This window comes from Acinetobacter sp. UBA5984 (assembly GCF_002429925.1).
Lineage (GTDB): Bacteria > Pseudomonadota > Gammaproteobacteria > Pseudomonadales > Moraxellaceae > Acinetobacter > Acinetobacter variabilis.
On record NZ_DJBE01000014.1, the window covers coordinates 57,672 to 113,706 of the forward strand.

Consider the following 56,035-nt stretch of genomic DNA (forward strand, 5'->3'; position numbering starts at 1 on the left):
TCAGGCGACCCATGCACAGCCAAACAATCCGCAACCTGCAACTACTCGCTCTGCTCCTGCAGCCAATGACGATCAGGAATAATTCATGAAAAATCAACTTAGAATTATTGGCGGTGACTGGAAACGCCGTCAATTGGCTTTTGCCAGTATCGAAGGATTACGTCCCACACCTGACCGTGTGCGTGAAACTTTATTTAACTGGCTGATGTGGGATGTCCAGAATGCCTGTGTCTTGGATCTGTGTACCGGTTCGGGCGCTTTATCTTTTGAAGCATTATCACGTGGTGCGGCTTCGGTAGTGATGATTGAACCGGATCGTACTCAGGCACAGTTCCTCACCCAAAATCTGGAATTACTCAAAGTCACCAAAGCACGTGCACAACTTAAAATTGCGACAGCACAACAAGCATTAACCAGCCTGAAACAGCAGTTTGATCTGGTCTTTCTAGACCCTCCTTATAGTCTGGATCTATGGGAAACTCTGGCTGCTCAAGCTGATCCACTGATCAAAGAAGATGGTTTTATCTATGTAGAAGCCGATCGTGAACTGAGTACATTGAAGTTACCAAGTTCATGGCGTTTAGTTAAAAATACCAAAGCCGGTACAGTACGCGCAGGGCTGTATCAGAAAAAAGCGGCTTAAGACCTACTTATATTCAATGCCCAAATAAAAAAGGACTCCTTAAAGGGATCCTTTTTTATAAATGGAAGGTAACGATTAACGATTACGACGCCAGTCCCGATCGCCTCTATCACGTTTCCAGTCACGATGATCTTTATGTTTTTTCCAGTCCTTATCACCACGATCCCGATCATCATGTCCATTACGATCATGATGACCGCGATAACCTTCATCCCAAGGATCAACCACACAGCCTGTTAGCGCTACTGCCAATACAGATGACAGTAATATCATTTTTTTCATGTTCATCACCTCTATACCGCCCTCAATTAGTATCAAGTGATTTCATGAAGAGTACGCGAAGCCATTGTTGCACTCTTGTATGATTTTGTTCATTTTCCATACTTAATCAAAGGATTTGTCTCGGATTTAATAAAAATCATTTATGCATATTTACACTTAGATTTGCATAAATACAGCTAAGGATCTGCTTGGTTTTTCTGACCATATTTTGAATACTACAAACTTTTCCAATACCCTGATTTTTATGACGACCTGGCTACTCTTTATTCTTGGTGCAATTATCGCAGGATTTGTACAGGGACTTACCGGTTTTGCTTTTGCATTAATTGCCATGTCATTCTGTGTATGGGGATTGAGTCCTCAACTTGCTGCGCCTTTAGTGGTTTTTACCTCGGTGTGGAGTCACCTCATTTCATTATCTAATGAGCCTAAACTTCCTCACCTGCACCGAACCTTATATCTACCTTATTTAATTGCTGGTCTGATCGGTGTCCCACTCGGCACCTGGTTACTGAATATCGTTGAAGCGGGCACTTTTCGTATTTTGCTTGGTATATTTCTCGTGATCTGGTGTCCACTGATGTTACTTAATCCACAGGTTAAATTGATTCAGCATTCAGGTAACACTGCGGATGCAGGGATTGGTTTGGTTGGTGGCATTTTAGGAGGTTTAGGAGAATTCTGTGGTTCTGTACCATCTGCGTGGTTAATGCTAAAGCAGCTACCGAAAGAACAGCAGCGCTATATATTGCGTCATTTTAATTTTGCCATACAGGTGTTTACCTTAGCCGCCTATTTACTGCAAGGCACCTTAAATCAGACTCACCTCCCCTATATAGCGGTACTCATTCTGGCTGTAAGTATTCCCGCTATTTTAGGCGCACGTCTGTTTCATCGAATTTCAGAATTACGTTTTAAACAGATTGTCTTAGGCTTGCTCTTCAGCTCGGGCTGCTTTCTCCTGATCAAGGAAGGCATTGATTCATTTTCGCGATAGAGCAGCTCTAGAGCCTTACATCACTTTGCTTTCAGCCCTATTGCTGTTATGTTAGCCTGGATGATTCTCTAAGCGGATATAAGCGATGCAAATTCGTGATCAAATTGTACTTGTGACTGGTGGTGCTCGTGGACTGGGACTAGCTATTACACAGCTCCTGATACAGGAAGGTGCACGTGTGGTAGTAAATTACCATAGCAGCAAAACCCAAGCTGAAGCTTTACAAAATCAGTATCCTGATCAGGTCTTTGCCTATCAGGCAGATGTAACACAAGCTGACCAAGTAAAAGCTTTATTTGCTGCCAGCAAGGCCCATTTCGGAGAAGCCGTCCATTCCGTTATTAATAATGCGCTGGTGCAGTTTGAGTTTAATGGTGATGAGCGACCTAAAGTTGAAGATCTGACCTGGGAAAGTATGTCCCGTCAGTTTAGTGGAGCAGTTCAGGCCTGTTTAAATACAACACAAGCTGCATTAGAAGATATGAAACAGGCACATTTTGGTCGTATCGTGAATATTGGGACTAACCTGGTTCAAAACCCTGTCGTTCCTTATCATGATTATACGACTGCGAAAGCGGCGCTATTGGCCTTTACCCGAACTACTGCGCAAGATCTTGGTCAGTATGGGATTAACGTGAACATGCTTTCAGGCGGATTACTGCAAACCACGGATGCAAGTAAAGCAACACCTGACTTTGTCTTTGACCTGATTGCTCAGTCCACTCCTCTGCGCCGCGTGATTACACCTGAGGAATTTGCGTCTGCTATTCTGATGTTCCTGTCACCTTATTCACGTGCAGTGACAGGTCAAAACCTGATTGTCGATGGCGGACTGGTTAAAGGTTAAAGATCGCCAAGGAAGAATGAGATTCTAAATTTTATTCTTCTATTTTTTGACCAGTTGTTGAATAAAACTACTTTTGCATAGCGCATTTACTTCTACAATAGTGCGCTCCCCATCAAAGTTCATCTTTTTCTATGAAACTCCTAACGGCATTGCTCAGTAGCATATTACTGGCAGGTTGTATGTCCAATGATCTTAAAAAGTCAGAACAGCTTCTGCAAAACTTCAATTGTGCCAAGATTGATACAGCGCAAATGCCACACAGTAGTATGACGGATTATTATCAACACATGCTGTACAGCAGCAAAACCAAGGTCGAGTCTTATATTGAGCAATATCATCAAGGTGAAGAGCTTTTTGACCTGCCTTTATATGAAGTGGTAGAACAGCAATACAATCTTTATAAAGATGCCTGCCAGAATCTGGGGGGAATTTTATCTGAAGAGAATCAAAATTAAATTCGGTATTTATATATCGTACAGAAAAGCAGAGTTCATCCCTCTGCTTTTCTTTTTCCTAAAATCAAAAATAGCGCTGATCAATACTGAATTTTTCAGGAAATTTAGGTTCAATATTGGCATAGAACGCCATAATCTCAGCCATATCCTGTTCATAATTTCCTGTTGGATAAATGATTTTACCTACACCCGCTTCTTTTTTTGCATAATCCATATAAGCCAGCGCAATCGGCACACCCGCATTGATCGCCACGTGATAAAAACCGGTTTTCCATTGTTCCTGACGGGCGCGTGTGCCTTCCGGTGTAACCAGCATCACTAGTTTAGGATGCTGTTTAAATAGATCTGTCATAACTTGAACCATGCTTGGACGTGGCTCACCCGGTTGTTTGGGACGACGGTCAATACCAATTCCACCCATTGCACGTACAAAAGGCCCAAATGGAAATTTCATATAGCTGTCTTTAATGGTCAGACGCACATTCACTTTTAAAGCCTTCAAGGCCAAACGTGCATATAGTGCATCCCAGTTACTGGTATGTGGCGCTGCAATCATCACAGATTGATCAAGGTCTTCGGGCCATTGGTCATCGGTTTTCCAGCCCATTAAATTTAAAGTTTTCTCAGCTAAATTTTCAAACACAGCTACATCACAATCATTCTCAAAATTTCGCCACAGTCTAACAATGCAGCAGAATATAGATAGTACATACTGATCAATAAAGCACCAATTAATATATATGTATTTTTAAAACTGTAGGAAGAATTTTCAATTTATTGTTATTTGAATATTTCTTCTTTCACTTCCTATTGAAAGCTCACTCTTTTAAGCAAATAGTGAGTTCAATTTATTTTACTGATTTATATATTTTTCCATCCTAATTTTAGAATATGTCGATTTTAGCTTTCTTTCTATACTTCACTGACATAATAAATTTCAGGAAGACTTTCATGAAAAAGACTTTAATTTGTCTTGCCTTAGCGGGGTTACTTACAGCATGTGGCAGTTCAGATAATGATCGTATAGAGGGTTCATCACCTGTTCCACCTACAGCTCCGGTCGGGACCGAAACTGGTGTACTGACAGATGGAATTATCTCAGGGGTAACATATATCACCAGTAGTGGTGCTGAAGGGGTTACTAATGAAAAAGGTGAATTTAAATTTAATGACGGAGAAAAGGTTAAATTCCTGATTGGTGACGTACAACTAGGTCAAGAAATTGAAGCTAAAGAACGTGTTACGCCTTTAGATTTACCACAAACTGAAATTGCACGTACTAACCTGATGGTGCTTTTACAGTCTTTAGATACAGATAGTAATCATGACAATGGGATTAGTATCAGTACTGAAGCTGCTAATGCCCTTCTTAATAAAAGTTTAGATTTTTCTAAGGCCCCTACAGCATTTGCTACAGACGTGGTATCAACAGGCGTAGTTACCACAGAAAAATTGATTACACCTGAAAAAGCTGCAGAAAACTTCCAGTCAACTTTCTATAAAGATATTGCCGGTACTTGGGAAATTGGCCGTAATGCAAACAGCGCTGTTCTAATCCATATTTTAGAAGATGGTCGTTATGCCTTAGGTCAAGCAGAAGCTACTGACGGTGATGGAACGCCTGGCATTGAAACTGGAGAGTTAAACTGGAACGCAACTACAAGCGTGATTTCATCGCGCATTATTCAAGACAGTAATGGTGAATGGGGACTCTCACATCCTGCAGGAGGCAAACCTTATACGTTAAACTATGATGGAACGACCTTAATTCTGACAGAACCGGGGATCAATACCGAATACCGTTTAAGCCGCGTCAAACAGTCTGCTAATGGTCTGGTAGGTGCATGGAGATTTAGTGACACCCATTTATTTGCCTTCTTTGACACAAACTATTATTTCTTCCTGGACACTGAAGGTGGAGATGATTGTGGCTGGTCTGGGATTGAATATGGCAAATTTACTCTTTCAGGTAATACACTCACAACCACTGAAGTTTTATTCGATACTAATGAATGTGGCAGATTACAAGACAGTTCCGATGGCAGCAAGACCATTGCAAACGTTAATGTATCGGCTGAAACTCTGATCTTGCATCCACAAGGTGAAGGTCCTGTAACATTACAGCGCGTTAGATAATGAGCACTGCCTACCTAAAGAATTATCTTTAGGTAGGTTTAATTAATATGTTCAAAATGAATCGTACATCCCATCAATAAGTGCATTAGCTCAATTTGTGAAGTGCAGTCAGTTTTTTCATAAATATTCTTAAAATAAGTTCGTACTGAACTTAAAGTGATCCCACATTTCGCTACAATTTCTTCTAATTTATAGCCATTGATTAAAAGCTCACACAAATCAAATTCACGTTTCGACAGTTGATATGCTTGCTGCAAATAAGCTCTGGATAATGAATAATGCCTGTTTTTGTCTGTCATAAATACAGCAATCTGATGCTGAGCTTCAGAAAATTGCTGCATCTTTTTTAATCTTTTAAAAGGCACAACAGTGAGCATCAATTGCTGTCCTTTAGAATCCTGCACAGCCAAGACCCCACCTATTTCACTCGACATATTGGTATCTTCCAGCAAAGCACTGGATAGCAATCCGTCCAGACGTTCCTGATCACCTACCGGTGTTTTCAGCCGGTTATGCATATCCATTTCCAAACACGTTGAAGCTTCAATCATGCTTTGTGCCAGTGGATTTGAATAAGATAACTTGAGATCCTGATCCAGCAAAATAATACCGATTTTTAAACAGTCCAATACGGTATATAAGCTGATATTGTCTTGTTGTACCAAACTGATTTGCCGATGAATCTGTAAAGAGCGACGCAAATGTATGCCGATCCGTTTGAGAAAATTCAGTTCAGCTGCTTCAAAACCTTGAGTGTGTGGAGCACGATGTAGTCCCATGACTGCCCAGCGATGGTTTCCTCTGTCCAGCAATACTCCCGCCATATACCCTATCCCTGTAGGCTTAAGGCATTTTTCATAAAAAATATACTGTTCTGTTCCAGGTTGATCCGCATAATGACGGGAGTCCTGATTAAGTTCCTCCCCCATATCAATTTCATTCCATAGAGGCATGTGCAGCTTCATGTCAATGACCCGAATCCGTTCCTCCTGATAAGTAGCCAGACTTTCTTCCGGGATATTGTAAGTATAAACAAAGTCATAGGCTGGATTGAATTGATCAAGGCCGGTAAAAATTGCACTATGACTCTGGGTATATTGCACAATATCCTGAATGACCTCCAGCCATAAAGCAGGCAATAAAGCAGCATCATAAATTTTCGCGATGATATTATTTTCCTGTTCTGCTTTCATGACCGATCTTTTTAATAATTATTTCTATCAAATCATAACCTTAAGGTTTATAAAATAAAACTAAAGAAAACCAATCGCTTATTTTGTATTTTAATTATCTTAGTTTCTCATCTACATATATTTAATCCGTTTCACTTAACGAATCAATTTTTAACAAGATCTCTCTGTATATTGATAGCTCATACTTCTAATGTAAATCCTAGAACAGAAGAACAAGAGGATGATCTTCAATGAAAAAAATACTATGGCCTGCTTTACTGGTAGTAACGGTTACTAGTTTAAGTGCATGTTCTAAACAGAATGACCGCGATATAGCAGGCGCAGATTCTCAATCTAATACCACAAATGCTCCTGTTACTACAGAGACTATAAATAGTCAAAGCAATATGAGTACCGAGATGACCAGTAAAGCTACTGTTAACTCAAACTGGGTAGGTGAATATGAAGGTGTTTTCCCATGTGCTGACTGCGAAGGGATTAAAGTTGAACTAGATCTTAATCCTGATAAAACTTATGAATTGAGTGAGGAATATTTAGGTAAAACTGGAAACAATGAAGCTGAAACCAAAGGTAGCTTCACTTTCGATCCTCAACAACCTTCTATTATCGTCCTAGATGGAAAAGCTGAAAACCGGAAGTTTTATGTAGGTGATAATTTCGTTGAAGCTCGTGATATAGAAACAGGTAAGGAAATACAGAGTAATCTGAATTATAAATTAATTAAAAAATCACCTTAATCATTTTATAACTTAATAAAAAATCCCCGCAAAAGCGGGGATTTTTTACATCATATGATCGAACGATGAATTACATCATACCGCCCATACCACCCATGCCGCCCATATCAGGCATAGCTGGTTTTTCTTCTGGAATTTCAGTAATCATACATTCTGTTGTTAACATCAAGCCAGCAACAGAAGCTGCATGCTCAAGTGCAGAACGAGTTACTTTCGCAGGGTCAAGAATACCCATTTCCAGCATATCGCCATATTCACCTGTCGCTGCGTTATAACCATAGTTACCTTCACCGTTCTTCACTGCATTAATCACAACTGAAGGCTCATCACCAGCATTAGATACGATTTGACGAAGTGGCGCTTCAATTGCACGACGAAGAATGCTGATACCTACGTTCTGGTCATCATTTGCACCCTTCACACCATCAAGTGCAGCTGCAGCACGTACCAGTGCAACACCACCACCCGCAACAACACCTTCTTCAACCGCTGCGCGAGTTGCGTGAAGTGCATCGTCTACACGGTCTTTCTTCTCTTTCATTTCAACTTCAGTTGCAGCACCGATTTTGATAACAGCAACACCGCCAGCCAATTTAGCTACGCGTTCTTGAAGTTTTTCTTTGTCGTATTCAGAAGTAGATTCTTCGATTTGTGCACGGATCTGTTGAACACGGTCAGAGATCTGAGCTGCATTACCAGCGCCATCCACAATCACTGTGTTTTCTTTAGAAACTGTTACTTTGTGCGCAGTACCCAGGTGTTCAAGAGTCGTTTGGTCTAACTGCATACCGATTTCTTCAGAAATCACAGTACCGCCAGTCAGGATCGCGATGTCTTGCAGCATTGCTTTACGACGGTCACCGAAGCCAGGCGCTTTAACAGCACATACTTTAATGATACCGCGCATGTTGTTAACAACCAGAGTTGCAAGCGCTTCGCCTTCAACATCTTCAGCAATGATCAGAAGTGGTTTGCCAGTTTTCGCAACAGCTTCCAATACAGTGATCAATTCACGGATGTTACTGATTTTCTTGTCAACCAATAGGATGTATGGGTTTTCAAGTTCAGCAGTTAGCGTGTCTTGTTTGTTTGCGAAGTATGGAGAGATATAACCACGGTCAAACTGCATACCCTCTACAACGTCAAGTGCATCTTCGAAGCCTGAACCCTCTTCAACAGTGATCACACCCTCTTTACCTACTTTTTCCATTGCTTGCGCAATCAGTTTACCAACAGTAGTGTCAGAGTTAGCAGAGATCGAACCTACTTGCTCAATTGCTTTAGAATCAGAAGCAGGCTGAGCAGTCGCCTTGATTTCAGCAACTAAAGTTTTCACTGCGATATCGATACCACGTTTCAGATCCATTGGGTTCATACCCGCAGTTACTGACTTGATACCTTCATTTAAGATTGCTTGAGCAAGAACAGTCGCAGTTGTTGTACCGTCACCAGCAATGTCATTGGTTTTTGAAGATACTTCGCGAACCAGTTGCGCACCCATGTTTTCGAATTTGTCTTTCAGGGTGATTTCTTTCGCAACAGATACACCATCTTTAGTGATGTGCGGTGCACCGAAAGAACGGTCGATTACAACATTACGGCCTTTAGGACCTAAAGTCACTTTCACCGCATCTGCAAGGATGTTTACACCAGCGATCATTTTTGAACGAGCTGAATCACCAAATTTTACGTCTTTAGCTGACATATTTGACTCCGAATATTGTTGTATCTTTACAAAATCTGAATTGGAATGAGTAAAACGATCTGGCGCAGATTAAGCTTCTAATACTGCCAGAATGTCAGACTCTTTCATGATTAAAAGTTCTTCGCCGTTTACTTTGACAGTTGTACCTGCATAAGTACCGAACAATACTTTGTCGCCAACTTTTACGTCTAACGCGCGTACGCCATTGTCAGTGATTTGACCATTACCAACTGCAATGATTTCACCTTGTGCAGGTTTTTCAGCAGCAGAACCTGGAAGTAAGATGCCCCCAGCTGTTTTTGTTTCTTCTTCAACACGACGAATAACAACGCGGTCATGTAATGGACGAATGTTGCTCATAAATAACTCCATCAGACTAAGTCTTTTTTAGATCACCGATGACGACTTATTTATTCCATTGGTCATCATCAAAATTTTTTGATGTCCTTTTTATGGAGATGGAATAAAACGCTTCAAGGGCAAAAATGAAAAAAAATTGGTTTTTTTTTGATTTTTTGATGGATTGCGTATTTTTTGTCTATTTATTTATGGGATCAGGCTGTGGAACAAAGGTTTTTAACTGTTCATCAAAACAATATTGCGTAATTTTTCCTGTTGCATCAATTGCATTAAAGCTATTCGGCTGATTCTTATGTAGTCGATGCGAGGCAGAAGTCCCGGCATGTACATCATAAACCGGATGATCTCCTCCCAATTCGAATATACGGTTCAAATCATAGACTGCGGTACGATGCAAATGCCCATGCAATACAGCAAACAGACCATGCTGCGACCAGGACTCCAGTGCAATTTTGGCCATTAGGGGAATATCCTTAAAACCCCGCCTATTCTGAAATGGCACATAAAAAGGTTGATGACTGACAATAATCCTGATTTTGGAAGCAGGCGCCTGCTGTAGTTTCAGGTCAATCCTTTGAATCTGCTCAAGTGATAAATGGCCTTTAGTATGATATCGACGTCTAATCGAATTTACCCCGATCAGATAAAAATGTTCGGTTTCTAAAACAGGCTCAAGTTCACCAAAAAATAATTGATAACGGGTAAATGGAGTAAATAACCGATTCCATAAATGATAAAGCGGAATGTCATGATTCCCCGGGATCACCAGATAAGGCGTATTTAACTGATCCAGAAACCGTTTACAGGCAAAAAATTGTCCCAAACGTGCTCGCTGGGTGAGATCGCCGCTGACTACCACCGCTTCCAATGGATGATCCCGACAAAATTGCTGGATGGCCTCCAAACATTCAGGTTTTTCTGTACCAAAATGTAGATCAGAGAGATGCAGAATCATGCGGCACCATTACACTTAAACTATTTTTTAAAACTGAAATATTTAACGGTGGTGTCATTTCTACCGTTTCCCCATCTATGGCAACCATTAATTTTTTGCGTTTAGACTCAATTCGCACCTGATCTGCGGAAAAGCTATAGACATCGGAGGCTTCATCAATTTTGCCCCGAATTAACTGATATACCAGCTTAAATAACGTCAGCTTGTCACTTTTTGAAACCACAACCCCAGCCACCTTCCCTTGCTCAGCAGCTTGGGCAATCCGCATTTTCATATCAGCCAATTGAAGTGGATTATTGCCAAAGAAAATCAGTGGAGTTTTGACCGGATATTTCTTCTGATCTACCCAGATTTCCAGTTTTAATTCTTTACGGTCACGAATCAAAACATCGAGTGCTGAGGTATAGGCATGTAAAGGGAAACGGCCAAATATGCGATTATAGTGTTCACGTTTTTTAATAAATAAGGGATATAAGCCCAGACTAGCATTGTTCAGGTAGATTTCCTGATTGATGAGTGCCACATGGATACGTTTGGTTTGACCCGTTGCAATGACTTGTGCGGCTTCAACCAAATCTAAGGGAATATCCAGCAATCTTGCCGCATAGTTAAAAGTACCTAGAGGCAATATTCCGACTGGAATATCAGTTTCAAGCAGGTGTTTGGCGACTGAATTGAGCGTTCCATCTCCTCCTGCTGCTACGACCACACCATGATCCGGCGATTGTTGATGCCGTTGCAGCACTTCAGCAATGACTTTTTTGAACTGTTCTGGATCGTTGATTTCAAAGGCTTTAGTCTCAAAATCATGCGCTGCAAAAATATCTAGTAATTGCTCATATTTTTCTTGTTGGTCGAATAGACGGAAACCAGAATTATGATTATAAATAATGGATAAGGGTTTAGATTGATTAGACATTTTTTACACAGATTGATGCACACCTATTGGCATTTTGTCCAATTCATAAACAATTAACAGTTGCTTTATGTAAAATTCGAATGGCGACCATTTATTTAATCAATAACAAATATAACTGATCAATTTTAATTAAATATTTGATTCAAATATAAATAATTAAAATAAATACCATACATAAAGATAATAAATACATATTTAAGATTTTGATTCTATTTATATCTTATTGTTTTATATAAATTTAAACAGAAAATAGCATAATATTCCAAATAAAATCCAGCACTTCTTTAGTCTTATTTTTTTGATGATTTTATGCTTTAATACAGCCACTTTTTTTCATATTTCATCTGGCCAGTATTTTATTGACCAGATTGTACTTTGTACAAAATTTTGTACACATTTGAGATAGGCCTCACCATGACCCAAGTGAACGCACCAGAATTCGTTCGTCACCCTAAGCTTATTGCATGGGTGGAAGAAATTGCTAAATTAACAAAACCAGCAAAAATTGAATGGTGTGACGGTAGCGCAGAAGAATATCAACGTTATATCGACTTGATGATCGCTAACGGCACAATGCAAGCGCTTAACCAAGAGAAACATCCTGGTTCTTATCTTGCAAATTCTGATCCTTCTGACGTTGCTCGTGTTGAAGACCGTACTTTTATCTGTTCTGCAAATAAAGAAGATGCTGGCGCCACCAACAACTGGGAAGATCCAGCAGTTATGCGCGAAAAATTGAATGGTCTGTTTGACGGTTCAATGAAAGGTCGCACCCTGTATGTGGTTCCATTCTCTATGGGTCCTTTGGGTTCACACATTGCGCACATCGGTATCGAATTAACTGACTCTCCTTATGTGGCAGTCAGCATGTCTAAAATGGCTCGTATGGGTAAAGCTGTTTATGACGTTCTAGGCAGAGATGGCGAATTTGTTCCTTGCGTACACACTGTGGGTGCACCACTTGAAGAAGGTCAAAAAGATGTTGCTTGGCCTTGCAACAAAGAAAAATACATCGTGCACTACCCAGAAACTCGTGAAATCTGGTCATTTGGTTCTGGTTACGGCGGTAACGCATTGTTAGGTAAAAAATGCCTGGCTTTACGTATTGCATCTTATATGGGTCGTCAACAAGGCTGGTTAGCTGAACACATGTTAATCCTTGGCGTGACTAGTCCTAAAGGCGAAAAACACTACATCGCAGCTGCATTCCCATCTGCTTGTGGTAAAACAAACTTCGCGATGCTGATTCCACCAGCAGGTTATGAAGGTTGGAAAATTGAAACTGTAGGTGACGATATTGCCTGGATCAAACCAGGTGAAGATGGTCGCTTATATGCAATTAACCCTGAAGCTGGTTTCTTCGGTGTAGCTCCTGGTACAAATACCAAGACGAATCCGAACTGTATGGCAACGCTTCATAAAGACGTGATCTATACAAACGTTGCTGTAACTGACAATGGTGAAGTTTGGTGGGAAGGTCTGACTAAAGAAGCACCTGCGAATCTGACTAACTGGAAAGGTCAACCACACACTGGCGAAGAAAAAGCGGCTCATCCGAACGCTCGTTTCACAGTTTCTGCTGGTCAATGCCCTTCTATCGATGCTGACTGGGAAAATCCAGCAGGTGTTCCAATTTCTGCGTTCATCTTCGGTGGTCGCCGTGCAGACACAGTGCCTCTAATTTCAGAAGCATTTGACTGGGTGGATGGTGTTTATAAAGCTGCAACCATGGGTTCTGAAACAACTGCTGCTGCTGTTGGTCAACAAGGTATCGTTCGTCGCGACCCATTTGCGATGCTTCCATTTGCTGGCTACAACATGGCTGACTACTTCACTCACTGGTTAGAAATGGGCGAGAAAGTTGGCGAAAAAGCTGCTGCTGCTGGTAACAAGCTTCCTGGTATCTACAACGTGAACTGGTTCCGTCGTGATGCTGAAGGCAACTTCGTATGGCCTGGTTTCGGTCAAAACATGCGTGTTCTTGAGTGGATCATCGATCGTTGTGAAGGTCGTGCTGATGCTGTTGAAACTCCAATCGGCCGTGTACCTACTTACGAACAGCTCAACTGGACTGGTTCTGATTTCACTAAAGAACAATTTGACCTTGTAACTTCTCAAGACAAAGATCAATGGATCAAAGAACTTGAAAGCCACACTGAATTGTTCAACAAATTGGGTGATCGTCTGCCAGAAGCGTTGAAAAAACGCCAAGCTGAACTTCTTGAAGCGGTCAAATCTGCTTAATTGCTGATTTAATTTTAAAAAGGTCGCGTAAGCGGCCTTTTTTTATTATTTTAAGGCAAGGTTAAAGCCAATCTTTTAATCTGTTTTACATCTAAATAAAAACCACATTCACTGTTCATTAATCTCCTTAAAGAACAGTATTTGACCAATTAATCCAATATAAAAATCAAGCAATTACTCTAAAAAAATGGTAAATTTATGTTTTATAAAAATATTTGAAAATTCCATTATTTATTAAGACTAAAGTCCTATAAAAAGAGAAAACTTGGAGGCGTATAAGTATATGAAATCTCCTCACTTTCTCTCTCACTAAAACATAACTTTTTAGATTTTATAGCAATGAAAATTTAAAAAAGATGTGTTTTACAGCATTCCTTTGGAGCAATGTTGTGAATCAGCCACTTCCTGAAGCTGCTACACCGCAGCTTGACCGTAAAACACGGGTTAAATCTATTCTCGGTGGTTCTGCAGGTAACCTGGTCGAATGGTACGACTGGTATGTTTATGCAGCCTTTACCTTATATTTCGCTTCACAGTTCTTCCCTGATGGTGACAATACCGTCAAGCTCCTTCAGGCTGCTGCTGTATTCGCACTTGGTTTCTTGATGCGTCCGATTGGCGCATGGATTATGGGGATTTACGCTGACCGCAAGGGTCGTAAAGCCGGTTTAACACTTTCTGTATCTTTGATGTGTGTCGGTTCCCTGATTATCGCCTGTGCACCTACCTATGATTCAGTGGGTATGCTGGCCCCTGCGCTGTTGTTATTTGCTCGTTTATTGCAAGGTCTGAGTGTGGGGGGTGAATACGGTTCAAGTGCCACCTACTTGACCGAAATGGCAGGTAAAAATCACCGTGGTTTCTACTCAAGCTTCCAATATGTGACTCTGATCTCAGGTCAGCTATTAGCACTCTGTGTACTGATTTTTCTACAACGTACTTTGACTGAAGCACAACTCACTGAATGGGGCTGGCGTATTCCCTTCCTGATTGGTGCATTCTTAGCGATTGTGGTGTTCTGGATCCGTCGCGGTCTGGTAGAAACACAATCTTCAAAACAGGCTGTTGAACAGGCGAAAAAAGGTGGTCCTAAATCCGGTGCCTTAGCTTTATTCACTAAATACCCTAAACAGGCATTTACCGTAATCATGCTGACTGCAGGTGGTACTTTAGCTTTCAATACTTTCACTACTTATCTGCAAAAGTACCTAGTCAATACTTCTGGTTTTGAAAAGACTACAGCGACTGAAATCACAACCCTCGCCATCTTTGTATTCATGTTGTTGCAACCAGTTGTGGGTGCACTCTCTGACAAAGTTGGCCGCAAGCCAATCATGATTGCCTTTGGTGTGCTTGGTGTACTATTTACCATTCCTATCTTTAATGGCTTAGGCTCAACTACCAACCCAACTACAGCATTCATGTTATGTATGAGTGGTATGGTGATTGTGACTGGTTATACAGCGATTAACGCAGTGGTAAAAGCTGAACTATTCCCTGCGCACATTCGTGCCTTAGGTGTAGCTTTGCCTTATGCAATTGCTAATACCCTGTTTGGTGGTACAGCAGAACTGGTGGCTTTAAGCTTTAAAAATGCCGGCCATGAAAACTACTTCTTCTATTACATTACTTTTATGATTGGCCTGTCGCTGCTCACTTATGTCTTTATGAAAGACACTAAAAAGCACAGCATGATTACTGATGACTAAGTAACTGTATTGCTTTAGGAGCTTTCCGGATGGAAACATTCGGAAAGCTTTTTTATTGGAATTTTATGTTTACTGCCATTCCGCTATTTCGTTGCTATGGCATACTTGTCTGATAAAAATACGGGAAATCATCATGATGAAAAAAACAGTTTTTTTACTCGGCTTAACTATCGGCACTTTAGGCCTGACAGCATGTCAGACGGCACCTCAACAATTTAACGGTCTGACCGGATATGAAATTCTGGAACGTTCAGAAAATTCTGCAACCTTAAGCTATACATTAGCAGGACGACCAAGTCAGGATGAAAACAGATTACAGGCTGCTTGCAGACAAGTCCTTGGAACCACTAAAAGCTACAATATCCAGATTATCAACAGTCGGGAAATAGTTAACCCAACTCCTGAACAGGTTCAGTATGGCCGTCAACTCGGGGATAGCCGCACCCAGATCAGCCTGAGTAATACACCTGATTTATATAACAGTGAAAATCCGGGTGCCCGAGAGGCATTAGAAGCTCGTCCTACCACTGTACGTGTGATTCGTTATACCTGCTCATAAAAACAGAGCATAAAAAAAGGGCATAATGCCCTTTTTCTTTTTCAATTCTTGGATGTTATTTAGTTCGATAGAAGCTGACATTGCGGAATTCTGGTGATTCATCCAGATCTGGCCAGGTGGTCGCACTGCGTTCATCCAGTTTAAGATATTGTGGATGACTAAAGTTTTTCACCCGGCTGTCTGCAACCCAGACCTCGGGTGCAAATTTCAGAAATTTATCCAGGAAGAAGCGGTTACACTGATCATAAAGCACATCTGCCGCTAGCAGTATATCCACCTGTTCTGTTTTATAGAGATCATCCAGATATTCCAGCTCAACATCATTTAGCTCAGCATTGGCACGACAGGCATCCAGACTGACCTGATCGATATCACAACAAATCACACGTTTGGCTCCTGCCATTTTCGCTGCAATCGCAACAACACCGGAACCAGCACCAAAATCCAGTACGACTTTGTCTTTGACATGATGCGGTTCAGCTAGCAACCACTGCGCCATTGCCAGTCCTGATGCCCAGCAGAAGATCCAGTACGGCGTATCATTCCAGATCCGGCGAATCACTTCATCGTCAAGTTTGTCTGTCGGAAAAACTGGTGGTATCAGCCAGAGTGAAATCGGTGTTTCCGGCAGTTGTTGTGCCGTCAGTTCACAATTGGGAATGACTTGATGTAAGGCTTGAAGTAAATGCTCAGGGGCTTTAGGAAATTGGAAAGTACAGCTCATTTAGATTTCTTTTAATTGATATTTATATCTATGAAGAATCTCCCCTAACCCCTCTTTACGAAAGAGGGAGACTTCCATCTAAAAATTAGTGGTTGGAGTTCCCTCCTGAGCTAAATTTAAAGCACTGCTTTTAAATCTAGCGCAAGTGGAGGGTTAGGGAGGATTTAATTAACCCAAAGCTTTCTCAGCAGCTTCTACAGTTTGACGAATCAGCGTAGTGATTGTCATAGGACCTACACCACCTGGAACTGGGGTATAAGCAGAAGCGATTTCTTCAATACCGACTAATTGAATATCGCCTACACCGCCGCCATCACGAGGGTGGAAGCCAGCATCAACAACAACGGCACCCGGTTTGATCCAGTCTTTCTGGATCAGTTCTGCTTTACCTACTGCACCTACAATGATGTCAGCCTGTTTTACAAATTCAGGCAGGTTTTGAGTACGTGAATGACAAATGGTCACAGTAGCATTCGCTTCAAGTAACATTGCTGCCATCGGTTTACCTAAAATCGCAGAACGACCAACCACTACCGCATGTTTACCTGCGATTTCAATATTGTTTTCTTTCAGGATGGTCATGATACCTGCAGGCGTTGCAGAACCGTAAGCTGCTTCACCCATCGCCATACGACCATAACCCAGGCAAGTCACACCATCTACATCTTTTTCAAGCGAAATTGCATCGAAACAAGCACGTTCATCAATTTGTGCAGGTACTGGATGTTGTAAAAGAATGCCGTGAACATCCGGATTTGCATTCAATTTTTCAATTTCAGCAAGCAATTCTTCAGTAGTTGTTTCTTTTGGAAGCTCAACTTTTAATGAGTCCATACCAACACGGCGGCAAGCATTACCTTTCATACGCACATAAGTTGCAGATGCGCCATCGTCACCCACCAAAATAGTCGCAAGAATTGGAGTACGACCTGATTTTGCTTTTAGCGCTTTTACGCGAGTTAACAAGTCAGCTTCAATTTGCTTCGCCAATGCACGACCGTCCAGAACTAATGCCACGGCACTTCTCCCAAGTGTTGATATGAATCAATTTTGCACATTCTACATGATAATTCTGAATATTTTCCGCCATATGCTGTTTTTATGCGCATACAAATGAATATCCTATTGTTTTTTTTTCAGAGCTTGATAATATACGCATCAACAAGACGCGGCGGGGTGGCAGAGTGGTCATGCAGCGGACTGCAACTCCGTGGACGCCGGTTCGATTCCGACCTCCGCCTCCAATCTTGTTAAAGCCCGAGTGGTGAAATCGGTAGACACAGGGGATTTAAAATCCCCCGCCCACAAAGCGTGCCAGTTCGAGTCTGGCCTCGGGCACCATTCTTCTACTACTGAAGATGGTGTAAATAAAGAACCCAGCGAAAGCTGGTTTTTTTATGCCTGAAATTTGCTAAATCTAATTCTTAATAGAGTCTTATTAGCATTCACCAACCTGCTCTGCTTTCAAAATATTATCCAGCAGAGCGTAAATAACCTTCCAGATCCTGTTCCAGTTTTTCCTGAAAATGAATCGGTTCAATGATCTTTACATGTGGTAGCCAGTAACGTACCAGTGGCAGCAACTGCATTTCATGACGAATCTGACAACTAATCAACAATTCTCCAGACTCTGATTCTTGTTCGATCTGCTGTTCCGGAAATAAACGGCGCTCTTTAAAAAATACCGTGACTTCAGGTTGCACCTTCATCAAAACCTGCTGTTTTTGCTGGCCAAACCAGATGCTGTCTTCATCTGCCAGCATTTTCAGAACTTCAGGATCATGCTCAAAGCTTTCATTTTCAAAAACCAGTTTGACTTCCTGCAATTGACTTAAACGATAGGTTTTGAGTTCAGCTTCAGTGACACCGGCCAGATACCAGATGCCATGATGATGAATCAACCGGTATGGCTGGATAATTCGTGCCTGATCGGAATATTGCAGCTCAATCTGCTGCCGTTTATAGATCGCCCCTGCAAGCAGCTTGAAATGCTCGGCAAACTGTTTGGCATCTTCAAAATAATAGCCTTTTGCCGAAAATACCTGATTTGCCCGCTCATCCAGCAATTCACGAATAAAAGACATATCCAGCGCCGGATACAAGTCACTGATTCCAGACAACTGTGCAAAATTCTGGATATCCTGTAACTTGAAACGTCCTAAATATGAAGGCTCAAGATAATAGCGTTTGGTATTTTCATCCTGTATGAGCGGTAAATACGCATTCAGACGAACAAAATCACGCTCAATGGTACGGGTGCTGACCTGAAATTCTCGTGCCAGCTCCTGTACACTCAACTGATGCCCTATATTAAGTTTGGTTAAAATATTTGCCAAACGGTCTGCGAGGCGCTCATGCGTTGACGCATTGCCCTTCATAAATACCCTCTTCGTGCCGCTTGTGCAGCACAATGAATCATCTGCTTAGAATTTTTAAATTATGGGAAAATTATACAGCCAAATAAAAACGAGATTAGAGTTACTCACTTCAACTTAAGGCTAATAGGCAAGGGGTTTTTTAAGATTTTTTACGACGTTTGTAGTGAGGTTTCGGTGCTGAGTGGCTCAGCCGTTCCATATAGCGTTCCAGATGCAACATGGCTTGATACAGCTTGTGTAAATCAGAACGAAGTAACTGATTACGGATAATTGCTTTATGCAAATGCTTCAAAGCACGAAAGCCATGTTCATGCGTATAAGGGGTCGACACTATCTTCATAATATACTTCCTTTTAATACGTGACATTTCACCTAATACCAAACAATTTAGTCAGATTATATTTAAGCGCTAATTTACTCCTCAGTTTTGACAGGTTGTGTCGAATAATCGACACTTTTTACCGTTTTTTAAAATTTATATCCCTATTTCAAGCAATTAATTTAAATTAGTTATCTTTTTTTATGCAAAATAAAAGCCAACAAAAGTTGGCTTTTAGTATTTCTATCACAAGAATAATTAGATGATTTCAACCACAATCTTACCGATATGTTCACCCGTATCCATCGTTGCATGCGCATCCTGAATCTGGTCAAACTTGAAAGTTTTATAGATCATCGGTAAACATTCGCCTTTTGCCCAGAGTGGTGCCACATGCTCTTTCAGACCTTGGGCAATTTCAGCTTTCTCAGCCGTATTGCGTGCCCGCATGGTAGAACCAGTAATGGTCAAACGTTTCATCATAATTTGACCCAATTTTACCTCCTTAGCCTTAGCACCGCCCAGGAATGCGATATACACCAGACGACCATCACGACGCAGCAGATTCAGGTTTTTCTCCAGGTACGGTGCACCTACCATATCCAAGATCACATCTACACCAGCATTATCCGTGGCTTCATTGATGACCTGCTCAAAGTCTTGGGTCTTGTAATTGATTCCTGTGGTCAGATGTGAAATCGCCTGGATTTTTTCATCACTGCCTGCTGTCGCGAAGGTTTTGATGCCTAATGATTTGCACAGCATTAAGGCTGTGGTTCCAATCCCGCTAGTTCCGCCATGAATCAGTACAGTCTCTCCTGCCTTAGCCTTACCCATCTGGAACACATTTGTCCATACAGTAAAGAAGGTTTCTGGAATCGCCGCAGCCTGTACAAAGCTCACGCCTTCAGGAATGTTTAAAGTCTGGCTCTCTGGCACAACGCAATATTCTGCATAACCACCACCATTGGTCAGGCCACAGACTTTGTCACCTACTTTAAACTGACTTACTTCACTTCCGACTGCAACCACTTCACCGGCAACTTCCAGACCTGGTACAGGTGTTACCCCTTTCGGCATTGGATACAAACCCTGACGCTGCAAGATATCCGGACGGTTAATCCCGAAAGCATGAACCTTAACCAGTACTTCACCTGCTTTTGTTACTGGAATGGCAACCATTTCATACGCCAGTTTCTCTACGCCACCCGGTTCAGTAATGATGACTTGTTGCATGGTTTGCTGCGACATAAATTCTTTCCCTAATCTTTACGTTTCATATTTTTCGAACTTATTTGAACATAGAAATGCTATGGATTGAAGCAGCATGGACTTATGTATAATCAGCTGCCTATTTAGTAAATTGATATAAGACCACTAATGACAATAATTACAAAAGCGAAAACAGAGGATATCGACGCTATTCTTGAGATCTGGTTCAAGGCTTCTGTAAGGGCGCATGATTTTATTCCTGCTAGTTATTGGGAAAATCAGCTGCTTCAAATGCGAGATTTATATTTACCCTTAGCAGAAAACTATGTCCTTAAAGAAAATCATACGGTGCTTGGCTTTGTTTCATTATTAAAATCAGAAAATATATTAGCTGCACTTTTCATTAATCCTGAGCAGCAAGGTGCTGGCTATGGCCGCCGTTTAGTTAATTTCTTAAAACAGCAATGTAATCAGCTGCATTTAAATGTCTATGCTGCAAATACATCAGCAGTTCATTTTTACCAAAAGCAGGGTTTTAAGGTGATCAATCAAGGAATCGATGAGAATACCGGTCAAGCTGAACTCACTATGAGCTGGTCCAAGCATTCATCTTAAAAATATGAGGGCTAATTCTATGTCAGCAGTTATCGCCTACAATGAAGATAATTACAGTAACTTCGAATGGTTTGAAGGCCTTGCTGTGATCCGGTTCTATGCTGACTGGTGCAAGCCTTGTGTACAGAATTTTCCGGTTTTTGAGGAACTGGCAGCACAATATGCTGGGCATAACCCAGAAATTAAGTTCGGTAAAATCAATGTCGATCAATCACCGATTCTGACCTTACGCTATAACGTCTATGGCTTGCCCTCTACCCTGATCTTTAAAAATGGACAGATTATTCATCGTATTGCCGGTGTGAGAAGCCTGACTGAAATGAAATCAATTTTATCTCATGTTCTAAATGAATCATCCGATTCCGAGTGATTCAAGCGGATCAATCTTTTATTTAGCAGATTGATCTGGCATCTGCACAAACTGCATCAGGAATTTACGTACCAGCGGCAAGACAAGCAGAATCAGTGGAAATGCCACCAGCCACAACAGTCCCCAAGCATGTATCCATAGCGAGATAAACGCATCGCTCCAGCCTTTATTCAGCAGCATGTTAAAGCAGGAAATTGCACCACTCATAATGCCAGAAAGGATTAAGGGCATTAACCAGTTCAGATGTTTTGGGTGAAATTTGGGGAGATTGTTTTTCGTAAATGACCTTTAGAATACTTAATTTTCTTCACTTTGGGCTTTCACTGTCTGTTTCAGGGATTTCATAAACTGGGCAAATTGCGGCAGGAATTCCTTGAAGAGTGGCAACTCTTTATTTTCCAGCATGACTTCACTAAACAGTTTTAAACCAACAGTAAATGCTTTGGTGCTTTCCTCATCCAGCAACTGACTGGCTTGAAGTTTTTCCAGTATTTTAAAGATGTCATCGTGATTACCCACCTGAAACTGTAGCGCTTCACTATAGGTTGATGGATTACCTTGAGCATCAGCCAGATGTTTAACAGTCACTTCATATTGATGTTGTTTCATGTCCTGCTCCTACAGTTGACGGATATTAATTGCAGCCTGTTCAATCTGGGCAGCAATATCACTGATCTGCTCTGGACGAAGTTCATTTTGCAGTTTGAATCGTAGTGAAGCTTTCAGGCTTTCCATTGAATTATGGATATCGATATAGCGCTCATCTTCTTGAATGCGGCGACGGGTTTCAAAACGGCTAAGAACTCTTTGTAGAGTTTCCTGATTATCTTTCAGATGCTCACGACCTTTATCAGTAATGTGATATTGCTTACGTTCATCCACACTCATGATCACTTGGGTATATTGCTGTTCTTCAAGATAGTTAATCGTCGGGCAGATTGTACCTGTACTCGGCTTATAGTTTCCGCCAACTAAGGCCGCCACCTCTTTGATAATGTCATAGCTATACTTAGGTGATTGAGCAATAAAATGCAGCACCAGCAATTTCATTTCACCTGCTTCAAAGAGGCGTTTTCGGGGCTTGGGAGAGTTTTCTCGTTCTTCTGTTAGAACAGAATCAGGAGTTTTAGACATGACAAAGATATATCTTAAATTTAATTAAGATATATCTTATCATAGATAATATTGAATTTATTTCAAGTGAAGCAATAAAAGTTAAATTTAAGAAGAAAAAATAGGCACGAAATACTTGTGAAAAACATCCTTCCTTATAAAGCCATTTTCTCAGTTGAGATTACAACAATTAACTAGGAACCTTTTGTATAGTTACTGTCTTATCTAAATGTATAAAAATAGATGATTTATAATCTTAGTCCCTCAACTTAAATTTTAACTTTTATATTCTCGCACCATCCGATCACTGACATCTTCCTGATAGCAAAGTGGCGCATAACCTCCAGCACGGTTATAAGCACTACGCTTGCCGCAACGACTACCATTACGCGCTGTATTGTATGGACAAGGACAATTTCCCGGATAGCTTTCAATCGACTGTTGAATAATTTTCTGTTTAATTGCTTCCGCACTTTGGCTGCTCTGCTTGGCTTCTACTCCAAAAGCTACACACAAACCAGCTAGTAAAAATAATTTTTTCATACATCCCCCACCTGCGGAGCATTGTATAAAGCTTCAACTAAATTGAAAGATCACATTTTCATTGATCGGATAATTTTCCATCAATCAAAATTCAGGCAATAAAAAACCCGCCTTACAGCGGGTTTTCTTAAAATCAGTCCGGCCTTATAGACGAACCAATTCCACAATTTTCTCAGCCAGTTCTTCAACTGCATCGGCTGTATAAGTCACATCTGTACCTTCTGCAAGGTCAGTAATTACTACTACACCAGTTTCACGAACAAGCGCAACCTGTTCAGCAGTCAGACCCACTTTCGCAATTACAACCACGCCTTGTTGAATCAACAGGCTTTCAAGCGCTTGTGCATTTTCCAGTGCTTTTGCAGTTACAGTGACCGCAGCAGGTTTTTGACCTAAACGTGCAGCACGCGCTTCAGCAGTAACAGGCTCGTTGTGTGCAGTCCATTCTACTGCAGCTTCAACCATACCTGCACCAACAGTCACGTTGCTTAGACGGTCGATGAAGATGAATGAACCGGTGTAACGGCTGTCTTGATAACGGTCAAATACCACTGGCGCATCAAATTCAATAGTGACATCAGCAATCGCATTCAGATCAAGCTGCTCTACTTGTAATTTTTCCAATGTATTCACATTGGTACGGTAGTTGATTTTCGCAACTTTCGCTGGGATGGTTTGAGTACCAAACTTCACGTTATAAAGTTTGCCAACCACCAACGGCTGGTCGTTCATCCAAACCACAGATGCGCGAGCAGAACGTGAAATCAGCGGTTGTTCGCCCGCTTTTACCAACACGTTACCACGTGAAATATCAATTTCATCGTTCAGTGTTAATGTAATTGCCTGACCTGCAACAGCATGATCCAGATTACCGTCAAAAGTCACGATTTCTTTTACTGTCGATTTCTTGCCAGATGGCAGCGCAACAATTTCATCGCCAACTTTCACTTCACCCAGTGCGATGGTACCGCAGAAACCACGGAAATCGAGGTTAGGACGGTTAACGTACTGAACTGGGAAACGGAATTCATCTTTGCTGGTATTACGTGTAATTTCTACAGTTTCCAAAGTCTCCATTAATGTTTGACCTTGGTACCACGGCGTATTTGGTGATTTGTTTACAACGTTATCACCGTTCAACGCAGAAATCGGCGTGAACACAATGTTTTCCGGCTTACGATCGCCCAACTGGTTCACGAACTCGTTGTACTCAGCCTGAATTTCATTGAAGCGTGCTTCAGAGAATTCAACCAGGTCCATTTTGTTCACTGCAACCACGATATTACGAATACCTAAAAGGCTCGCAATAAATGAGTGACGACGTGTTTGAGTCTGAACACCGTAACGCGCATCGATTAGGATGATGGCAAGATCCGCAGTCGACGCACCTGTCGCCATATTACGGGTATATTGCTCGTGTCCCGGGGTGTCGGCAATGATGAACTTACGTTTTTCAGTAGAGAAATAACGGTAAGCGACATCAATGGTAATACCCTGCTCACGTTCAGCTTGCAGACCATCTACAAGAAGTGCAAGGTCAGGTGCATCGCCAGTGGTACCCACTTTTTTAGAGTCACGGGTAACCGCTTGCAGCTGATCTTCATAAATCAGTTTTGAATCGTAAAGCAGACGGCCGATCAGGGTTGATTTACCATCATCCACGTTACCGCAAGTCAGGAAACGCAATAAGTCTTTATTTTCGTGCTGTTTCAAATAAGCCAAAATGTCTTGGCTAATAAGTTCTGATTGGTGAGACATCGCTCATAGCTCCACAAATACGTTGAAATCGGTTTCTTTTAATCCCTCTAAATCCGCCTTGGAAGCCCCTCTTTTATAAAGAGGGTGAGCAGCACTGCTGCGCAAGGAGATTCTTAGGGTGAGATTTCTCTTAGAAGTAACCTTCCTGCTTTTTCTTTTCCATCGAACCTGCTTCGTCATGGTCGATCATACGGCCTTGACGTTCAGATGTGGTCGCTAAAAGCATTTCCTGGATAATTTCCGGTAAAGTTGTTGCAGTTGATTCAACCGCACCCGTTAATGGGTAACAACCTAAAGTACGGAAACGAACCGATTTCATTTGTGGCACTTCGCCTGGATTCAGGCGCATACGCTCATCATCAACCATGATCAGTGTACCATTACGCTCAACGACTGGACGTTCAGCAGCTAAGTACAATGGAACAAGTTTGATATTTTCTAGGTAGATATATTGCCAGATGTCCAGCTCAGTCCAGTTAGACAATGGGAATACACGAATACTTTCGCCTTTGTTCACTTTACCGTTGTAAAGGTTCCAAAGTTCTGGACGCTGGTTTTTCGGATCCCAACGGTGTTTAGAGTCACGGAATGAATAAACACGTTCTTTGGCACGTGATTTTTCTTCGTCACGACGTGCACCACCGAAAGCAGCATCAAACTGATATTTGTCCAGAGCCTGTTTCAGACCTTGGGTTTTCATAATGTCAGTATATTTAGAGCTACCATAGTCGAATGGGTTTACGCCCGCATCACGACCTTCTTTGTTCTGATGCACGATCAGATCAAAGCCATGTTCTTTGGCCATGTTGTCACGGAACTTGATCATGTCTTTGAATTTCCAGCCGGTATCTACATGAAGTAGCGGGAATGGAAGTTTTGCAGGATAAAACGCTTTCAGTGCTAAATGCAGCATAACTGCTGAATCTTTACCGATTGAATAAAGCATAACCGGATTTTCAAACTCGGCAGCAACTTCGCGAATGATGTGAATACTCTCAGCTTCAAGCTGTTTAAGATGAGTAAGTCTTTCCTCATTTAATAACATGGACAACCTGCGTATTACACGTGTACTTATTACACTTTATAAAATTTATATTCATTATAGTGATTAACTTTTCATAACGATTGCTTGTTTTGTGATATTCATATATTAAAACGTCATATAAAAATTCACTAATATCAACTATCAGTTTTTATGAATCTGATAGCTTAGCTAAATAAAGACAATTGATTGTTTAGTCAAAGCACTCTGGAAGATTACTTTTAGCAATGAAATGATATATTAATCATCTAAACGGCCAGTTCACATCGTGGTGAAAAAAAATTAGAGTAGGATTAGTTCTTCCAATTTATAAACTATGTATGCCTTATAACGAATTTGATTTAGATACTTTAAAATCCCGTCTGGAACAGGCAAAACTTGCCGGTTTTATTTACCAGCACCAGCAACATATTTTGGTTCTTCAGGAACCCTATACTGAAGATGACAGTCCATTAAACATTTATATCCAACATGAACTGACAGCGGATCAGATTAGCCTGCAGTTTGGTCTGCGAAAGATAAATGATCAATGGGAATACCTGCTCGGTATGACTTATAGCAATCAGCAAGCAGGTTACGAAATAGGTGCCGGCAATCTGAGAGGCGATCAAAAGGCTTTTAACCTGCTTTATGCTTTCTATAACTATCCTAAAGCATTCTTCTCGGTTGCTCTTCCTTTGTCTGCAAATACTCAGGCATTGGAACAGGCTCTCGACGAACAACTATTTAATCAGCCTGAACTTAAATTTCTGGAGACTGCAGTAAAAACCAATCCAATGGGCGAACAGGTGCAATGGATGAAGAGCTATATCCTGCAACAAGCCCTAGAAATGAAAGTCCGTATCCAGACCGCCATCCTTTAATGCTTTTATATATCTACAAAGGAACAGAAAAGCAAATATACACAATTGCTTTTCTACTCTTTAGATAAAACCTCAGATTCGCCCGCCTATATAAATAGTCGACATTTATTTGCAGCTAAGAAAAACACATCACAAATTGTTAAATTTTGGATTTTATCAAGCTGTCCCAATAGGGAATTTTGTTGTTTTTTGCTTACAATTTTATTAATAGCTGTTATCTTTAACAGGGTCATAAAATTTCTATAAAACCATAATTAGAGACAGAAACTCATGTGGGAACTGTTCACTCATCCTTCCAACATTGTATTTAGTATCAGTTTAAGTCTGATGCTGATGTTTGCTGCCTTGGAATGTGTCTTGCTGATGCTGGGAGGTGGCTCCCAGAATATGTTCGAACAATTTCTGCCCGAAGAACCGCTTCACCCGGAAGTAGGGGTTGAACAGCATACTGGCCTGTTCCATAAAGTATTCGACTGGCTTTATCTGGGTCGCCTGCCTCTCTTTATCTGGCTCATTATTTTCCTGACCAGTTATGGTCTGAGCGGATTATTGATCCAAGGTCTGTTCGAACGATTTACCAGTCAGCTTTTAAATGCATGGATTATTTCCCCTGCCTGTTTATTTTTATGCATGCCGATTGTACGTGGGCTGTCCCTGCTTGCTGCCAAAATTCTGCCTCAGGATGAAACCATCGCGATCTATAGCGATGAACTGATCGGACGAACCGCTACTATTATTCTGGGAGATGCCAAAGCTAACTCCCCTGCTCAGGCCAAAGTTCAGGATCAGCATGGTAAGACCCATTATGTGCTGGTCGAACCTGAACGTAATGAAATATTTAATCAAGGTCAGACAGTTGTTCTGACTCAAAAAACTAAAAATGGCTTTCAAGCTATTGAACTTTAATTAAACCGATTTCCTATAAAAATTAAGCTTGCCCAAAGAGACTTTATAACAATGCTAAATTTTGATTTATATAATGTTTTGATTATTGCGGGGATTATATTCGTTGGCCTAGTTACCTTCGGATTAATCATTGCACGTTTATACCGTCGTTCCAGTAAAGAGATTTCTTTTGTGCGTACAGGTTGGGGTGGTGAAAAAGTGATTTTAGGCGGCGGGGCTTTGGTGCTACCGGTGCTACATGAAATCATTCCAGTCAATATGAATACCTTGCGTCTGGAAGTCCGTCGTGCCGATGATCAGGCGCTGATTACCCGTGATCGCATGCGTGTCGATGTAATGGCTGAATTCTATGTGCGTGTAAAGCCTACCGCCGATTCGATTGCAACTGCAGCGCAGACTCTTGGTCAAAAGACCATGTCGCCAAATGAATTAAAGAATCTGGTTGAAGGGAAATTTGTCGACTCTTTACGTGCGGTAGCTGCTGAAATGGCCATGGAAGAACTACATGAAAAACGGGTCGACTTTGTGCAAAAAGTACAGCAAGTGGTGTCTGAAGATCTGCACAAAAATGGTCTGGAACTTGAAACTGTTTCTCTGACAGGCTTGGATCAAACTGGTTTTAAATACTTTAATCCGCAAAATGCATTCGATGCCGAAGGTTTGACCAAACTGACAGAAACGATTGAAGATCGTCGCCGTAAGCGTAACCATATTGAACAGGATACAGATCTGGCCATTAAAGCCAAGAATCTGGAAGCCGAGCAAGCACGTCTGCAAATTATCCGTGAAGAAGAATATGCCAAACTGCAACAGGAACGTGAAATTTCGATTCGCCGCGCTGAACAGTTAGCTGAAATTGCAGCTCAGGAAGCTGCAAAAAAACGTGAAGCGGAAGAAGCTCGCATTGCTGCTGAACGTGAAGTAGAACTGAAACGCATTTTGGCAGCTCGTGATGTTGAAAATGAAAACATTCAGAAAGCACAAATCATTCAAAAAGCACAAGTTGAACAGAAGAAAACTATCGAACTGGCTGAACAGGATCGTGCGATTGCGATTGCAGAAAAGTCTCGTGCTGAGTCTGAAGCTAAAGCTTTAGCTGATCAGGCACGTGCTCAAGCGGTTAAAGCGGAAGAAGAAGTTGTTACTGTTCGTCAGATCCAGCAAGCAGAACGTCAAAAAGCGGTTGAACTAGTTGCAGCGAAAGAACAGGCTGAGAAAGATGCAATTGCCATTACCGTTGCAGCAGAAGCTGGCAAACAGGCAGCAGCCGACGATGCAGAAGCGGTTCGTATTGCCGCTGAAGCCGAAGCTGAAAAAGTTCGTCTGAAAGCTAAAGGTGAAGCGGATGCCAAAGTTTTACTTGCTCAAGCGATGGAGAAACAGTATCAGGTCGATGCTGAAGGTACCCGCGCAGTGAATGAAGCAAATAATGTACTGTCATCTGAACAGGTGGAAATGCAAATCCGCCTAGCCATGCTGAAATACCTGCCTGAAATCATTCGTGAAAGTGTTAAGCCGATGGAAAACATTGATGACATCAAGATTCTACAAGTCAATGGTTTACATGGGGCACATGCAGGTTCTTGCCAGGCAGATGCCCATCATGAAGGCGGAAATGTTGCTCTCTCCGATCAGGTGGTAAATAGTGCTTTGCGTTATCGTAGCCAGGCACCTTTGATTGATAGTCTGATGAATGAATTAGGCATTCAGGGCGGTGACATCAATGGCATGACTCAAAGCCTGAAAGCTAAAGCTGGTGTAGATAACTAAATACTCAATTTTCGAATTATCATTTAGTTAGACTTTAATTTACTTTTACAGCAATTATGAAGAAGCCCTCAATAATGAGGGCTTCTTTATCAGCTTAAGAAATTAAGCCAAACCTTTTTCTTTCAATACCTGGAGCATGGTTGAACCCAACTCTGCAGGACTACGTGTATACGCCATTCCCGCGCGTTCAAAGGCTGCAAACTTCTCTTCAGCAGTTCCTTTACCGCCAGAAATAATGGCACCTGCGTGACCCATACGCTTACCTTTCGGCGCTGTTACACCAGCGATATAACCTACCACTGGCTTGGTCACATGTGACTGAATATACTCAGCTGCTTCTTCTTCCGCAGTACCGCCAATTTCACCAATCATGATAATGGCTTCAGTTTGCGGGTCTTCCTGGAACAGTTTCAAGCAATCAATCTGGTTCATGCCTGGAATCGGATCACCACCGATCCCGATACAGGTAGACTGTCCAAGACCTAGTTTAGTGGTTTGTGCAACCGCTTCATAAGTCAAAGTACCTGAACGTGAGATAATGCCGATTTTACCTGGCTGGTGGATATGACCTGGCATAATCCCGATCTTACACTCGCCTGGCGTAATGATACCCGGACAGTTTGGACCAATCAGACGTGTGCCATTACCATTGGTTTCCAGATAACGTTTGGCTTTCAGCATATCCAGTGTTGGTACACCTTCAGTAATCACAACGATCAGCTCAATACCTGAGTCAACGGCTTCTACAATAGAATCAAGTACAAAAGGTGCTGGCACATAAATCACAGAAGCATCAGCTTGGGTTTCTTGCACCGCTTCACGCATGGTATTAAATACTGGCAGATCCAGATGTGATTGACCACCTTTGCCCGGTGTTACCCCACCAACGACTTTAGTGCCATAGGCAATAGCCTGTTCAGAGTGAAATGTACCGTTCTTGCCTGTAAAGCCTTGGACTAAAACTTTGGTGTCTTTATTAATTAATACGCTCATTGTGATACTCCTTAAGCTTTTACTGCAGCAACAATTTTTTCTGCAGCATCGGCCAAGCCATTTGCAGAAATCAATTTCAAACCAGATTCATCCAATAACTTGGCACCAAGCTCTGCATTGTTCCCTTCAAGGCGAACAACTACAGGCACAGTGACATTTACCTCCTGAACCGCTGCAATAATTGCCTCAGCAATCATGTCACAACGTACAATTCCACCAAAAATATTAATCAAAACCCCTTGTACAGAAGAATCTGCCAGGATAATTTTAAACGCTTCAATTACACGCTCTTTGGTTGCACCACCGCCCACATCCAGGAAGTTGGCTGGTTGACCACCGTAAAGCTTGATAATGTCCATGGTTGCCATCGCAAGACCGGCACCATTGACCATACAACCAATATTGCCCTCTAAAGCAACGTAATTCAGGTCAAATTCAGATGCTTTCAGCTCACGCTCATTTTCTTGTGATTTATCACGTAAAGCAGCGACTTCAGGCAGACGGTAAAGTGCATTTGAATCAATACCGACTTTGGCATCGACACAAAGAATGTCGCCATTTTCACGAACAGAGAGCGGGTTAATTTCAAATAAAGCAAAATCATTTTCGACAAAAGCTTGGTAAGCAGCTGTCATGACTTTGACAAATTGGTTGATCTGGTTATCTTTTAACTTAAGTGCAAACGCCACTTCACGTGCTTGGAATGGCAATAAACCCACCAAAGGATCAACTTCCACTTTAATGATTTTTTCAGGCGTTTCTTCTGCCACTTTTTCAATTTCGACACCGCCTTCAGTCGATGCCATAAAAGTAATACGACGGCTAGAACGGTCAACCACCGCACCTAAATAAAGTTCACGTTCAACCGGATAAACATCTTCAGACACCAAAATACTATTGACTGGCTGACCATTTGCATCGGTTTGATAGGTCACTAAACGTGAACCAATAATCTGATTGGCATATTCAGCTGCTTCTTCAGCCGACTTTACCACTTTTACCCCACCCGCTTTGCCACGACCACCTGCGTGAACCTGCGCTTTTAATACTGCAAACTTCCCACCAAGCTGCTCAAAAGCATGTACTGTTTCTTCAGCATTGGTAGCAAGAATACCTTCTTGTACAGGCATCCCATATTTTTTTAATAACGCTTTTGCTTGATACTCATGTAAGTTCATTGATTGACCTTTTACTACTTATTTGACTTTGTTATTACACGTTTTCCCAATATTTCTTGGTTCACATCAATCAATATTGGTATTTTTGGATCTTAAATTTTACTTATCTTTATTTTTAGATGATTATTCATTCAAAAACAACCACCAAATGTAAAAAGAGCGGCCGGAGCCGCTCTTTGAAGAATTACTTACGCTTACGTTGGATCGCGTGAATCGCACGACCATCGACTGCAAGAGCAGCTTCATGTACGACTTCAGAGAATGTTGGGTGACCGAAAGTCATCAACTGTAGATCTTCAACTGAAGATACAAACTCAAGTGCAATCATACCTTGGTGAACGATATCAGACGCAGCAGGTCCAATCACGTGCATACCTAGTAGACGGTCAGTTTTTGCATCAGCAACAAACTTCACGAAACCTGCACCTTCACCAGCCGCCAAAGCACGACCATTTACAGCAAAACCGAATTGACCAGTTTTCACTTCATGACCTTTTTCTTTGGCTTGCTCTTCTGTTAAACCTACCCAAGCCGCTTCCGGATGAGTGTAGATGACAGAAATGATAGTGTCATAGTTCACTTGAGCAGCATGACCGTGGATACGTTCAACAGCCATTACGCCTTCTTCCATTGCTTTATGTGCAAGCATTGGACCACGTACCAAGTCACCGATTGCATATACGCCTTCAACAGAAGTTGCACACCAGTCGTTTACTTCAACCAGACCGCGCTCAGTCAGTTTGATGCCTGAGTCTTCAGCCAATAGGCCTTCAGCATAAGCGCGACGACCTACACAAACGATCAGTTTATCGAAAGTTTGTTCTTTATCTTCACCGCCCTGGCTGTATTTAACAGTCACTTCACGACCGTTAACTTCAGTACCAGAAACTTTCGCACCGATACGGATATCAAGACCTTGTTTGGTCAGTAATTTTTGGTAGTCTTTTGCTAATGCTTTGTCAGCCATTGGCAAGAATGCGTCCATTGCTTCAAATACAACAACTTCCGCACCGAGACGACGCCATACTGAACCAAGTTCAAGACCGATTACACCAGCACCGATCACACCAAGACGTTTAGGCACTTCTGGGAATTCAAGCGCACCAGTTGAGTCCACGATCAGGTCTTGATCTACAGGAGCAACAGGAATATTGACTGGTACAGAACCAGATGCAAGAATGACATATTTAGGCTCTAAAACTTGAGTTTCGCCTTCATGCGGTACGAACTCAACTTTTTTACCAGCAAGTAATTTACCAGTACCCTGTAACCATTCGATGCCATTACCTTTAAGTAACTGTGCAACTCCACCAGTCAATTGCTCAACGACTTTGTCTTTACGCGCCAGCATTTTAGACAAATCGAAAGCAACTTCACCCGTTGTAATACCGTGGTCATCTAAATGCTTAACAGTATCTTCATAACGGTGAGAAGAATCTAGAAGTGCTTTAGAAGGAATACAACCGACGTTTAAGCAAGTACCGCCTAAAGAAGGTTTACCTTTATGAATACGTTTTTCGATACATGCAACTTTAAAACCAAGCTGTGCAGCACGAATTGCAGCTTCGTAGCCACCTGGGCCACCACCAATTACAACTAAATCGAATTGTTGAGACATTATTCTCTCCAAAAATGGGCCTAGAGGATCACCCTAAGCCCATGGATTTATTCTTTAGAATTAAAGATCAAGGATCAGACGAGCTGGTTCTTCTAACAATTCTTTGATTGTTACAAGGAAACCTACAGCTTCTTTACCATCAATGAGACGGTGGTCATAAGAAAGCGCTAGGTACATCATTGGCAAGATTTCAACTTGACCATTCACTGCCATAGGACGTTCCTGAATTTTATGCATACCCAGAATCGCAGTTTGTGGAGTGTTCAAGATTGGAGTTGAAAGCAATGAGCCGAAAGTACCACCGTTGGTAATTGTGAAAGTACCACCAGTCATGTCTTCGATTGCAAGTTTACCTTCACGCGCTTTACCAGCGTATGCACGGATACCGTTTTCAACTTCAGCATAGTTCATGCGGTCTGCATCACGAAGTACAGGAACCACTAGACCACGGTCAGAAGAAACTGCTACACCGATGTCATAGTAACCATGGTAAACAATGTCGTCGCCATCGATAGACGCATTCACTGCTGGATAGCGTTTCAGTGCTTCAGTCGCAGCTTTAACAAAGAATGACATGAAGCCTAGACGTGCACCATGACGTTTTTCAAACGCTTCTTTGTACTGGTTACGCATTTCCATGATTGGTTTCATGTTTACTTCGTTGAACGTCGTCAACATTGCTGTTTCTTGAGTTGCAGCAAGCAGACGTTCAGCAACACGTTTACGCAGACGAGTCATTGGAACGCGTTTTTCAATACGTTCACCAACTGCAACGCTTAACGGTGCAGCAGCAGGTGCTGCAGGTTTAGACTGATGGTTCGCAACATCTTCTTTAGTGATGCGACCGCCACGACCTGTACCAGATACGTCAGCAGCATTGATACCAGATTCAGTCAATGCTTTACGTACTGCTGGAGCTTGGTCTTGAACCTGTTGACGCTCAACGATCGGTGCATTACCCGCTTCGGTTTTTGCAGCAGCTTGCTCTACTGATGCTTCAGTTTCAGATTGAACTGCTTGAGTTTGAGTTGCACCAGATACGGCACCTTCTTCAAACTGTGCAATCACTTCAGCAGAAAGCACTGTATCGCCTTCATTTTTAACGATTGATGCAATTGTACCGTCTGCAGGAGCAACAACTTCTAAAACAACTTTATCAGTTTCAATATCACAGATCACTTCATCACGTGATACTGCTTCACCTGGTTGTTTGTGCCAAGTTGCGATCGTACCGTCCGCAACTGACTCTGGAAATACCGGTGCTTTAATTTCGGTTGCCATTATTTAGAATCTCCTGGATTATTCAGCATCGATCGCTAGAGCGTCGTTAACGAGCTGAGCTTGTTGTTTTGCATGCAAGTATGGTGAACCACACGCCGGTGCAGCTGAAGCTTCACGGCCTGCGTAACTAATACGGATTTGTTTGCCCGCTTTCATCACATCGTCATATAAACGAGGCGCGATGAACAACCAAGCACCTTGGTTCTTCGGTTCTTCTTGTGCCCAAACCAGTTCTTTCACGTTTGGATACTGAGCAAGAACTTCTGCAAGACGTGCTTCTGGGTACGGATACAATTGTTCAATACGTACAATTGCAGTGTTGTTCAATTCTTTTTCACGACGTTTTTCAACCAGATCGTAGTAAACCTTACCACCACACAATACCAGACGGGTTACGTCTGCTTTGTTGATGTTATCTACTTCGTCGATCACAGTCTGGAATGTACCGTTAGCCAGTTCTTCCAGGTTAGACACCGCTAATTTGTGACGAAGCAATGATTTAGGTGACATGATGATCATTGGTTTACGGATTGGGCGGATTGCCTGACGACGTAACGCGTGAAAAATCTGTGCAGGTGTAGTTGGAGTCATCACTTGCATGTTGTCTTCAGCACATAGTTGCAAGAAACGTTCCAGACGTGCAGATGAGTGCTCAGGACCTTGGCCTTCGAAACCATGTGGCAGAAGCATAGTCAGACCACATACACGTTCCCATTTGGTTTCACCAGATGAGATGAACTGGTCGATTACCACCTGTGCACAGTTTGCAAAGTCACCGAACTGAGCTTCCCAGATGATCAGGCTCTTAGGAAGAGTCGTCGCATAACCATATTCAAATGCCAGTACTGCCATTTCAGACAATAAAGAGTCATAGATCGCAACGCGCGGTTGGTTTTCTTTAATATGGCAAAGTGGAATATAAGTTGAGCCATCTACCTGATTATGCAGTTTTGCATGACGGTGTGAGAATGTACCACGACCCACGTCTTCACCAGTTAAACGAACCAGATAACCATCATCTAGCAGTGATGCATAAGCTAGAGTTTCAGCAGCACCCCAGTTCAGCGGCATCTCACCAGTTTGCATTTTCAGACGGTCGTCAATCACTTTAGAGACCTGACGCTGCATCACGAAGCCTTCTGGAAGCTCACGCATTTTGCGACCAAGCTCTTTAAGACGTTCTAGATCGCAAGTAGTATCCCACTCGTCTGTGTATTCATGACCCAGGTACGGTGTCCAGTCTACGAACATTTTTTTGTTCGGCTCTAGAACCAGAGCATTGGCAACATGTTTACCTGCTTCAAGATCAGAACGGTATTGTTCAACCATTTGATCTGCAGTTGCACGATCAAGTACACCCTCTTGAACCAATTTGTCAGCATAAAGCGTACGAGTGGTCGCTTTTTTGTTGATCACCTGGTACATCATTGGCTGAGTTGCAGCTGGTTCGTCCGCTTCGTTATGACCACGACGACGGTAACAGAACATATCGATCACGACGTCTTTACGGAAAGTATGACGGAAATCGTGGGCAAGCTGAGCAACAAACAATACAGCTTCAGGATCGTCACCATTCACATGGAAGATCGGTGCCTGGATCATTTTCGCGATGTCAGTACAGTATTCTGTAGAACGTGCATCACGTGGATCAGATGTGGTGAAACCAACCTGGTTGTTCACTACGATATGAACTGTACCACCTACTGTGTAACCACGAGTCTGTGACATCTGGAAGGTTTCTTGGTTTACGCCCTGACCTGCAAATGCAGCATCACCGTGAACAATTACTGGCAATACATCATCGCCACCAATGTCTTTACGACGTACTTGACGTGCACGTACAGAACCTTCAACTACAGGTCCAACGATTTCAAGGTGAGATGGGTTAAACGCCAATGCCAAGTGAACTTCACCACCTGGAGTCATCACGTTAGAAGAGAAACCTTGGTGATACTTAACGTCACCAGAACCTTTCTTGTGTAGTGATTTGCCTTCGAACTCACCAAACAGGTCAGCCGGGTTTTTACCCATGATGTTAACCAGAAGGTTCAGACGGCCACGGTGTGGCATACCGATCACGACTTCTTTACAGCCTACAGAACCGGCACGCTGGATCAATTCATTCACCATAGGAATGAAAGACTCACCGCCTTCAACACCAAAACGTTTTGCACCTACGAATTTATTACCGAGGTATTTTTCCAAACCTTCAGCCGCAGTTAAACGTTCAAGAATATGTTTTTTCTGATCAGCACTCAGACCATATTGACCACTTGCGCTTTCAAGACGTTGCTGGATCCAGCGTTTTTCTTTGGTATCCACGATGTGCATGTATTCAGCACCGATCGAGCTACAGTAAGTCGCTTCCATCGCCTGGACCATTTCGCCCAAAGTCGCTGCTTCCTTACCAATCGCAAGGTTACCGGTATTAAATATAGTGTCTAGATCAGACTGAGTTAAACCGTGCGCAGAAAGATCAAGATCTGGCACAACTTCACGTTTAGCCAGACCCAATGGATCCAATTTTGCTTTTTGGTGGCCACGGTTACGGTACGCAGCAATCAGCTGTAAAACGCCAATTTGACGACGTTCATGCTCTGAACTTACTGTCGATTGGATAACAGGCTGAATACGGCTTGAATTGCGACCTAAAAGTAGGAATTGCTCACGTACATTGCTGTGTGGTTGATCACCTTTTGGGAATTTATCGAAGTACGCTCTCCAGTCAGCACCCACTGAGTCTGGAGCAGTGAGGTACTGCTCATAAAGTTCTTCAATATACGCTGCACTATCAGCGGAAAGTTCAGTGTCAAGACGCAGAGCGTCAGCAACTTCTTGCATTTGTGGACCCATTTCCTATTGCAAAAACATTTTCAGGATGCTTTTTAAGCAAAACCCAGGATTAGTAATGTCAAATTGATAATTCAACATTAGTCCCCCATAAGGCATAAGCCATGAGGCGTTATCACCACACCAAGAAAATTCTTGATATGTTTAATGAACAATAACGCCCCTCAGCGGCATCATCACTCATTGAATACCCGATCGTGACCGAGCAATTTTTTGCAAATCGACTTAGAAAAAACAAAGATTTAAACTATATTTTTTCTAAAGCGACTTTGACTTACATTTATATACCAGTCTCTACTTTTTCCGTGTTTAAAAAATGTACATCGGCCCACACATTTTTTAAATATAGTCTTGTGCTAAATGCTATCACGATCTCGACTAATCAATTGATTTTTTTGACGAGGAACGCATGTTTTTTAGTCAAATACTTCCGTCAGAAATTACTCTAACATAGGGAGCTTTAAATGAAAAACACATTCAGCGTAGACTAAAGTCCTACATCTTTTTGATAAACAAAAAGAGAGTAAATCTTCCAATCCACTCCCTTTGCAACTTTGCGTAAATATAATAACATTATTGAAAACCTTTTTCAGTCCAGAATTACATCTAAAAATCATAAATACCTCAAACAACATCATAATAGTGCATAAATCCGACCAGAATGCTCTGCAATGATTCATCACTCGATTTGATCATATGAGATACAGCACCAATAACAGCATTTTTCGCTACTACTGTTCGTTTATGGAGCCCTATAAAGCAAAAAGCACACCAAGTGGTGTGCTTTTTGAAAAACTGTTGATTGCAGTCTAAATTAGCCAGCCATATCTAGAAGCATGTTACGGATGTGACCGATTGCTTTAGTAGGGTTCAAGCCTTTAGGACATACAGATACACAGTTCATGATACCTTTACAACGGAACAGAGAGAACGGATCGTCAAGACGAGCCAGACGCTCTTGAGTACCTGTATCACGCGAATCGATGATGAAACGGTATGCATTCAATAATGCTGAAGGACCCAAGAACTTGTCTGGGTTCCACCAGAATGATGGGCATGAAGTTGAACAACATGCACAAAGAATACATTCATACAGACCATTCAAGTGTTCACGTTCTTCAGGAGACTGCAGACGCTCTTTAGGAGGTGCAGGCTGGTTGTTGATCAAGAACGGATGAATCTTGTTGTACTGGTCGTAGAACTGGTTCATGTCAACTACAAGGTCTTTGATTACTGGAAGACCAGGTAGTGGACGGATTGTGATTGTTTCTGGTAAATCATTCAGGTTCCACAGACATGCAAGACCGTTTTTACCATTGATGTTTACACCATCAGAACCACAAATACCTTCACGACATGAGCGACGGAACGTTAAAGATTCGTCCTGTACTTTTAATGCAAGAAGCGCATCAAGCAACATACGGTGCTTATCAGTCAGTTCAAGCTTAAAAGTTTGCATATACGGTGCTTTATCCTTATCAGGATCGTAGCGGTAGATATGAAATGTACGAGTACCTCTACTCATCTTTAATCTCCTGATTAGAATGTACGTGGTTTCGGTGGAATTGCATCAACCGAAAGTGGTTTGTAACGCACTGGCTTGTACTCAAGACGGTTATCAGCAGAGAACCACAAGGTGTGTTTCATCCACTCGTCGTCACGACGGCCATATGGATACTCTGGATGATCTGGTGATAATTCGAAATCTACCACAGTGTGAGCACCACGACATTCTTTACGTGCAGCAGCTGAAATCAAGGTCGCTTTAGCAACTTCATACAGGTTTTCAACTTCTAGAGCTTCAATACGTGCAGTATTGAATACTTTAGATTTGTCTTTCAAGTGAATATTGCGAACACGCGGCTCAATTGCAAGAATTTGTTTTACACCTTCTTCAAGCAGCGCAGTTGTACGGAATACACCCGCGTGGTCTTGAACGATGTCACGGATTGCATCAGCAACTTCTTGAGCATTCTCACCAGTTGTTGATTCATCCAGCTTACGAACACGTTTAATTGTGTTTTCAAGCACAGTTGTAGGAAGCGGTTCATACTCATCACCGTGGTGTTTAGTCACGTAGTCAATGATATGCTGACCAGCAGCCTTACCAAATACAACCAAGTCAAGCAGTGAGTTTGTACCTAGACGGTTTGCACCGTGTACAGATACACATGAACATTCACCGATCGCATAGAAGCCTTTCACTGGTTTAGTGAAGTTGCGACCTTCTTGGTTAGTAGAATAGGTATCAGTATTCTTGTCGTAGTTGGTTACTAGAGCTTCAGATTCTGGAGACTCAGGAACAACCACCTGACCATGAATATTTGTAGGAATACCACCCATTTGGTAATGGATTGTAGGCACTACAGGAATTGGCTCTTTAGTAATATCAACGTTCGCGAATTTCTTACCAATCTCAAATACAGATGGCAGACGTTTCATGATGGTGTCAGCACCCAAGTGAGTCATATCAAGAAGGATATAATCACCTTTAGGACCACAACCACGACCTTCTTTGATTTCCTGGTCCATAGAACGTGATACGAAGTCACGAGGAGCCAAGTCTTTCAGAGTCGGTGCATAACGTTCCATAAACGGTTCGCCGTCTTTGTTACGAAGGATTGCACCTTCACCACGACAACCTTCAGTCAACAGTACGCCTGCGCCCGCAACACCTGTAGGGTGGAATTGCCAGAATTCCATATCTTGCAATGGAATGCCTGCACGAGCTGCCATACCAAGACCGTCACCAGTGTTGATATATGCGTTAGTAGATGCACGGTAAACACGACCAGCACCACCTGTAGCGAACAATGTAGCTTTCGCTTGGAATACGGCAATTTTACCAGTTTCCTGATCGATTGCTGTCACACCCAGTACATCACCAGCTTCGTTACGGATCAGGTCAAGCGCGATCCATTCAACGAAGAACTGAGTACCCATTTTCACATTGCTTTGATAAAGCGTATGAAGAAGCGCGTGACCTGTACGGTCGGCTGCAGCACATGCACGTGGAACTGCTTTTTCACCGTAGTTTGCAGAGTGACCACCAAATGGACGTTGGTAAATCGTACCGTCTGCGTTACGGTCAAATGGCATACCTAAATGTTCTAATTCGTATACCACTTGCGGTGCTTCGCGAGTCATGAACTCGATCGCGTCTTGGTCACCTAACCAGTCAGAACCTTTAACTGTGTCGTAGAAGTGGTAATGCCAGTTATCTTCTTGCATGTTACCAAGAGATGCACCAATACCACCCTGCGCTGCTACAGTGTGAGAACGTGTTGGGAATACTTTAGTCAGTACCGCAACCTTCAAACCTGCTTGAGCAAGTTGGTAAGAAGCGCGCATACCAGAACCACCACCACCAACGATAACTGCATCGAAAGTTTCGTGTGGAATATTTGTGTAATCTTCTTTAGGGGTTATAGCGCCCATGATTGTTTCCTATCAATTCGCCCAAAAAATCTGGATTGCCCAGATCGCATATGCAAATACAGCAATAATCACTGCTGAAGTCAGTACAAGGCGTAAACCTGATGCTGATGGACCCATTTGACGAGTAGTCACATAATCAGTGAATACCTGCCACATACCGATCCATGCATGCGCAACAAGAGATAAGACGGCCAATAAAGATAAAATCTTCATTGGAACTGTCATCATAAAGCCGTACCATTGCTCGTAGTTGAAGCCACCATTCAGTAGTATCCAACCAAACACCACAACGGTATAAACAGCTAGAACTACAGCACTAATGCGTTGGACAAACCAATCACGAGAACCTGAACCTGTTAAACCAGTAGCACTTTTCATTAGAGTACGATCCATACAAATGCTGCAACAATACCGATTGCAGACAAGATTAATGAAATAGTAGCTGCAGTACGACCGCTTTGCAGTTCTTCTGCAACGCCGATATCTGCAAGTAAGTGCTTAATACCAGTGAATAAATGATAAATTAAGCCGGCTACAAATACCCATACGATAAAGCGAACAAAGAAACCGTTAAAGATTTCCTGCACTTCAGCAAAACCTTCTGCTGAAGACAATGATTTATCCAACAGCCACAAAAGGACCGGTACGAGTAAAAATACGATGACACCTGAAAGACGGTGTAGAATTGATGCAATAGCCACGGGTGATTTTAAGTTTACTTCTAAAACTTGACCCATGGACAAATTGACAGGTCTGTTGCTTTTCACAGCGGGCATCCTGTAGTTAAAAACTCCATCCGGAGTTTGTTGGAATTAATTCGAAGGAAAGCTGGCATTATCAGGCAAATACATGCCTAAATATAAAACGACACTGAATTATAAAACGTGAACTATTAAAATACAAACAACTGTATTTGGCTTTTTAAACAAAAAACCTTTAAATAAGAATCATTAACAACAACTTTAAGTTCTCCCCTACTTGCTTTATCTCCATATTTTCATTCTAGATATTTGTTTTTTAATAATTAACTTGATTAATTTAGTCTGTTATCTAGCCAAGCTTCGACTAAGTAGATTTAGACTAAAGATGAACGGTAAAAATGTAATTTTGTCCCTAGGTCCTTATTAATCCCAAGTAAAATCATAAGGATATATTTCACAAATAAATAATGACTATTTATATAGAGGTATCTCAATTTGAATTTTTTGTACTAAAACCTACTTATCTCTTTGTAGATCATAGTTTTTTTGATGTTTTTAGACATTTTAGATTCAAAAAAACACTTATTTATTTTTGTTTAAGTTGTATTAAACAAAGTGAAGCAAATTTGCGAGCTATTTTTTTAGCCGATTAAAGACAGCTAAAAAGAAAATTTATTGCTTTTATTTATAATTCAAGTTTGAAGTAAAAACTTAAGGAAATCGATGTAAGTTACGAGATTTATATAATTTTAAGTTGCAGCCTTAAAATATTTTCTCAATTTCTCCTTTATTTTTTGCTAGGAAAAAACGCTTACAAATACGGTAAAGACTATATTTTTTTCTGCACCTTCTGTTCAATTTGACTTATTATAGAGGTTTGGTACTGTGATTTTATTAAACTTTTTATACCAAGATAAATGACTAAATCACTGTGAGAATGTCATTTTTCATCCATAAGTATAATTGACAAAATTTCAGTAGCCACTAATCTTATAGCAAATTTTTGATCCGTCCGTTTTGTGCATTAAAAGATTGATAGGCAACTCGGATATACATTCACCAGGACAGGAGATCTATTGAATGTCTGAAGCAACTGGCAAGAAAGCCGTTTTACAGCTTGATGGCAAAGAAATTGAATTACCAATTTACAGCGGCACATTGGGCCCAGATGTAATCGACGTTAAAGATGTATTGGCTGCAGGTCACTTTACTTTTGATCCTGGTTTTATGGCAACAGCTGCATGCGAGTCTAAAATCACTTTCATCGATGGTAATAAAGGTGTTCTTTTACACCGTGGCTACCCAATTGACCAGTTAGCAACTAAAGCTGATTACCTAGAAACTTGCTACTTACTTCTTAATGGCGAGCTTCCAACAGCTGAGCAAAAAGAAGAATTCGACGCTAAAGTTCGTAACCACACTATGGTTCACGATCAAGTAAGCCGCTTCTATAACGGTTTCCGCCGTGATGCTCACCCTATGGCAATCATGGTTGGTGTTGTTGGTGCGTTGTCTGCGTTCTATCATAACAATCTGGACATCGAAGATGTTAACCATCGTGAAATCACTGCGATTCGTTTAATCGCTAAGATTCCTACTTTGGCGGCTTGGAGCTACAAATATACTGTTGGTCAACCATTCGTTTACCCACGTAACGATTTGACTTACGCTGAAAACTTCCTGTACATGATGTTTGCTACTCCAGCAGACCGTGACTACAAAGTAGATCCAATTCTTGCGAAAGCAATGGACCGTATCTTCACACTTCACGCTGACCACGAACAAAATGCTTCTACGTCTACAGTACGTTTAGCTGGTTCTACTGGCGCTAACCCATATGCATGTATCGCTGCTGGTATCTCTGCACTTTGGGGTCCTGCTCACGGTGGTGCGAACGAAGCTGTTCTTAAGATGCTTGATGAAATCGGCACTGTAGAAAACGTTGCTGGCTTCATGGAAAAAGTGAAAACTAAAGAAGTTAAACTCATGGGCTTCGGTCACCGTGTGTACAAAAACTTCGATCCACGTGCGAAAGTAATGAAAGAAACTTGTGACGAAGTTCTTGGTGCTCTTGGCATCAACGATCCACAGCTTGCTCTTGCTATGGAACTTGAACGTATCGCACTTTCTGACGAATACTTCATCAAACGTAACCTTTACCCTAACGTAGACTTCTACTCAGGTATCATCCTTAAAGCGATTGGTATCCCAACAGAAATGTTTACTGTGATCTTTGCGCTTGCACGTACAGTTGGTTGGATCAGCCACTGGTTAGAAATGCACAGCGGTCCTTACAAGATCGGTCGTCCTCGTCAGCTTTACACTGGCGAAGTTCAACGCGACATCAACCGTTAATTCGGTTAGCGTTGAAAGACGTAAAAACCACCCTTCTGGGTGGTTTTTTTATAACTGACAAAAACCAACACAACCAAGATGTGAAAAACTTAAAATAGTAAATCTGAAGAATTTTCAATTTCTGCAAATTTCTAGAAATTACTCTTATATCGTTAAGGATTGAGTTTTAATGCTGTTTTACCTGCTTCCCTTCATCCTGAAAATAATTCGTTTTGATCAGTTTAAAAGCCGGAACTTAACTTCAGGTGAAATCAAGCTTTGTCAACAAGTCTTTGCTGACCTGATTGACTATTCAGCAGTCCGTGTCATGAATCACCCTTTCCTGCCCTGGCAATCCAAGCATGTGATCATGGCACCAAGTGGTTATATTCATGTGCGTAACTTGAATTATCGGGACGATTATTCTAAAGAAAGCCGTTCTTATCAGGCGCTTTTCATTCATGAAATGGCACATATTTATCAATATCAGCAGAATATTAATGTTTTGTTTAAAGGTGCTTTTTTACAGGCCGCTTATTTTTTAAGTATGGGAAAATATAATCCTTACAAATATCAATTTAATCTCAACAAATCCTTTTTAGACTATAACATTGAACAACAGGGAGATATTGCACGCGATATTTTTTTAAAAAAAATCCCCAATATTATTCTAAAAAATCAGTTAAGCAGATGATATTGAATATTTTTCACTCAAGTATTCTGTTGATTTCTATTTTAAGAAAATAAACTTATTTAAATCCACTTGAGTATTTTTGTGCATTTAGCAGAATAAAAAAGCACCATAATAAGTCATTTCTGATCATAACTTTGTGTATCTGTTTCAATTCTCCTGAAACAGCTCTAGCATCTGCCTCAAATTTCGATAAAATAAGCCAAGTATGATATTTTTAGCTCGCAAATCAAGATTTAATGATCATGCGGTCATGACTTTTTTTAATTTTGGCCATTTGGCATTTTGTTCGTATCAAACTGCACTCAGCTGGATAATTAGAATTTTAAAAATCAGTGATTTAGTGTATTCACCTATAGGAATAGGACTTAATTGGAATGAAAAGTTTTAAAATTGCGATTGCTCAATTCTCTCCACATGTGGGCAATTTAGATGCAAATACGCAGACAATGATAGATTTGGCAAATCAGGCCAAAAAAGATAATGCTGATCTTATTATTTTCCCTGAACTTTCAACTTTAGGTTATCCGGCTGAAGATTTATTAATTCGTCCAAGTCTGGCTAAACGTACAAAACTGGCGTTTGAGAAACTGACTGAAGTAAAAGATATCGTTATGGTCTTTGGTTTTGTCAATCAAACCGAAGATGGTGAACGCTATAACTCAGCCGCCATTATGAAAGATGGCGAAGTTTTAGGGGTTTATAATAAACAGACATTGCCAAACTATGGTGTATTTGATGAGAAACGCTATTTTGGTGAAGGACATCAGCATCTGGTCTTCGAATATCTGGGACACAAATTTGGTGTCCTGATCTGTGAAGATGTCTGGTCATTATCTACCGTTCAACAGCTGGCTCAATTAAATATTGATACTGCGCTGGTTCTAAATGCTTCTCCATACGAAGTTGGCAAACCGCAACACCGTATCGATACAATGGCTGCACTGGTCAAACAGTTGAATATCAATTTGGTGTACTGTAACCAGGTAGGTGGCCAAGATGACCTCATTTTTGACGGCACCAGCTTTGTACTCAATAAATCAGGCGAAGTGGCTCTACAAGCGCCTAGCTTTGAAAAAGGCTTGTATATCGCTGAATATGATGCAGAAAAATTAGAGTTCAGCAAAGGCACGATTACTCCAGCCCTAGAAACCATGGCTGAGATTTATCAAAGTCTGGTGATGGCAACTCGTGACTATGTACAGCGTTCAGGTTTCCCAGGCGTGATTCTGGGTCTGTCTGGTGGTATTGACTCTGCCCTGACTCTTGCCATCGCAGCAGATGCGATTGGCCCTGACAAAGTCCAAGCAGTGATGATGCCTTATACCTATACTGCTCAGATCAGTGTAGAAGATGCCACTGAACAGGCGAAAACGATGGGTGTAACTTTCGGTATTGCTGAGATTAACCCGATTGTAAGTGGCTTCTTGCAAACCCTGTATCCATTCTTTGGCAATGCCCCTGTAGATGCTACTGAAGAAAACCTGCAAGCACGTGCACGCGGTACGCTATTAATGGCGCTTTCTAACAAGTTCGGCAATCTGGTTCTAGCAACCGGTAATAAATCCGAACTTGCCGTTGGTTACTGCACACTATATGGCGATATGGTGGGTGGCTTTGCTGTATTAAAAGATGTTTATAAAACTATTGTGTTTGAACTGGCGAAATATCGTAATAGCATCGCAGAAACTCCTGTGATTCCTGAGCGTGTCATTACTCGCCCACCATCAGCAGAACTTCGTCCAGATCAGGTCGATCAGGATTCATTACCGGCTTATGAAGTACTTGATGCGATTCTTTATGCTTATATTGAAGAAGATCTGAGCCAGGATGACATCATTGCCAAAGGCTTTGAAGCTGAAGTCGTGAAAAAAGTGATTCGCTTGGTGGATATTAACGAATACAAACGTCGTCAGGGTGCGATTGGTCCACGTATCAGCTCGCGTTCTTATGGTCGTGAACGTCGCTATCCGGTCGTTAATGGCTGGAAAGCAGGTATCTAAGTTTTAACAAAACTAGATTAGCTATAATGCCCAAGTAAATGCTTGGGCATTTTTTTATCTTTAAGCAATAAATAAGGTTAAGAAATTAAAAGAAGATTCTAAAATTTAAACAGACAGAAATTTAGAAGAACTTTCTCTTAATTTTTTATTGATATTTTTAAGGCACAAAAAAAGAGACCAAGCTGAGAGCTTGGTCTTTAAAAATGGTGGCTATGACGGGACTTGAACCTGTGACCCCCGCATTATGAGTGCGGTGCTCTAACCAACTGAGCTACATAGCCGTAAACTGTGTGCGCATTATCGTAATTTCAGGTTGTATCGTCAAGCATTTTAAACCACAAATGTTCAGTCTTTATGCAAATTAATCATAAACTCTTAAACTTTGTACAAATCATGCTTTAATTCGAAACCTATTAGCAAATACTATGAAAATTAGTATCTTTTTTTAAAGCCAAATCTAAATCAAAGTCGTATCAAATAATATTTAAATTTAAGAATAACTTGCTGAAGAAACAAAATAAAAAGTGAATCTACTATTTTTTCCTATCGCTATAATGCTTTTCCAAATGTGGCCAATAGTATCTCTGGATTAAAGCAAAACTGAAGATGACGAAATTCAAAATATACCTAAGCCTGCTCCTATTGAGTGTTATAAGTTTAGCCAATGCAACTGTTATTCATCCAAGCAGCAGATTTTCAGGATGTGATGATGTGAAAAGTTTGGCTCAAGAAGTCATGCTCTTTAGACTGAAAGGTGCACCACAGAAATGGATGATTCAGCAAATGAAACAGCACTACGGTACAGCGAATGATCTCCATGCTCTGATTGGTATAAAACTTACTGAAAAAGCGTTTAAATATGAAATACCACAAGATCAGTTTGAACGTTCAGCCTTAATTAAAAACTTTGCAATTGATCACTATAATGAATGTGAGAAATCCATTTCAGATCATGATCAATCTAAACAAGAAAATAACGGTATTACCCCACCCTCGGAAAGGGAAATTTTAGAACACTAAAATTATGCTGATAGAAGCTTACTATTAGAAATAGCAGGTTATCTTTATGCAGTTTGATAGATTTTTTATTATTAAAATCTCAATTTTAAACCTGTCCCTACAGTTTTATATAACAGGGATTTTTTGAATCTAAAATTACAGGTAATAATACATTATTAAAATTAGATGGCTTTCTTAACCTAGTTCATTAATATTCTAAAATCATATTATTTTAATCTTAAAATATAATTATAAATCAAAAACTTATAAAATATACCAACCATTAAAAATTATTGCTTTGTTAAACATAATACTGAGGTATTTACTTGGTTTTAATTTTATAAAATACGCGCTATGATCAAAGTATAAACAACAATTCGTACACGATTTTAACGCGTCATATTTTTATAAAACTTATTTCCGATAAGGAGAATTCTAATGTCATTTGAACATATTTTAGTACCCGTTGACGGTTCAGAAACTTCCTACGCTGCAGTCGATAAAGCCGTCGAAATTGCCAAAGCGTTTAATAGTAAGGTGACAGTGGTTCAGGTGCTGGCACTTGATCCCTATATCGCAGCTGAATACATTACAGCAGCTCAAACCAATGACCTGGTTGAACGTGCCCGTACCGCGATTCTGAAAACACTTGACGAAGCAAAAGCAAAATTTGCTGCGGCAGGTATTGAAGCAGAGACTCAGTTACTTGAAGGTCAGGTGATTTATAGTGAAATTGTCAAGGCGGCAGAATCTTTGAATACTGATCTGATTGTGATTGGTTCACATGGCCGCACTGGCTTCAAGAAACTGTTCCTGGGAAGTGTTGCACAAAGCATCTTGGGACAGGCCAATGTTCCTGTAATGGTCATCCGTAAGTAATAAAAAAATCCCCACTTCAATCAAGTGGGGATTTTCTCTTTCAAACAAATCCATCCCATTGATACTGCTTTAAGCTGATCCGATTTCCAGCACATAGAATCCCTTCTGCGCCTAACTTTTGCTGTTGAATATTATGTCCATATTCATCCAGTTTATTGAGACTGATCTTACCTTGAGCATTCAGGACACGATGCCAAGGCAAATCGGTTTCTATATCAAGCTGACTTAAAACCCTACCCACCAGACGTGCATGTTTGGGCAAGCCAGCCAGTTTAGCAACCTGGCCATAAGTCGCTACTTTCGCATAAGGAATCTGGTTGACCACGCTCAGAATCATTTGCGCCATTTCCTGGCTTGCACTTGATGTCATAGGCTTTCAATCTTGATAGAAAATTCTAACAATTAGAAATTCTCCGGATTTTCTAAACGTTTCACTTCCTGTACTTTGTCAGGATGATGCACGGTTGCTACTCCATCTGCATCTTTCTTATCAATCAGCATTTCTGGCTGGAAGATGGTGATGGTTTCATTTCCATTTGCATCCTCCCCTACAATATACTGAAAACCGCGACGGTTCATTTTGTGGCACATCCGCTGATACCAGCCTTTAAAGCCTTGGGTTTCTTCATTCGGGTTGTAATAGAAGGCATTCATCACAGCTGGCAAACCTAGGCCACAAACCACCCCTGAAAGAAGCACCACAATAAAGGTATATCCAATCAGAATACTGCTATACGCTTCCAGTTGTGGAATATTGGCCACTGCCAGAATCAGGGCCAAGGAAATCCCGCCACGCACCCCACCCCAAGACAGGATAGTTAAACTGCCGTTATAACTTTTCTTACGCATTCTAGGGAATAATGCAAAAGACAGATGGTTGGCCAGGAAACGTGCCAAATGCAGAATTATGAAAGCGACAATCCCGCCTAGAACCAGACTGGTGCTTAAATCAATAATGAACAGTTCCAGACCGATCAAGGTGAACAGGAAAGAATTGATAATCCCCTCTACCGTATGCCAGAAATGGTTTACATCGCCGATATCTGCATCAGCCAGAATTTCTTTCCATTTATTACCGACAATCAAGCCGCCAATTACACAGGCAATTGGTGCAGAAGCATGCGCCAGTAAAGCAACCAGATATGAACCACAAGCCAACAGTGCAGTAGTTAATATCAGTGATTCCATTTCATGCTTACCGCGCAGAATACGTAAAATCGCCAAACCAAACCCAATTCCGATCAAGACTGCCACGACAATTTCATAAAGCAATGTTTGCAGGACGGCAAGTACAGTAAAGTTTTCACCTTGCAGTACATTCAGTAAGGTCATAAATAATGCAATACACATCGCATCATTAAACAGCGACTCACCTTCCAGCTTCACGATCAAATGATGGGGTGCGCGTACCGAACTGAGTACACCTTTAATCCCAATGGGATCCGTTGCTCCGAGCGCAGCACCGAGTAATAGTAGGACTAATATATCGACGTTGTTACCAATCAGGAACTGATAACCGTACAGCGCAATACCAAAGAAAACTGCACAGAAAACCAATGCCAGACTGGCCAGAATACCAATCGGCCGCCAGTGATTGCGTAAATCTGAAACCTTAAACTTCAATGCGGATGAAGTCAGAATAAAACAAATCACACCATTAATCAGGAAGTCATAAAAATCGACATGGCGAACTGCTTTCTCAATATTATCAATATTGATGCTAAAAAATGGATTACCCTGTAACAGGCTGGCGCACCATTGCAGGATAAATACAAAAATAGCGGAAACAATCGGCACACCAATGGCTTGAGGAAAACTTAGAACACGTTTGTTGAACATGGTAGTGGCAATTGACAGAGCAAAGACCACCGTCAACAGTTGTAAAAAAAAGAAACTTCCCATTAGGTTTCCTAAGATTTGGCAATTTGCAGCCGTGAGCTGAAAGATTTACTTGAAATATAAATTTAAAAAAACAGTATATTTTAGCGGATCAAGTTTAGTCCCATTTTTTTTCGAATTAAGTTAAGTTTCTTTTCAATATTCACAACTGATGATTTAACATACAGCCTTAAAGCACTTTATTGCTCACTCCTCCTTTCTATTTAGAAATTTTCTCCCATGCATCAAACTGTCAAAACCATATTCCGTCTGTGTCTCGCTGCTGTCATTTTTCTAGTCACACTCTCCTTGATGTTTACCTGTGTTGCCAAAGTTCAGGAAATTCTGAAAGCAGATCAATATTATCAGCAAGCCGTGAGCATTCCTTTAAAAAGCAGTGCCAAAGCACAATATGTACTGGTGTCTAATAATCAACGTCCAGACAACGCGCTGTTTATCCTGATTGCGGGAAATGGTTATGTAGCAAAAATCAGCTGTGAGCATTATGCGACCCTATGTACTGATGACTATAATCAGTCACATACCCGGCAGATTCAGAATGTTAATTTAGTAAAAGTGAGAAATTATTTTTATATTGAAAATATTCAGTTCCAAGATAGTAGAACTAGCCAGATCACTAAACTCAGCTATTCCATAAATGAATTGAAGCAATTTTATAATAATGACATCAGCAATTTAAAATATATTCTCTTTGCGATTTCGCTATTTGCCTTGGCTGCCCTATTTGTCAGTATCAAGATTTTGAAAAACTTCCGTCGTTTTCTGGAAAAATAACTATTCAATCATTAGGGGAGCATTTGCTCCCCTTTTTTGATCTTTAATTTTAGATATTTTGATTAAAAGTATCGCAAGCAGACATTTGTCCCGATTTCAAACCGGTATTAAACCATTTTACCCGCTGTGCACTGGTACCATGCGTAAAGCTATCCGGTACGACATGGCCTTGTGCTTTTTTCTGCAGATAGTCATCACCGATCTTGTGTGCCGCATCCATGGCTTCCTGTACATCCCCCTGCTCCAGGAACTGAGTACGCTCATGGTTATGATAAGCCCATACACCAGCCAGACAATCTGCCTGTAGTTCTTGACGTACAGAAAGCTGATTGCCCTGAGCTTGAGTGGCTTGTTGACGTGCCTGCTGTACCTGTGAAGAAATACCTAGAATGGTCTGGATATGATGACCCACCTCATGTGCTACCACATAGGCTTGAGCAAAATCGCCTGCCTGATCATTGCGAGATAACTCGGTTGAGTTCTGTTCTCCGCTAATTCCCATTTGAGTACGCATATCTTTAAAGAATGCCGTATCAATATAGACTTTCTGGTCTGCCGGACAGTAGAAAGGTCCCATGGCCGATTGCGCTGTACCACAACCAGAATTTACTACTCCACTAAATAGAACTAGTTTGGGTGCAGTATATTGCTGATTCAGCTGCTGCTGAAATACTTGAGACCAGGTATCTTCTGTATCGGCAAGAACAGTTCCTACAAAATCGATCGCTTCTTGCTGCTCTGGCGTTGGATTTTCCAGTCCCCGTGTTTCTGCACTAGAAACACCTTGCGTGACCTGCTTGGTGGTTTGATAGGCTTGCTGTGGATCAACGCCAAAAAACTTCCAGGCCACGAAAGCAATAATCAACCCGAGAATACTGATTCCACCGGCTTTGGCACCACCGCCACGACGGTCTTCTACATTGCTACTAACACGACGTCCTTTCCAGCGCATAGTGAGATTCCTTATAGTTTAAAGTCAGCTTATTTTAACGGGCCTAATTTATGCCTGCTTTGGTTTCGATCTGATTTTTTGAATAAAGCCAATCAGGATAAATACGATTAATCCTGCCACAAAACCAATCACCAGATTAATCAGTGTAGGCGTAACAGCCCCTACAATACTGCCCAGACTAGGAATGTGCTCTACATAATCAACCGAATCTTCAGTGAAATGATGAAACCATGGAATGGTATGGGCAATAATTCCCCCACCGACCAGGAACATTGCAATCGTACCTACAATCGTCAGGGTTTTCATCAATTTAGGGGCAAAAGCCAGCAATCCACGGCCTATACTTTGCTTGAAGCTGGATGCCTGTTTAGTCAGGTACAAACCTAGATCATCAATTTTAACAATCATGGCAACGAAGCCGTACACCCCGACTGTCATTAATATGGCAATTCCTGCCAGTACGATGACCTTGGTGGTAAAAGCTGCGGCTGCCACGGTGCCCAAAGAAATCACTACAATTTCCGCTGACAGAATGAAATCAGTTCGGATCGCACCCTTAATTTTCTCTTTTTCAAATGTAGCCAAATCGGTTTCGATCGTAGTGAATTCAGCCTCAGCATCTTCTTCAGTCTTAGCTTTCTTATGCTTTAAGCTATGCAGGACTTTTTCTACGCCTTCATAACAGAGAAATAGACCACCAATCATCAGTAAAGGATTAATTAACCAGGGTGCAACCACACTAATAAGTAAAGCCAAAGGAACAAGAATCAGCTTATTAATAAAAGAACCTTTGGCTACTCCCCACACCACAGGAAGTTCACGTTCTGCCCGTACACCGCTGACTTGCTGGGCATTTAATGCCAAGTCATCTCCCAAGACACCTGCTGTCTTTTTTGCAGCCATCTTGCTCATCACGGCAACATCGTCTAAAACAGTCGCAATATCATCCAATAATATTAATAAGCTGCTCGCCATTCTTGTTATCCTTATCATCTTTAGAAGACATATTTTAATGAAAATATTTAAAAAATATTGTATTCACTTGTTTAATTAATAAGATTTTTTACTACGGCTTTTTTTCTGGCTGCTGGCTGACATTCAAAAACAGAATGCCGTACAATGTGGCCATTCGTTAAAATATAGATGTAGTACAGACTACTTTTTGGAATAGATAATGAGTAATCAAGATAATCGTCCAGTAATCTTGACTGGCGACCGTCCTACCGGACAGCTTCACCTTGGCCATTTTGTCGGTTCATTACGCTCTCGCGTAGGTTTACAAGATTCTCACCATCAACATTTGTTACTCGCTGATGCTCAAGCCCTGACAGATAATGCAGATAACTTTGAAAAAGTACGTCGCAATATTATTGAAGTAGCAACAGATTATCTGGCTGTCGGTATTGATCCAACTAAAACTACAATCTGTGTTCAGTCTTGCCTGCCAGCCTTAAACGAACTGACTATGCTCTATCTGAACTTTGTGACAGTTTCACGTTTAGAGCGCAACCCGACCATTAAATCAGAAATTCAGATGCGTGGTTTTGAGCGTGATATTCCTGCAGGTTTCTTATGCTATCCAGTGGCTCAGGCAGCAGATATCACAGCCTTTAAAGCAACTGTAGTTCCGGTGGGCGAAGACCAGATTCCAATGATCGAACAGACTAATGAGATCGTACGTCGCCTTAACCGTCAGATTGGCCGTGAATTACTGCCTGAATGTAAGGCGCTGCTTTCTAATGTGGGACGCTTACCAGGTTTTGACGGCAAAGCAAAAATGTCTAAATCTCTAGGCAATACCATTGTGTTGGATGCTTCTGATAAAGACATCAAAAAAGCTGTCAATGCGATGTATACCGATCCGAATCACCTGCGCATCGAAGATCCAGGCCAGGTTGAAGGCAATGTGGTATTTACTTACCTTGATGCATTCGACACCAATAAAGAAGAACTGGAAGAACTGAAAGCACATTATCGCCGTGGTGGTTTAGGTGATGGTACAGTAAAAAAACGTCTGGAAGGTATTCTNNTTCATATGAAGGGCTTTTTTTATTTAAGCCCAAAATGCGCAAAAATAAGGCAAGTTTCCACACAGATTCTTCATAGTTTTAACCTTACTTAACATCTATTAACATGAATACTGATGAGTCACATGAGAATGAATCCTAATATACTTATATAGTAAGGAATCAAATTTAACTCTCTCCACAGTTAATGTTGATTTAGTTTTGAAAGAAACTTCCTTTTTCTACGCAATGACAACCCCAATCATTGCGTTTTTTTTGTCTGTAATTTTTAAAAATATAAAAAATCCTGCCAGATGAGCAGGATTTTATTGTGTCTTGAATATTAATATTTGAACAAGCCTTTTTCTAATGGAATTTCAATTCCAATAGAGGCACCGCCATCCTGACCATTTACATCTGAGTCACTTATCCAGGCATTAATTTTAAGTGGCATTTCTGGACGAATATAATGCGACCAGGTGACATCTAGTGCTTTAATTTCATCATCAAAAGCAAAAGCAGCATTATTTACACTTGCACGCTCAGACTGATTGACTTCAGCAAACAATACCCGTCCAGATAAACGGTTCATCGGATCAAAACGGATATCACCACCTACTGAAACCATCTGTGCATCGCCACCTAGGGCATGTGCCAGCGGATAACCATGCTGATAAAAACCATCAGTGTAATTGGTATGGTTATAAGAAATACCTCGCACCTTGCCGTTAGTACGTGTATCTGCCCATTCTGTATAAAGTTGATATGGCATATTTCTTACAGTTGCAGAATAGTCTATCCCAGCCAGATACATTTTCTTCGCAGGGAGACCACCTGCTTCATCTTCACCAACATATTGCCCATAGAAGCCCATAGGCACCTGTGTCAAAGGAAACAGATTCAGACGTGCATCAAAACCAGCGATCTGGTTCGATGGATCAGGCCCACCCGTACCACCATTATCTTTATTCCCGACAAAAGCATCCCATAATGAACTTAAGCTTTCAGGACGTCCTTCCCCCCCCCATTGAATCGCACGAGAAGCACCTAGCTCCAAGTAAGATAAAGGTTGGGCAGTCACACGAAGACCAATAAGTTTGGCATCTGGAACGGCAGTATAATCATCCAATTGGCCCGCAAAAGCCTGATATTGCCACGGTCCAATCCAGGACAGCCATTTAGTTTCAAAAGCGGTTTGTTCTGCACGTTGTGCCATAAAGCCATATACTGGGCGGCTAGCATCGCCACGAATCAAGCTGCCATCATGTCCCGGACCCCAATAGGTCGGAATTTGGCCGGCAATCAGCCATTGATTCCAGAGTTTTCCTGCTAGATAAGATCCTTCCAGATTCACATCCTGATCATTCTCAATTTGTCGATCTTTTTCGGCATTAACCCGGAGTTTGGTATCCCAGTTTTCGCCGCCTGCATTAAACTCTAAAGCTGCCTGAAATTGTGCCTTTTGCTGATCGCCAAAGGCTTGAGGAATATCTTTTGGATCACTTTCCGCAAATAAGCCTACTTTGAGCTGCTGATTGTCTGCTGTTAATTTTGCCAGAACTGAATCAATAACACGTTGTTGTACTTTGTTGCTCACTTGTGCATTGGATAGAGCTCGTTGAATTTCATCACCACTGAGCGGCCAGGTCGAGGTACTGATCTGGATCACCCCTTGCTGGTTTAACCAGTTCAAGTCAGTACGAAGATTTGCATCATTCAGAACCAGCCCTTGAGCAAAAACAGGAAGCGAAAGTGTCGTAAGAAGTGCACTTAATAATGGTTTTTTTAGAAACATGGGATCAATATTCTCAAGTTTATTTTTGCCTAACCATAGATATTTCAAAAACAATATTCAATGGCGAAACTGTATCAGTATAATATGAAACCCTAGATTTAATTGACTTTTAAAATGATAAATCGCTTCAAGAAATGAGATAAAAATACAAAAATGAAATCACAAATGTAAAAAATAGAATGAAATAATGCTGGGTTTTAATTTTATTTAAAATAAATACTGAACACATAAAAAAGGCAGTTTTAAAAACTGCCTTTTTTCGAATAAGTCATTGTCCCGTCCTGAAATAA

Annotated in this window: 53 protein-coding genes, 3 tRNA genes and 1 pseudogene (1 of these 57 running past the window's edge); 24 read left to right on the forward strand and 33 right to left on the reverse strand. The window is 41.3% G+C overall.

Features of this window, described 5'->3' with window-relative positions:
* Both mrdA and rsmD read left to right on the forward strand, forming a co-directional pair.
* Nucleotides 1-82, forward strand: the 3' end of a protein-coding gene (gene mrdA / locus B3J29_RS02595; RefSeq protein ID WP_286964304.1) for a penicillin-binding protein 2. It extends 1,961 nt beyond the left edge of the window; the window shows 82 of its 2,043 coding nt (coding positions 1,962-2,043); the start codon falls outside the window, past its left edge; its stop codon occupies nt 80-82.
* 3 nt (nt 83-85) lie between these two features.
* Nucleotides 86-643: a 16S rRNA (guanine(966)-N(2))-methyltransferase RsmD gene (gene rsmD, locus B3J29_RS02600; RefSeq protein ID WP_125278716.1), complete on the forward strand. Its 558-nt coding sequence runs from the start codon at nt 86-88 to the stop codon at nt 641-643.
* A 75-nt stretch (nt 644-718) separates the two neighbouring features.
* On the opposite strand, the gene B3J29_RS02605 is transcribed toward rsmD, so the two are convergent.
* Nucleotides 719-925, reverse strand: a complete 207-nt coding sequence (locus B3J29_RS02605; RefSeq protein ID WP_034703678.1) for a hypothetical protein — start codon at nt 923-925, stop codon at nt 719-721.
* Between the two features lie 244 nt (nt 926-1,169).
* Here B3J29_RS02605 and B3J29_RS02610 point away from each other — a divergent pair, with 244 nt between their 5' ends.
* The 3 genes from B3J29_RS02610 (at nt 1,170) to B3J29_RS02620 (ending at nt 3,224) form a co-directional block, all read left to right on the forward strand.
* Complete coding sequence (locus tag B3J29_RS02610) at nt 1,170-1,922, forward strand: sulfite exporter TauE/SafE family protein (RefSeq protein ID WP_286964351.1); 753 nt, start codon at nt 1,170-1,172, stop codon at nt 1,920-1,922.
* A gap of 85 nt (nt 1,923-2,007) precedes the next feature.
* Nucleotides 2,008-2,769 carry a 3-oxoacyl-ACP reductase gene (locus B3J29_RS02615; protein WP_286964306.1) on the forward strand — a complete coding sequence of 254 codons (762 nt, stop codon included), beginning with the start codon at nt 2,008-2,010 and terminating at the stop codon, nt 2,767-2,769.
* Nucleotides 2,770-2,900: 131 nt separating this feature from the next.
* Nucleotides 2,901-3,224, forward strand: coding sequence for a hypothetical protein (locus B3J29_RS02620; protein WP_286964307.1), 324 nt, complete (start codon nt 2,901-2,903; stop codon nt 3,222-3,224).
* Between the two features lie 64 nt (nt 3,225-3,288).
* Here B3J29_RS02620 and B3J29_RS02625 read toward each other — a convergent pair whose 3' ends face one another.
* Nucleotides 3,289-3,831, reverse strand: coding sequence for a 1-acyl-sn-glycerol-3-phosphate acyltransferase (locus B3J29_RS02625; RefSeq protein WP_286964352.1), 543 nt, complete (start codon nt 3,829-3,831; stop codon nt 3,289-3,291).
* 344 nt (nt 3,832-4,175) lie between these two features.
* On the opposite strand from B3J29_RS02625, the gene B3J29_RS02630 reads away from it, so the two are divergent.
* Nucleotides 4,176-5,360, forward strand: coding sequence for a hypothetical protein (locus B3J29_RS02630; protein WP_286964308.1), 1,185 nt, complete (start codon nt 4,176-4,178; stop codon nt 5,358-5,360).
* 38 nt (nt 5,361-5,398) lie between these two features.
* Here B3J29_RS02630 and B3J29_RS02635 read toward each other — a convergent pair whose 3' ends face one another.
* On the reverse strand, nt 5,399-6,553 hold the full coding sequence (locus B3J29_RS02635) for a helix-turn-helix transcriptional regulator (protein WP_286964309.1): 1,155 nt from the start codon (nt 6,551-6,553) through the stop codon (nt 5,399-5,401).
* Nucleotides 6,554-6,783: 230 nt separating this feature from the next.
* Here B3J29_RS02635 and B3J29_RS02640 point away from each other — a divergent pair, with 230 nt between their 5' ends.
* Nucleotides 6,784-7,290: a copper resistance protein NlpE gene (locus B3J29_RS02640; RefSeq protein WP_286964311.1), complete on the forward strand. Its 507-nt coding sequence runs from the start codon at nt 6,784-6,786 to the stop codon at nt 7,288-7,290.
* Nucleotides 7,291-7,360: 70 nt separating this feature from the next.
* Here the strand turns inward: B3J29_RS02640 and groL are convergent, their stop codons facing one another.
* The 4 genes from groL to B3J29_RS02660 form a co-directional block, all read right to left on the reverse strand.
* On the reverse strand, nt 7,361-8,995 hold the full coding sequence (gene groL, locus B3J29_RS02645; RefSeq protein WP_286964312.1) for a chaperonin GroEL: 1,635 nt from the start codon (nt 8,993-8,995) through the stop codon (nt 7,361-7,363).
* A gap of 69 nt (nt 8,996-9,064) precedes the next feature.
* Nucleotides 9,065-9,355, reverse strand: a complete 291-nt coding sequence (locus B3J29_RS02650; RefSeq protein WP_004646315.1) for a co-chaperone GroES — start codon at nt 9,353-9,355, stop codon at nt 9,065-9,067.
* Between the two features lie 178 nt (nt 9,356-9,533).
* Nucleotides 9,534-10,310 carry a metallophosphoesterase family protein gene (locus B3J29_RS02655; protein ID WP_286964313.1) on the reverse strand — a complete coding sequence of 259 codons (777 nt, stop codon included), beginning with the start codon at nt 10,308-10,310 and terminating at the stop codon, nt 9,534-9,536.
* On the reverse strand, nt 10,291-11,229 hold the full coding sequence (locus B3J29_RS02660) for a diacylglycerol/lipid kinase family protein (RefSeq protein ID WP_286964314.1): 939 nt from the start codon (nt 11,227-11,229) through the stop codon (nt 10,291-10,293). The genes B3J29_RS02655 and B3J29_RS02660 overlap by 20 nt, the downstream gene beginning before the upstream one ends.
* Before the next feature lie 414 nt (nt 11,230-11,643).
* Between B3J29_RS02660 and B3J29_RS02665 the strand changes: the two genes are divergently transcribed.
* From B3J29_RS02665 to B3J29_RS02675, 3 genes are all read left to right on the forward strand, one after another.
* On the forward strand, nt 11,644-13,473 hold the full coding sequence (locus B3J29_RS02665) for a phosphoenolpyruvate carboxykinase (GTP) (RefSeq protein WP_286964315.1): 1,830 nt from the start codon (nt 11,644-11,646) through the stop codon (nt 13,471-13,473).
* Between the two features lie 356 nt (nt 13,474-13,829).
* Complete coding sequence (locus B3J29_RS02670; RefSeq protein WP_414632192.1) at nt 13,830-15,182, forward strand: MFS transporter; 1,353 nt, start codon at nt 13,830-13,832, stop codon at nt 15,180-15,182.
* Nucleotides 15,183-15,318: 136 nt separating this feature from the next.
* On the forward strand, nt 15,319-15,741 hold the full coding sequence (locus B3J29_RS02675) for a hypothetical protein (protein WP_286964354.1): 423 nt from the start codon (nt 15,319-15,321) through the stop codon (nt 15,739-15,741).
* Nucleotides 15,742-15,796: 55 nt separating this feature from the next.
* Here the strand turns inward: B3J29_RS02675 and B3J29_RS02680 are convergent, their stop codons facing one another.
* Complete coding sequence (locus B3J29_RS02680) at nt 15,797-16,465, reverse strand: class I SAM-dependent methyltransferase (RefSeq protein ID WP_286964317.1); 669 nt, start codon at nt 16,463-16,465, stop codon at nt 15,797-15,799.
* 168 nt (nt 16,466-16,633) lie between these two features.
* A complete protein-coding gene (gene folD / locus B3J29_RS02685) occupies nt 16,634-17,482 on the reverse strand; it encodes a bifunctional methylenetetrahydrofolate dehydrogenase/methenyltetrahydrofolate cyclohydrolase FolD (RefSeq protein WP_286964318.1) in 849 nt (282 codons plus the stop codon).
* A gap of 153 nt (nt 17,483-17,635) precedes the next feature.
* Between folD and B3J29_RS02690 the strand changes: the two genes are divergently transcribed.
* Nucleotides 17,636-17,709: transfer RNA gene (locus B3J29_RS02690), tRNA-Cys, on the forward strand.
* Between the two features lie 11 nt (nt 17,710-17,720).
* A tRNA-Leu gene (locus tag B3J29_RS02695) sits at nt 17,721-17,806 on the forward strand.
* Nucleotides 17,807-17,937: 131 nt separating this feature from the next.
* Here the strand turns inward: B3J29_RS02695 and B3J29_RS02700 are convergent.
* The 3 genes from B3J29_RS02700 to B3J29_RS02710 form a co-directional block, all read right to left on the reverse strand.
* The gene (locus B3J29_RS02700; RefSeq protein ID WP_286964319.1) at nt 17,938-18,843 is read right to left on the reverse strand and encodes a helix-turn-helix transcriptional regulator; all 906 of its coding nucleotides are present in this window, start codon (nt 18,841-18,843) and stop codon (nt 17,938-17,940) included.
* A gap of 139 nt (nt 18,844-18,982) precedes the next feature.
* Nucleotides 18,983-19,183: a hypothetical protein gene (locus B3J29_RS02705; protein ID WP_286964320.1), complete on the reverse strand. Its 201-nt coding sequence runs from the start codon at nt 19,181-19,183 to the stop codon at nt 18,983-18,985.
* Between the two features lie 237 nt (nt 19,184-19,420).
* Nucleotides 19,421-20,413 carry an NAD(P)H-quinone oxidoreductase gene (locus tag B3J29_RS02710; RefSeq protein WP_286964321.1) on the reverse strand — a complete coding sequence of 331 codons (993 nt, stop codon included), beginning with the start codon at nt 20,411-20,413 and terminating at the stop codon, nt 19,421-19,423.
* Between the two features lie 129 nt (nt 20,414-20,542).
* On the opposite strand from B3J29_RS02710, the gene B3J29_RS02715 reads away from it, so the two are divergent.
* Both B3J29_RS02715 and B3J29_RS02720 read left to right on the forward strand, forming a co-directional pair.
* Complete coding sequence (locus B3J29_RS02715; protein WP_286964322.1) at nt 20,543-20,989, forward strand: N-acetyltransferase; 447 nt, start codon at nt 20,543-20,545, stop codon at nt 20,987-20,989.
* Between the two features lie 19 nt (nt 20,990-21,008).
* A complete protein-coding gene (locus B3J29_RS02720) occupies nt 21,009-21,359 on the forward strand; it encodes a thioredoxin family protein (protein ID WP_286964323.1) in 351 nt (116 codons plus the stop codon).
* Nucleotides 21,360-21,377: 18 nt separating this feature from the next.
* Here B3J29_RS02720 and B3J29_RS02725 read toward each other — a convergent pair whose 3' ends face one another.
* From B3J29_RS02725 to cysD, 6 genes are all read right to left on the reverse strand, one after another.
* A complete protein-coding gene (locus B3J29_RS02725; protein WP_286964324.1) occupies nt 21,378-21,590 on the reverse strand; it encodes a DUF2798 domain-containing protein in 213 nt (70 codons plus the stop codon).
* 66 nt (nt 21,591-21,656) lie between these two features.
* On the reverse strand, nt 21,657-21,968 hold the full coding sequence (locus B3J29_RS02730; protein ID WP_286964326.1) for a DUF3861 domain-containing protein: 312 nt from the start codon (nt 21,966-21,968) through the stop codon (nt 21,657-21,659).
* A 9-nt stretch (nt 21,969-21,977) separates the two neighbouring features.
* Nucleotides 21,978-22,493 (reverse strand): PadR family transcriptional regulator, encoded by a 516-nt coding sequence (locus tag B3J29_RS02735; RefSeq protein ID WP_180131077.1) that lies wholly within the window; start codon nt 22,491-22,493, stop codon nt 21,978-21,980.
* 255 nt (nt 22,494-22,748) lie between these two features.
* Nucleotides 22,749-23,015 (reverse strand): hypothetical protein, encoded by a 267-nt coding sequence (locus B3J29_RS02740; protein WP_286964327.1) that lies wholly within the window; start codon nt 23,013-23,015, stop codon nt 22,749-22,751.
* A 144-nt stretch (nt 23,016-23,159) separates the two neighbouring features.
* Nucleotides 23,160-24,773 (reverse strand): sulfate adenylyltransferase subunit CysN, encoded by a 1,614-nt coding sequence (cysN, locus tag B3J29_RS02745; RefSeq protein ID WP_286964329.1) that lies wholly within the window; start codon nt 24,771-24,773, stop codon nt 23,160-23,162.
* 130 nt (nt 24,774-24,903) lie between these two features.
* The gene (cysD, locus tag B3J29_RS02750; protein ID WP_159122810.1) at nt 24,904-25,818 is read right to left on the reverse strand and encodes a sulfate adenylyltransferase subunit CysD; all 915 of its coding nucleotides are present in this window, start codon (nt 25,816-25,818) and stop codon (nt 24,904-24,906) included.
* A gap of 317 nt (nt 25,819-26,135) precedes the next feature.
* On the opposite strand from cysD, the gene B3J29_RS02755 reads away from it, so the two are divergent.
* The 3 genes from B3J29_RS02755 (at nt 26,136) to B3J29_RS02765 (ending at nt 29,354) form a co-directional block, all read left to right on the forward strand.
* Complete coding sequence (locus B3J29_RS02755) at nt 26,136-26,678, forward strand: hypothetical protein (RefSeq protein ID WP_286964330.1); 543 nt, start codon at nt 26,136-26,138, stop codon at nt 26,676-26,678.
* 270 nt (nt 26,679-26,948) lie between these two features.
* Nucleotides 26,949-27,584 carry a YqiJ family protein gene (locus tag B3J29_RS02760; protein WP_286964331.1) on the forward strand — a complete coding sequence of 212 codons (636 nt, stop codon included), beginning with the start codon at nt 26,949-26,951 and terminating at the stop codon, nt 27,582-27,584.
* 51 nt (nt 27,585-27,635) lie between these two features.
* Nucleotides 27,636-29,354: a flotillin family protein gene (locus B3J29_RS02765; protein WP_286964332.1), complete on the forward strand. Its 1,719-nt coding sequence runs from the start codon at nt 27,636-27,638 to the stop codon at nt 29,352-29,354.
* Between the two features lie 102 nt (nt 29,355-29,456).
* Here the strand turns inward: B3J29_RS02765 and sucD are convergent, their stop codons facing one another.
* The 9 genes from sucD to sdhC form a co-directional block, all read right to left on the reverse strand.
* A complete protein-coding gene (sucD, locus tag B3J29_RS02770) occupies nt 29,457-30,347 on the reverse strand; it encodes a succinate--CoA ligase subunit alpha (RefSeq protein ID WP_005234623.1) in 891 nt (296 codons plus the stop codon).
* A gap of 11 nt (nt 30,348-30,358) precedes the next feature.
* Nucleotides 30,359-31,525, reverse strand: a complete 1,167-nt coding sequence (sucC, locus tag B3J29_RS02775; protein WP_286964334.1) for an ADP-forming succinate--CoA ligase subunit beta — start codon at nt 31,523-31,525, stop codon at nt 30,359-30,361.
* 184 nt (nt 31,526-31,709) lie between these two features.
* A complete protein-coding gene (gene lpdA, locus B3J29_RS02780; RefSeq protein ID WP_004782973.1) occupies nt 31,710-33,143 on the reverse strand; it encodes a dihydrolipoyl dehydrogenase in 1,434 nt (477 codons plus the stop codon).
* A 60-nt stretch (nt 33,144-33,203) separates the two neighbouring features.
* Nucleotides 33,204-34,424, reverse strand: a complete 1,221-nt coding sequence (gene odhB, locus B3J29_RS02785; protein ID WP_286964335.1) for a 2-oxoglutarate dehydrogenase complex dihydrolipoyllysine-residue succinyltransferase — start codon at nt 34,422-34,424, stop codon at nt 33,204-33,206.
* Between the two features lie 18 nt (nt 34,425-34,442).
* Nucleotides 34,443-37,265, reverse strand: a complete 2,823-nt coding sequence (locus B3J29_RS02790) for a 2-oxoglutarate dehydrogenase E1 component (protein ID WP_286964336.1) — start codon at nt 37,263-37,265, stop codon at nt 34,443-34,445.
* Nucleotides 37,266-38,088: 823 nt separating this feature from the next.
* A complete protein-coding gene (locus tag B3J29_RS02795; protein ID WP_286964337.1) occupies nt 38,089-38,799 on the reverse strand; it encodes a succinate dehydrogenase iron-sulfur subunit in 711 nt (236 codons plus the stop codon).
* Nucleotides 38,800-38,813: 14 nt separating this feature from the next.
* Nucleotides 38,814-40,712 (reverse strand): FAD-binding protein, encoded by a 1,899-nt coding sequence (locus B3J29_RS02800; protein ID WP_286964339.1) that lies wholly within the window; start codon nt 40,710-40,712, stop codon nt 38,814-38,816.
* Between the two features lie 12 nt (nt 40,713-40,724).
* Complete coding sequence (gene sdhD / locus B3J29_RS02805) at nt 40,725-41,090, reverse strand: succinate dehydrogenase, hydrophobic membrane anchor protein (protein WP_286964356.1); 366 nt, start codon at nt 41,088-41,090, stop codon at nt 40,725-40,727.
* Nucleotides 41,090-41,488 (reverse strand): succinate dehydrogenase, cytochrome b556 subunit, encoded by a 399-nt coding sequence (gene sdhC / locus B3J29_RS02810; RefSeq protein ID WP_034705238.1) that lies wholly within the window; start codon nt 41,486-41,488, stop codon nt 41,090-41,092. Before sdhC ends, sdhD begins: the two co-directional genes overlap by 1 nt.
* Before the next feature lie 1,005 nt (nt 41,489-42,493).
* On the opposite strand from sdhC, the gene gltA reads away from it, so the two are divergent.
* The 3 genes from gltA (at nt 42,494) to B3J29_RS02825 (ending at nt 46,441) form a co-directional block, all read left to right on the forward strand.
* Entirely contained in the window at nt 42,494-43,768 is a 1,275-nt protein-coding gene (gene gltA, locus B3J29_RS02815) for a citrate synthase (RefSeq protein ID WP_004782984.1), read from the forward strand.
* A 169-nt stretch (nt 43,769-43,937) separates the two neighbouring features.
* Complete coding sequence (locus B3J29_RS02820) at nt 43,938-44,441, forward strand: hypothetical protein (protein WP_286964341.1); 504 nt, start codon at nt 43,938-43,940, stop codon at nt 44,439-44,441.
* 374 nt (nt 44,442-44,815) lie between these two features.
* The gene (locus B3J29_RS02825; RefSeq protein WP_286964343.1) at nt 44,816-46,441 is read left to right on the forward strand and encodes an NAD+ synthase; all 1,626 of its coding nucleotides are present in this window, start codon (nt 44,816-44,818) and stop codon (nt 46,439-46,441) included.
* Nucleotides 46,442-46,645: 204 nt separating this feature from the next.
* Here B3J29_RS02825 and B3J29_RS02830 read toward each other — a convergent pair.
* Nucleotides 46,646-46,722 (reverse strand) — tRNA-Met (locus B3J29_RS02830).
* Between the two features lie 325 nt (nt 46,723-47,047).
* Between B3J29_RS02830 and B3J29_RS02835 the strand changes: the two genes are divergently transcribed.
* On the forward strand, nt 47,048-47,461 hold the full coding sequence (locus B3J29_RS02835) for a hypothetical protein (protein ID WP_286964344.1): 414 nt from the start codon (nt 47,048-47,050) through the stop codon (nt 47,459-47,461).
* 417 nt (nt 47,462-47,878) lie between these two features.
* Nucleotides 47,879-48,319, forward strand: coding sequence for a universal stress protein (locus tag B3J29_RS02840; RefSeq protein WP_005234607.1), 441 nt, complete (start codon nt 47,879-47,881; stop codon nt 48,317-48,319).
* Between the two features lie 40 nt (nt 48,320-48,359).
* On the opposite strand, the gene B3J29_RS02845 is transcribed toward B3J29_RS02840, so the two are convergent.
* Complete coding sequence (locus tag B3J29_RS02845) at nt 48,360-48,656, reverse strand: MGMT family protein (RefSeq protein WP_286964358.1); 297 nt, start codon at nt 48,654-48,656, stop codon at nt 48,360-48,362.
* 65 nt (nt 48,657-48,721) lie between these two features.
* Nucleotides 48,722-50,221 (reverse strand): cation:proton antiporter, encoded by a 1,500-nt coding sequence (locus tag B3J29_RS02850; protein WP_286964345.1) that lies wholly within the window; start codon nt 50,219-50,221, stop codon nt 48,722-48,724.
* 216 nt (nt 50,222-50,437) lie between these two features.
* On the opposite strand from B3J29_RS02850, the gene B3J29_RS02855 reads away from it, so the two are divergent.
* The gene (locus B3J29_RS02855; RefSeq protein WP_286964346.1) at nt 50,438-50,992 is read left to right on the forward strand and encodes a hypothetical protein; all 555 of its coding nucleotides are present in this window, start codon (nt 50,438-50,440) and stop codon (nt 50,990-50,992) included.
* A gap of 49 nt (nt 50,993-51,041) precedes the next feature.
* Here the strand turns inward: B3J29_RS02855 and ypfJ are convergent, their stop codons facing one another.
* Both ypfJ and B3J29_RS02865 read right to left on the reverse strand, forming a co-directional pair.
* Nucleotides 51,042-51,944: a KPN_02809 family neutral zinc metallopeptidase gene (gene ypfJ / locus B3J29_RS02860; protein ID WP_159122819.1), complete on the reverse strand. Its 903-nt coding sequence runs from the start codon at nt 51,942-51,944 to the stop codon at nt 51,042-51,044.
* Nucleotides 51,945-51,992: 48 nt separating this feature from the next.
* Nucleotides 51,993-52,919: a DUF808 domain-containing protein gene (locus tag B3J29_RS02865; RefSeq protein WP_286964348.1), complete on the reverse strand. Its 927-nt coding sequence runs from the start codon at nt 52,917-52,919 to the stop codon at nt 51,993-51,995.
* 199 nt (nt 52,920-53,118) lie between these two features.
* Between B3J29_RS02865 and trpS the strand changes: the two are divergent.
* Nucleotides 53,119-53,970: pseudogene (trpS, locus tag B3J29_RS02870) on the forward strand (tryptophan--tRNA ligase); the annotation flags it as partial.
* Between the two features lie 323 nt (nt 53,971-54,293).
* Here the strand turns inward: trpS and B3J29_RS02875 are convergent.
* On the reverse strand, nt 54,294-55,745 hold the full coding sequence (locus B3J29_RS02875; protein WP_286964349.1) for a capsule assembly Wzi family protein: 1,452 nt from the start codon (nt 55,743-55,745) through the stop codon (nt 54,294-54,296).
* Nucleotides 55,746-56,035 lie beyond the last annotated feature (290 nt).

What these genes read in the sequence shown, in the direction of transcription:
- B3J29_RS02765 (WP_286964332.1), top strand. Translation starts at nt 27,636, where the DNA reads ATGCTAAATTTTGATTTATATAATGTTTTGATTATTGCGGGGATTATA.
- B3J29_RS02630 (WP_286964308.1), top strand. Translation starts at nt 4,176, where the DNA reads ATGAAAAAGACTTTAATTTGTCTTGCCTTAGCGGGGTTACTTACAGCA.
- sucC (WP_286964334.1), bottom strand. Translation starts at nt 31,525, where the DNA reads ATGAACTTACATGAGTATCAAGCAAAAGCGTTATTAAAAAAATATGGG.
- B3J29_RS02625 (WP_286964352.1), bottom strand. Translation starts at nt 3,831, where the DNA reads ATGGGCTGGAAAACCGATGACCAATGGCCCGAAGACCTTGATCAATCT.
- B3J29_RS02730 (WP_286964326.1), bottom strand. Translation starts at nt 21,968, where the DNA reads ATGAAACAACATCAATATGAAGTGACTGTTAAACATCTGGCTGATGCT.
- B3J29_RS02660 (WP_286964314.1), bottom strand. Translation starts at nt 11,229, where the DNA reads ATGTCTAATCAATCTAAACCCTTATCCATTATTTATAATCATAATTCT.
- B3J29_RS02760 (WP_286964331.1), top strand. Translation starts at nt 26,949, where the DNA reads ATGTGGGAACTGTTCACTCATCCTTCCAACATTGTATTTAGTATCAGT.
- B3J29_RS02790 (WP_286964336.1), bottom strand. Translation starts at nt 37,265, where the DNA reads ATGCAAGAAGTTGCTGACGCTCTGCGTCTTGACACTGAACTTTCCGCT.
- B3J29_RS02855 (WP_286964346.1), top strand. Translation starts at nt 50,438, where the DNA reads ATGCATCAAACTGTCAAAACCATATTCCGTCTGTGTCTCGCTGCTGTC.
- sdhD (WP_286964356.1), bottom strand. Translation starts at nt 41,090, where the DNA reads ATGAAAAGTGCTACTGGTTTAACAGGTTCAGGTTCTCGTGATTGGTTT.
- B3J29_RS02715 (WP_286964322.1), top strand. Translation starts at nt 20,543, where the DNA reads ATGACAATAATTACAAAAGCGAAAACAGAGGATATCGACGCTATTCTT.
- B3J29_RS02680 (WP_286964317.1), bottom strand. Translation starts at nt 16,465, where the DNA reads ATGAGCTGTACTTTCCAATTTCCTAAAGCCCCTGAGCATTTACTTCAA.
- B3J29_RS02670 (WP_414632192.1), top strand. Translation starts at nt 13,830, where the DNA reads ATGTGTTTTACAGCATTCCTTTGGAGCAATGTTGTGAATCAGCCACTT.
- B3J29_RS02800 (WP_286964339.1), bottom strand. Translation starts at nt 40,712, where the DNA reads ATGGGCGCTATAACCCCTAAAGAAGATTACACAAATATTCCACACGAA.
- B3J29_RS02620 (WP_286964307.1), top strand. Translation starts at nt 2,901, where the DNA reads ATGAAACTCCTAACGGCATTGCTCAGTAGCATATTACTGGCAGGTTGT.
- rsmD (WP_125278716.1), top strand. Translation starts at nt 86, where the DNA reads ATGAAAAATCAACTTAGAATTATTGGCGGTGACTGGAAACGCCGTCAA.
- B3J29_RS02755 (WP_286964330.1), top strand. Translation starts at nt 26,136, where the DNA reads ATGCCTTATAACGAATTTGATTTAGATACTTTAAAATCCCGTCTGGAA.
- B3J29_RS02835 (WP_286964344.1), top strand. Translation starts at nt 47,048, where the DNA reads ATGACGAAATTCAAAATATACCTAAGCCTGCTCCTATTGAGTGTTATA.
- B3J29_RS02675 (WP_286964354.1), top strand. Translation starts at nt 15,319, where the DNA reads ATGAAAAAAACAGTTTTTTTACTCGGCTTAACTATCGGCACTTTAGGC.
- B3J29_RS02615 (WP_286964306.1), top strand. Translation starts at nt 2,008, where the DNA reads ATGCAAATTCGTGATCAAATTGTACTTGTGACTGGTGGTGCTCGTGGA.
- B3J29_RS02795 (WP_286964337.1), bottom strand. Translation starts at nt 38,799, where the DNA reads ATGAGTAGAGGTACTCGTACATTTCATATCTACCGCTACGATCCTGAT.
- B3J29_RS02610 (WP_286964351.1), top strand. Translation starts at nt 1,170, where the DNA reads ATGACGACCTGGCTACTCTTTATTCTTGGTGCAATTATCGCAGGATTT.
- cysN (WP_286964329.1), bottom strand. Translation starts at nt 24,773, where the DNA reads ATGTCTCACCAATCAGAACTTATTAGCCAAGACATTTTGGCTTATTTG.
- B3J29_RS02725 (WP_286964324.1), bottom strand. Translation starts at nt 21,590, where the DNA reads ATGCCCTTAATCCTTTCTGGCATTATGAGTGGTGCAATTTCCTGCTTT.
- B3J29_RS02740 (WP_286964327.1), bottom strand. Translation starts at nt 23,015, where the DNA reads ATGAAAAAATTATTTTTACTAGCTGGTTTGTGTGTAGCTTTTGGAGTA.
- lpdA (WP_004782973.1), bottom strand. Translation starts at nt 33,143, where the DNA reads ATGTCTCAACAATTCGATTTAGTTGTAATTGGTGGTGGCCCAGGTGGC.
- B3J29_RS02865 (WP_286964348.1), bottom strand. Translation starts at nt 52,919, where the DNA reads ATGGCGAGCAGCTTATTAATATTATTGGATGATATTGCGACTGTTTTA.
- B3J29_RS02650 (WP_004646315.1), bottom strand. Translation starts at nt 9,355, where the DNA reads ATGAGCAACATTCGTCCATTACATGACCGCGTTGTTATTCGTCGTGTT.
- B3J29_RS02605 (WP_034703678.1), bottom strand. Translation starts at nt 925, where the DNA reads ATGAAAAAAATGATATTACTGTCATCTGTATTGGCAGTAGCGCTAACA.
- sdhC (WP_034705238.1), bottom strand. Translation starts at nt 41,488, where the DNA reads ATGCCCGCTGTGAAAAGCAACAGACCTGTCAATTTGTCCATGGGTCAA.
- B3J29_RS02665 (WP_286964315.1), top strand. Translation starts at nt 11,644, where the DNA reads ATGACCCAAGTGAACGCACCAGAATTCGTTCGTCACCCTAAGCTTATT.
- B3J29_RS02705 (WP_286964320.1), bottom strand. Translation starts at nt 19,183, where the DNA reads ATGAAGATAGTGTCGACCCCTTATACGCATGAACATGGCTTTCGTGCT.
- B3J29_RS02700 (WP_286964319.1), bottom strand. Translation starts at nt 18,843, where the DNA reads ATGAAGGGCAATGCGTCAACGCATGAGCGCCTCGCAGACCGTTTGGCA.
- B3J29_RS02710 (WP_286964321.1), bottom strand. Translation starts at nt 20,413, where the DNA reads ATGTCGCAGCAAACCATGCAACAAGTCATCATTACTGAACCGGGTGGC.
- B3J29_RS02820 (WP_286964341.1), top strand. Translation starts at nt 43,938, where the DNA reads ATGCTGTTTTACCTGCTTCCCTTCATCCTGAAAATAATTCGTTTTGAT.
- sucD (WP_005234623.1), bottom strand. Translation starts at nt 30,347, where the DNA reads ATGAGCGTATTAATTAATAAAGACACCAAAGTTTTAGTCCAAGGCTTT.
- B3J29_RS02635 (WP_286964309.1), bottom strand. Translation starts at nt 6,553, where the DNA reads ATGAAAGCAGAACAGGAAAATAATATCATCGCGAAAATTTATGATGCT.
- B3J29_RS02720 (WP_286964323.1), top strand. Translation starts at nt 21,009, where the DNA reads ATGTCAGCAGTTATCGCCTACAATGAAGATAATTACAGTAACTTCGAA.
- B3J29_RS02840 (WP_005234607.1), top strand. Translation starts at nt 47,879, where the DNA reads ATGTCATTTGAACATATTTTAGTACCCGTTGACGGTTCAGAAACTTCC.
- B3J29_RS02850 (WP_286964345.1), bottom strand. Translation starts at nt 50,221, where the DNA reads ATGGGAAGTTTCTTTTTTTTACAACTGTTGACGGTGGTCTTTGCTCTG.
- B3J29_RS02825 (WP_286964343.1), top strand. Translation starts at nt 44,816, where the DNA reads ATGAAAAGTTTTAAAATTGCGATTGCTCAATTCTCTCCACATGTGGGC.
- B3J29_RS02640 (WP_286964311.1), top strand. Translation starts at nt 6,784, where the DNA reads ATGAAAAAAATACTATGGCCTGCTTTACTGGTAGTAACGGTTACTAGT.
- odhB (WP_286964335.1), bottom strand. Translation starts at nt 34,424, where the DNA reads ATGGCAACCGAAATTAAAGCACCGGTATTTCCAGAGTCAGTTGCGGAC.
- ypfJ (WP_159122819.1), bottom strand. Translation starts at nt 51,944, where the DNA reads ATGCGCTGGAAAGGACGTCGTGTTAGTAGCAATGTAGAAGACCGTCGT.
- gltA (WP_004782984.1), top strand. Translation starts at nt 42,494, where the DNA reads ATGTCTGAAGCAACTGGCAAGAAAGCCGTTTTACAGCTTGATGGCAAA.
- groL (WP_286964312.1), bottom strand. Translation starts at nt 8,995, where the DNA reads ATGTCAGCTAAAGACGTAAAATTTGGTGATTCAGCTCGTTCAAAAATG.
- B3J29_RS02875 (WP_286964349.1), bottom strand. Translation starts at nt 55,745, where the DNA reads ATGTTTCTAAAAAAACCATTATTAAGTGCACTTCTTACGACACTTTCG.
- B3J29_RS02655 (WP_286964313.1), bottom strand. Translation starts at nt 10,310, where the DNA reads ATGATTCTGCATCTCTCTGATCTACATTTTGGTACAGAAAAACCTGAA.
- B3J29_RS02735 (WP_180131077.1), bottom strand. Translation starts at nt 22,493, where the DNA reads ATGTCTAAAACTCCTGATTCTGTTCTAACAGAAGAACGAGAAAACTCT.
- B3J29_RS02845 (WP_286964358.1), bottom strand. Translation starts at nt 48,656, where the DNA reads ATGATTCTGAGCGTGGTCAACCAGATTCCTTATGCGAAAGTAGCGACT.
- cysD (WP_159122810.1), bottom strand. Translation starts at nt 25,818, where the DNA reads ATGTTATTAAATGAGGAAAGACTTACTCATCTTAAACAGCTTGAAGCT.